Annotated in this window: 52 protein-coding genes; 30 read left to right on the top strand and 22 right to left on the bottom strand. The window is 60.2% G+C overall.

Annotated elements, in window-relative coordinates; all coding sequences use genetic code 11:
* The first annotated feature begins 69 nt into the window (after window positions 1-69).
* From FHS49_RS18815 to FHS49_RS18795, 5 genes are all read left to right on the top strand, one after another.
* Window positions 70-378, top strand: a complete 309-nt coding sequence (locus tag FHS49_RS18815) for a hypothetical protein (RefSeq protein WP_184022005.1) — start codon at window positions 70-72, stop codon at window positions 376-378.
* A 344-nt stretch (window positions 379-722) separates the two neighbouring features.
* The gene (locus FHS49_RS18810; protein WP_184022003.1) at window positions 723-3,680 is read left to right on the top strand and encodes a TonB-dependent receptor plug domain-containing protein; all 2,958 of its coding nucleotides are present in this window, start codon (window positions 723-725) and stop codon (window positions 3,678-3,680) included.
* 97 nt (window positions 3,681-3,777) lie between these two features.
* The gene (locus tag FHS49_RS18805; protein ID WP_184022001.1) at window positions 3,778-4,545 is read left to right on the top strand and encodes a hypothetical protein; all 768 of its coding nucleotides are present in this window, start codon (window positions 3,778-3,780) and stop codon (window positions 4,543-4,545) included.
* Window positions 4,546-4,649: 104 nt separating this feature from the next.
* Window positions 4,650-5,150 carry a nuclear transport factor 2 family protein gene (locus FHS49_RS18800; RefSeq protein ID WP_184021999.1) on the top strand — a complete coding sequence of 167 codons (501 nt, stop codon included), beginning with the start codon at window positions 4,650-4,652 and terminating at the stop codon, window positions 5,148-5,150.
* Between the two features lie 30 nt (window positions 5,151-5,180).
* Entirely contained in the window at window positions 5,181-5,822 is a 642-nt protein-coding gene (locus tag FHS49_RS18795) for a heme-binding protein (protein ID WP_184021996.1), read from the top strand.
* 18 nt (window positions 5,823-5,840) lie between these two features.
* On the opposite strand, the gene FHS49_RS18790 is transcribed toward FHS49_RS18795, so the two are convergent.
* Window positions 5,841-6,737, bottom strand: a complete 897-nt coding sequence (locus FHS49_RS18790) for a dienelactone hydrolase family protein (RefSeq protein ID WP_184021994.1) — start codon at window positions 6,735-6,737, stop codon at window positions 5,841-5,843.
* Window positions 6,738-6,757: 20 nt separating this feature from the next.
* Window positions 6,758-7,864: an MBL fold metallo-hydrolase gene (locus tag FHS49_RS18785; RefSeq protein WP_184021992.1), complete on the bottom strand. Its 1,107-nt coding sequence runs from the start codon at window positions 7,862-7,864 to the stop codon at window positions 6,758-6,760.
* Window positions 7,865-8,124: 260 nt separating this feature from the next.
* Between FHS49_RS18785 and FHS49_RS18780 the strand changes: the two genes are divergently transcribed.
* From FHS49_RS18780 to FHS49_RS18755, 6 genes are all read left to right on the top strand, one after another.
* Window positions 8,125-8,601, top strand: a complete 477-nt coding sequence (locus FHS49_RS18780) for a (2Fe-2S)-binding protein (RefSeq protein ID WP_184021991.1) — start codon at window positions 8,125-8,127, stop codon at window positions 8,599-8,601.
* A complete protein-coding gene (locus tag FHS49_RS18775) occupies window positions 8,591-10,780 on the top strand; it encodes a xanthine dehydrogenase family protein molybdopterin-binding subunit (protein WP_184021989.1) in 2,190 nt (729 codons plus the stop codon). The genes FHS49_RS18780 and FHS49_RS18775 overlap by 11 nt, the downstream gene beginning before the upstream one ends.
* A gap of 270 nt (window positions 10,781-11,050) precedes the next feature.
* The gene (locus tag FHS49_RS18770) at window positions 11,051-12,337 is read left to right on the top strand and encodes an MFS transporter (RefSeq protein ID WP_184021987.1); all 1,287 of its coding nucleotides are present in this window, start codon (window positions 11,051-11,053) and stop codon (window positions 12,335-12,337) included.
* Complete coding sequence (locus FHS49_RS18765; RefSeq protein ID WP_184021984.1) at window positions 12,334-13,344, top strand: sugar kinase; 1,011 nt, start codon at window positions 12,334-12,336, stop codon at window positions 13,342-13,344. Before FHS49_RS18770 ends, FHS49_RS18765 begins: the two co-directional genes overlap by 4 nt.
* 30 nt (window positions 13,345-13,374) lie before the next feature.
* Window positions 13,375-14,109 carry an RraA family protein gene (locus tag FHS49_RS18760; protein WP_221240589.1) on the top strand — a complete coding sequence of 245 codons (735 nt, stop codon included), beginning with the start codon at window positions 13,375-13,377 and terminating at the stop codon, window positions 14,107-14,109.
* 12 nt (window positions 14,110-14,121) lie between these two features.
* On the top strand, window positions 14,122-14,478 hold the full coding sequence (locus tag FHS49_RS18755; RefSeq protein WP_184021981.1) for a c-type cytochrome: 357 nt from the start codon (window positions 14,122-14,124) through the stop codon (window positions 14,476-14,478).
* A 116-nt stretch (window positions 14,479-14,594) separates the two neighbouring features.
* Here FHS49_RS18755 and FHS49_RS19740 read toward each other — a convergent pair whose 3' ends face one another.
* Window positions 14,595-15,560: a dienelactone hydrolase family protein gene (locus FHS49_RS19740; protein ID WP_184021978.1), complete on the bottom strand. Its 966-nt coding sequence runs from the start codon at window positions 15,558-15,560 to the stop codon at window positions 14,595-14,597.
* Between the two features lie 196 nt (window positions 15,561-15,756).
* Between FHS49_RS19740 and FHS49_RS18745 the strand changes: the two genes are divergently transcribed.
* Window positions 15,757-16,542 (top strand): cupin domain-containing protein, encoded by a 786-nt coding sequence (locus FHS49_RS18745; RefSeq protein WP_184021976.1) that lies wholly within the window; start codon window positions 15,757-15,759, stop codon window positions 16,540-16,542.
* A gap of 26 nt (window positions 16,543-16,568) precedes the next feature.
* Here FHS49_RS18745 and FHS49_RS18740 read toward each other — a convergent pair whose 3' ends face one another.
* Window positions 16,569-17,027, bottom strand: a complete 459-nt coding sequence (locus FHS49_RS18740) for a cupin domain-containing protein (protein ID WP_184021973.1) — start codon at window positions 17,025-17,027, stop codon at window positions 16,569-16,571.
* Between the two features lie 465 nt (window positions 17,028-17,492).
* On the opposite strand from FHS49_RS18740, the gene FHS49_RS18735 reads away from it, so the two are divergent.
* Window positions 17,493-18,203, top strand: coding sequence for a cupin domain-containing protein (locus FHS49_RS18735; RefSeq protein ID WP_184021970.1), 711 nt, complete (start codon window positions 17,493-17,495; stop codon window positions 18,201-18,203).
* A gap of 73 nt (window positions 18,204-18,276) precedes the next feature.
* Here FHS49_RS18735 and FHS49_RS18730 read toward each other — a convergent pair whose 3' ends face one another.
* A complete protein-coding gene (locus FHS49_RS18730; RefSeq protein ID WP_246351068.1) occupies window positions 18,277-19,155 on the bottom strand; it encodes an HpcH/HpaI aldolase family protein in 879 nt (292 codons plus the stop codon).
* A 566-nt stretch (window positions 19,156-19,721) separates the two neighbouring features.
* On the opposite strand from FHS49_RS18730, the gene FHS49_RS18725 reads away from it, so the two are divergent.
* Window positions 19,722-21,023, top strand: a complete 1,302-nt coding sequence (locus tag FHS49_RS18725) for an MFS transporter (RefSeq protein ID WP_184021967.1) — start codon at window positions 19,722-19,724, stop codon at window positions 21,021-21,023.
* Here FHS49_RS18725 and FHS49_RS18720 read toward each other — a convergent pair.
* The 4 genes from FHS49_RS18720 to FHS49_RS18705 all read right to left on the bottom strand — a co-directional run bounded on the left by FHS49_RS18720 (window position 20,995) and on the right by FHS49_RS18705 (window position 25,415).
* Window positions 20,995-22,446 carry an MFS transporter gene (locus tag FHS49_RS18720; protein WP_343053029.1) on the bottom strand — a complete coding sequence of 484 codons (1,452 nt, stop codon included), beginning with the start codon at window positions 22,444-22,446 and terminating at the stop codon, window positions 20,995-20,997. The two genes, FHS49_RS18725 and FHS49_RS18720, sit on opposite strands and share 29 nt — an antisense overlap.
* Before the next feature lie 165 nt (window positions 22,447-22,611).
* A complete protein-coding gene (locus FHS49_RS18715; RefSeq protein ID WP_184021961.1) occupies window positions 22,612-23,532 on the bottom strand; it encodes a VOC family protein in 921 nt (306 codons plus the stop codon).
* 15 nt (window positions 23,533-23,547) lie between these two features.
* Window positions 23,548-24,459, bottom strand: coding sequence for an ABC transporter substrate-binding protein (locus FHS49_RS18710; RefSeq protein ID WP_184021957.1), 912 nt, complete (start codon window positions 24,457-24,459; stop codon window positions 23,548-23,550).
* A 2-nt stretch (window positions 24,460-24,461) separates the two neighbouring features.
* Complete coding sequence (locus tag FHS49_RS18705; protein WP_184021954.1) at window positions 24,462-25,415, bottom strand: ABC transporter substrate-binding protein; 954 nt, start codon at window positions 25,413-25,415, stop codon at window positions 24,462-24,464.
* A gap of 235 nt (window positions 25,416-25,650) precedes the next feature.
* Here FHS49_RS18705 and FHS49_RS18700 point away from each other — a divergent pair, with 235 nt between their 5' ends.
* From FHS49_RS18700 to FHS49_RS18690, 3 genes are read left to right on the top strand one after another with little or no spacing between them, the layout of a single operon-like run.
* Window positions 25,651-26,664, top strand: a complete 1,014-nt coding sequence (locus tag FHS49_RS18700) for an amidohydrolase family protein (protein WP_184021951.1) — start codon at window positions 25,651-25,653, stop codon at window positions 26,662-26,664.
* Window positions 26,665-26,676: 12 nt separating this feature from the next.
* Window positions 26,677-27,456, top strand: coding sequence for an SDR family oxidoreductase (locus FHS49_RS18695; RefSeq protein ID WP_184021948.1), 780 nt, complete (start codon window positions 26,677-26,679; stop codon window positions 27,454-27,456).
* 12 nt (window positions 27,457-27,468) lie between these two features.
* Window positions 27,469-28,332, top strand: a complete 864-nt coding sequence (locus FHS49_RS18690) for a fumarylacetoacetate hydrolase family protein (protein WP_184021944.1) — start codon at window positions 27,469-27,471, stop codon at window positions 28,330-28,332.
* Between the two features lie 15 nt (window positions 28,333-28,347).
* On the opposite strand, the gene FHS49_RS18685 is transcribed toward FHS49_RS18690, so the two are convergent.
* Complete coding sequence (locus FHS49_RS18685; RefSeq protein ID WP_184021941.1) at window positions 28,348-29,100, bottom strand: maleate cis-trans isomerase family protein; 753 nt, start codon at window positions 29,098-29,100, stop codon at window positions 28,348-28,350.
* Between the two features lie 154 nt (window positions 29,101-29,254).
* Here FHS49_RS18685 and FHS49_RS18680 point away from each other — a divergent pair, with 154 nt between their 5' ends.
* Window positions 29,255-30,088: an amidohydrolase family protein gene (locus tag FHS49_RS18680; protein ID WP_184021938.1), complete on the top strand. Its 834-nt coding sequence runs from the start codon at window positions 29,255-29,257 to the stop codon at window positions 30,086-30,088.
* Window positions 30,089-30,245: 157 nt separating this feature from the next.
* On the top strand, window positions 30,246-31,574 hold the full coding sequence (locus FHS49_RS18675) for a LysR family transcriptional regulator (RefSeq protein WP_184021934.1): 1,329 nt from the start codon (window positions 30,246-30,248) through the stop codon (window positions 31,572-31,574).
* Window positions 31,575-31,602: 28 nt separating this feature from the next.
* Here FHS49_RS18675 and FHS49_RS18670 read toward each other — a convergent pair whose 3' ends face one another.
* The gene (locus tag FHS49_RS18670) at window positions 31,603-33,210 is read right to left on the bottom strand and encodes an amidohydrolase (protein ID WP_184021931.1); all 1,608 of its coding nucleotides are present in this window, start codon (window positions 33,208-33,210) and stop codon (window positions 31,603-31,605) included.
* Between the two features lie 194 nt (window positions 33,211-33,404).
* Between FHS49_RS18670 and FHS49_RS18665 the strand changes: the two genes are divergently transcribed.
* The 3 genes from FHS49_RS18665 to FHS49_RS19930 all read left to right on the top strand — a co-directional run bounded on the left by FHS49_RS18665 (window position 33,405) and on the right by FHS49_RS19930 (window position 35,415).
* Complete coding sequence (locus tag FHS49_RS18665; protein WP_184021928.1) at window positions 33,405-34,472, top strand: WD40/YVTN/BNR-like repeat-containing protein; 1,068 nt, start codon at window positions 33,405-33,407, stop codon at window positions 34,470-34,472.
* A gap of 108 nt (window positions 34,473-34,580) precedes the next feature.
* Window positions 34,581-34,916: a hypothetical protein gene (locus tag FHS49_RS18660; protein ID WP_184021925.1), complete on the top strand. Its 336-nt coding sequence runs from the start codon at window positions 34,581-34,583 to the stop codon at window positions 34,914-34,916.
* Window positions 34,840-35,415, top strand: a complete 576-nt coding sequence (locus FHS49_RS19930; RefSeq protein WP_343053028.1) for a PilZ domain-containing protein — start codon at window positions 34,840-34,842, stop codon at window positions 35,413-35,415. Before FHS49_RS18660 ends, FHS49_RS19930 begins: the two co-directional genes overlap by 77 nt.
* Window positions 35,416-35,432: 17 nt before the next feature.
* On the opposite strand, the gene FHS49_RS18650 is transcribed toward FHS49_RS19930, so the two are convergent.
* The gene (locus FHS49_RS18650; protein WP_184021919.1) at window positions 35,433-37,208 is read right to left on the bottom strand and encodes an SLC13 family permease; all 1,776 of its coding nucleotides are present in this window, start codon (window positions 37,206-37,208) and stop codon (window positions 35,433-35,435) included.
* A 195-nt stretch (window positions 37,209-37,403) separates the two neighbouring features.
* On the opposite strand from FHS49_RS18650, the gene FHS49_RS18645 reads away from it, so the two are divergent.
* Together FHS49_RS18645 and FHS49_RS18640 are read left to right on the top strand one after the other, a co-directional pair.
* Complete coding sequence (locus FHS49_RS18645; RefSeq protein WP_184021916.1) at window positions 37,404-38,441, top strand: S66 peptidase family protein; 1,038 nt, start codon at window positions 37,404-37,406, stop codon at window positions 38,439-38,441.
* 171 nt (window positions 38,442-38,612) lie between these two features.
* The gene (locus FHS49_RS18640) at window positions 38,613-39,983 is read left to right on the top strand and encodes an MFS transporter (RefSeq protein WP_184021913.1); all 1,371 of its coding nucleotides are present in this window, start codon (window positions 38,613-38,615) and stop codon (window positions 39,981-39,983) included.
* Window positions 39,984-39,996: 13 nt separating this feature from the next.
* Here the strand turns inward: FHS49_RS18640 and FHS49_RS18635 are convergent, their stop codons facing one another.
* Entirely contained in the window at window positions 39,997-41,502 is a 1,506-nt protein-coding gene (locus FHS49_RS18635; RefSeq protein ID WP_184021909.1) for an aldehyde dehydrogenase family protein, read from the bottom strand.
* A gap of 375 nt (window positions 41,503-41,877) precedes the next feature.
* Between FHS49_RS18635 and FHS49_RS18630 the strand changes: the two genes are divergently transcribed.
* Window positions 41,878-43,080, top strand: coding sequence for an FAD-dependent oxidoreductase (locus FHS49_RS18630; protein WP_184021906.1), 1,203 nt, complete (start codon window positions 41,878-41,880; stop codon window positions 43,078-43,080).
* Between the two features lie 8 nt (window positions 43,081-43,088).
* Here FHS49_RS18630 and FHS49_RS18625 read toward each other — a convergent pair whose 3' ends face one another.
* From FHS49_RS18625 to FHS49_RS18600, 6 genes are all read right to left on the bottom strand, one after another.
* Complete coding sequence (locus tag FHS49_RS18625) at window positions 43,089-43,862, bottom strand: helix-turn-helix domain-containing protein (protein ID WP_184021903.1); 774 nt, start codon at window positions 43,860-43,862, stop codon at window positions 43,089-43,091.
* A gap of 155 nt (window positions 43,863-44,017) precedes the next feature.
* A complete protein-coding gene (locus FHS49_RS18620) occupies window positions 44,018-44,791 on the bottom strand; it encodes a glucose 1-dehydrogenase (RefSeq protein ID WP_184021900.1) in 774 nt (257 codons plus the stop codon).
* Window positions 44,788-45,951, bottom strand: a complete 1,164-nt coding sequence (locus tag FHS49_RS18615; RefSeq protein ID WP_184021896.1) for an FAD-dependent monooxygenase — start codon at window positions 45,949-45,951, stop codon at window positions 44,788-44,790. Before FHS49_RS18615 ends, FHS49_RS18620 begins: the two co-directional genes overlap by 4 nt.
* Window positions 45,951-46,865 (bottom strand): polysaccharide deacetylase family protein, encoded by a 915-nt coding sequence (locus FHS49_RS18610; RefSeq protein ID WP_184021893.1) that lies wholly within the window; start codon window positions 46,863-46,865, stop codon window positions 45,951-45,953. Before FHS49_RS18610 ends, FHS49_RS18615 begins: the two co-directional genes overlap by 1 nt.
* 47 nt (window positions 46,866-46,912) lie before the next feature.
* The gene (locus FHS49_RS18605; RefSeq protein ID WP_184021890.1) at window positions 46,913-47,659 is read right to left on the bottom strand and encodes a maleate cis-trans isomerase family protein; all 747 of its coding nucleotides are present in this window, start codon (window positions 47,657-47,659) and stop codon (window positions 46,913-46,915) included.
* A 55-nt stretch (window positions 47,660-47,714) separates the two neighbouring features.
* On the bottom strand, window positions 47,715-48,686 hold the full coding sequence (locus tag FHS49_RS18600; protein WP_184021887.1) for a VOC family protein: 972 nt from the start codon (window positions 48,684-48,686) through the stop codon (window positions 47,715-47,717).
* 229 nt (window positions 48,687-48,915) lie between these two features.
* Here FHS49_RS18600 and FHS49_RS18595 point away from each other — a divergent pair, with 229 nt between their 5' ends.
* Complete coding sequence (locus tag FHS49_RS18595; RefSeq protein ID WP_246351059.1) at window positions 48,916-49,836, top strand: isocitrate lyase/PEP mutase family protein; 921 nt, start codon at window positions 48,916-48,918, stop codon at window positions 49,834-49,836.
* On the top strand, window positions 49,833-50,342 hold the full coding sequence (locus FHS49_RS18590; RefSeq protein ID WP_184021883.1) for a VOC family protein: 510 nt from the start codon (window positions 49,833-49,835) through the stop codon (window positions 50,340-50,342). Before FHS49_RS18595 ends, FHS49_RS18590 begins: the two co-directional genes overlap by 4 nt.
* Window positions 50,343-50,372: 30 nt before the next feature.
* On the opposite strand, the gene FHS49_RS18585 is transcribed toward FHS49_RS18590, so the two are convergent.
* From FHS49_RS18585 to FHS49_RS18575, 3 genes are read right to left on the bottom strand one after another with little or no spacing between them, the layout of a single operon-like run.
* Window positions 50,373-51,941, bottom strand: a complete 1,569-nt coding sequence (locus FHS49_RS18585; protein WP_184021880.1) for an FAD-binding oxidoreductase — start codon at window positions 51,939-51,941, stop codon at window positions 50,373-50,375.
* Window positions 51,938-52,273, bottom strand: a complete 336-nt coding sequence (locus FHS49_RS18580) for a hypothetical protein (protein ID WP_184021877.1) — start codon at window positions 52,271-52,273, stop codon at window positions 51,938-51,940. Before FHS49_RS18580 ends, FHS49_RS18585 begins: the two co-directional genes overlap by 4 nt.
* Before the next feature lie 22 nt (window positions 52,274-52,295).
* Window positions 52,296-53,513, bottom strand: a complete 1,218-nt coding sequence (locus FHS49_RS18575) for a class I SAM-dependent methyltransferase (RefSeq protein WP_184021874.1) — start codon at window positions 53,511-53,513, stop codon at window positions 52,296-52,298.
* Between the two features lie 424 nt (window positions 53,514-53,937).
* On the opposite strand from FHS49_RS18575, the gene FHS49_RS18570 reads away from it, so the two are divergent.
* The 3 genes from FHS49_RS18570 to FHS49_RS18560 all read left to right on the top strand — a co-directional run bounded on the left by FHS49_RS18570 (window position 53,938) and on the right by FHS49_RS18560 (window position 57,079).
* On the top strand, window positions 53,938-54,765 hold the full coding sequence (locus tag FHS49_RS18570) for an alpha/beta fold hydrolase (RefSeq protein ID WP_184021871.1): 828 nt from the start codon (window positions 53,938-53,940) through the stop codon (window positions 54,763-54,765).
* Between the two features lie 74 nt (window positions 54,766-54,839).
* Complete coding sequence (locus FHS49_RS18565; protein ID WP_184021868.1) at window positions 54,840-56,006, top strand: MFS transporter; 1,167 nt, start codon at window positions 54,840-54,842, stop codon at window positions 56,004-56,006.
* 158 nt (window positions 56,007-56,164) lie between these two features.
* A complete protein-coding gene (locus FHS49_RS18560; RefSeq protein ID WP_184021865.1) occupies window positions 56,165-57,079 on the top strand; it encodes a hydroxymethylglutaryl-CoA lyase in 915 nt (304 codons plus the stop codon).
* The last annotated feature ends 122 nt before the right edge of the window (window positions 57,080-57,201 follow it).

The raw sequence follows: 57,201 nt of genomic DNA, 5'->3' as shown, positions 1-57,201 counted from the left end.
TCGAAGGAGAGATCGCTGTGCAGCCGGTAGAGCGCAGACGCCATTGCTGTCTCCACATCCTGCACGCTGATGGCACCTGCGTTTTCTCGTGATGGGATATTAGGGCGAGCAACGAGGGCGCTATTAGACAAGGAGTTCCGTGGACGAAGCCTGTCGATATTGAAGGCCTTTCCGCTCGAATACGAAGACGAGGTCACGGATGCCAACGCGGCCATGTTTGAACTTCGCAGGCGAGCGATGAACCGCCACTATGCCAAGATGCTTGGCGTGAAGCCGCTGACCAAATCGGATGATCAGATTGGCTGGATGTACGAAATACCCGCGCATTTCTCCGCCCACATTGAGCCGTCGTCGGTAGATGAAGCTGATGCTGGTTGATTGCGGTACATCTTCGAGGTACAAAAGGGTTTCAGCAGCGGCTCAGAAAACCCCAGAAATCAGCCATATTTGGTCCGGAGGCCTGCAGTCCCTGCCTCTCCGCCAAACATTCCAACAAGCGGATGTTTTTCAGCAGTTAAGTTGCCTCGGCTTGCATGAGCCCCGACAAGGCTTCCTGTCCGGTCCGTAACGACTTGTGTCCCAACGACATCGCGGGGGAATGATCGTCCGCAAACATTTTCCTTATTGGCCCTCCATCAAATGGAATGAAATGCTCCCCGAAAAATTCGCGTAGCTAGGGGCAACTGCACGGATAGTGATCTGGTATATAGGGGAGGAAAATAATGAAGAGGCTTCGTGGCATCGCTTTACTGGGGTGCGTCAGCGTGTTCGCTGTATCGACCCATGCCTTTGCTCAGTCTGACCAGGCGCCACAGGAATCCGAGGTTGCGGAGAGCGATATCATCGTAACCGGCTCGCGTGTGGCGGCCAATGGTGACGACAGCCCTACGCCGGTGACTGTCATCTCCACCCAGCAAATGGCCGAGGTCAAGCCGGGCAATCTTGCCGACCAGTTGAACGAATTGCCGCAATTCTCAGGTTCCCAGGGGCAGGGCAGCCGTGCCGAAGCGGGGAGCGCCAACACGGGTGTTCCCAACGCGCAAGCCAATGTGCTCAATCTTCGCAACTTCGGCTTTACCCGTAACCTCATTCTTTATGATGGCCATCGCGTGGCACCCAATTCGCCCAATGGCACCGTCGATATCGACATGATCCCGCAATTGCTTCTCAAGCGGGTGGACGTGGTGACCGGGGGCGCCTCGGCGGTCTATGGTTCCGATGCCGTGACCGGTGTGGTCAACTTCATTACCGATACGCGGTTCAACGGCCTCAAGGTCAATGCCTTTGCCGGCATCTCGTCGCGCGGCGATGGCGGAACCCAGGATATCGGCCTGGCCTGGGGCGGCGATCTGGGCGATCGCGCGCATCTGCTGATGAGCTATCAATTTCGCAATGACGAAGGCATCGATCATCGTTCCGCGCGGGAATGGGGGCGCAAGCGCTATCAGATCGGCACGGTCGGCACGGTGGCGGGTGTCACGACGCAGCGATTTGTGTCGCTCGCGGGTCGTCCGGGCGCATCGTTCGGGGGCACCATTTCCAGCATAGGCGCGCCGGCCAATCCGTTTAACGGATTCTATTTCGCGAGCCCGGGCGTCCTGGCACCCGTGACTGGAGATTTCGTCAATTCCAACGTGGCGGGCAACAGCACCGGTTCCTATTTCGAGCCCTCGCTCAAGAGCTCGATGGAAAAGCATCAGGCCTATGGCCGCTTTGACTATGAACTGGCGGAATCGGTCCGCTTTTATATTCGCGGCGCCTATACCAAAAACGACAATGCGGGCTTCGCCATTTCCAATCCGACTTACGTCGCGGCGAATGGCAGCAACGTCCACCCCATATTCGTTACGAACCCTTACCTCCCCGCCGCAATTGCCGGCCAGATGACAGCCGCCGGTGTGACGCGGTTCGGGATCAACAAGGTGCATAGCGGTCCGGGCATGGATCAGTATCGCCAGTTGACGAAGGCTTTTGGAGAGAATTGGTCGATCGACGTCGGCTTTAACGGCACGTTCGGCGGCACCTGGAAGTGGGAATTGGCAGCGCTTCACAGCAGCAACAAGCTGCGCGTGCAGCAGACCAATGCCATTAACGGCAAAAAATTGGCCGCGGCGCTCGATGCAGTGCCCAATCCCAATGGGACGGGTTCGCCTGTATGCTACGTATCCACTCAGCCGCAGTTCGCGAGCCTTTATCCGGGCTGCGTACCCTATGCGAGCATCTTTGGGCCAACGATCAGCGAGGCTGAGGCCGATTGGATCTTCGATCCGCTCAATGTGACGACCAAGACGAAGATGACCGATCTGGAAGGCTTCGTGTCGGGTTCTCCTTTCAGCACCTGGGCAGGGCCGGTCAATGTCGCGCTATCGGCGCAGGCACGAAAGCTGACCTATGAGGTCATCAGCGGCAGCACGCCGGCGACCCTTGCCAATCCGCTGGATTGCACGGGCCTGCGTCTGATCACCTGCACACCGACCAGTCTGGAATATTTTCAGGCGGAATCGCTCTCGCGGCCCGAAATTTCGGTGTCGGTGAAGGAAGCCGCGCTGGAAGCCAGTGTGCCGCTGCTGCGGGATGTCGCGTTCGTGCGGGATTTGTCGATCAGCGCTGCCTATCGTTACACCCATTATTCGACCAGCGGTGGCATCTCTAGCTGGAAGGCCGGACTGGACTGGAGCCCGATCGACGACCTCCGTTTCCGGGCCACACGGTCTCGCGACATTCGCGCACCAACGCTGCACGAACTCTTCCAGCCACAGTCAGTGGGAAATTTCGGCGGTCGTGACGAGTTGCTGGGTATCGCTCTCGATGGTGCAAACGGCAGGCCGAGCCCCGCAGGCAACATATTGTCGGGCAATGAATCGCTCCGGCCCGAGCGCGCCGACTCCTTCACCGTCGGTTTTGTATATACGCCAAGCTGGGCCCCCGGCCTGAGCGTTGCGCTGGATTATTTCGATATCCGGGTCAAAGATGCCATCGTCTTGCTGAACGGCATCGATGCCGCAACGCAGCTCGATTGCATCAACAGCGGCGGTGCCTCGGCGACATGCGCTCTGATCGTGCGGGCACAGGGCAATTGCTGCACCAACGCACCGAATAATCAGATCATTCGGGCCTTCAGCCGACCCATCAACATTGGCCGGCAGTTCACCAAGGGGGCGGATTTCGAGCTGAATTACACCAAGGATATCGTTGGACGGCCTTCCAATTTGCGATTGCTGGTCAGCTATCAGCCCGAAAACGTGCTGGTAGACGCCCTGAACGGGTTGCAGACGAACAACGCCGGAGCCGGATCCGGGTCCGTGGTGGGATCAGGCCATGCCAAGTGGCGCGGAACCCTGATCGCGAACATGGATGTCACCGACAACATCAGGATCGGCGTGCAGGAACGCTATCGCGGCAAACTGAACTGGTATCCGAGCTATGAAGGGGCCGGGGCGCCGACGTTCGTCCTCCTCGATGCGCCGAAGAACATTCCAGCGCGGTTTTATACGAATTTGAACGTGGCTTTCAGGACGGGTCCGTCGGAATTCTTCTTCAACGTGCAGAATCTGTTCGATCAAAAGCCGGCGATATTCGCCAACCCCTCGACAGCACCGTTCCCAGGCTTGAATGGTGTGGCACCGGGTGATGACGCGATCGGCCGTTACTTTACAGCGGGTGTGCGCGCCAAATTCTGATCCAAACTGCGATAGGAGCGGGGGGTGGCGGTTGCCATGCCCTGCTCCGACAGCAGCGGAATTTCGGAAACAATTGCGGCTCGAAGAAGGATGCACAATGCCAAAAGCGATGGCCAGTCTTCGATTGTTGCTGGGTGCTCTGAGCGCCTATGCTCTGCCGGCAAGCGCACAGTCTCCCACGGCAGCGCCATCGGCGAACCCGGACATCCTCATTCCCTATGAGGCGGTCAACCCCCGTGAGCCGGCCGGCGACCGGCTTGGATCGGCGCGCCGGATTGCGGCGGCGATCGTGGCGAACGACCGTCCGCAGGCGAAGCTTGTCGTCGATGTCGGATCGTTCACAGGCGAGTTTCTCGAAGCGTTCATGGACGCCTTGCCCAAGGCGCGCGGCCAGTGGACCGAACCGGTCGAGAATAATCGCGTCAAGGCGAACCGGCGGCTTGGCCGTTTCGGCGATCGGATCGATTACAAGATCGGCTGCCCGGGACGGGATATCAGCCTCGGCTGCGTGCCTGGGGGCGTCGATATTCTGGTATCGTCCTGGATCTCGATCCATCAGAATGGCGAGGGCATCAAGAAATTCTACCAGCTTGCAAGCGATATGGTGCCTTCGGGCGGCTGGGTCGTTAATCTCGATCATATCGGATTTGGTGGCGCGGCATGGGAGACGCGGCTGAGCGCCGGCCGCAGCGCGGCCAACCGGGATGGGCTTGTCGCCATGATCGAGGGGCCGCCGGTTCATCACCCGGACTATAAGACTCCGACGATCGCGGATCATTATGCAGCGCTCAAGGCGGCTGGGTTCGACGCGCAAGTCGTGTGGCAGCGGTTTGATACCGTGCTGATCATGGGGCGTAAAAACTGAAACCATCATCATCATGATGGCATCAGTTCGGATCACCGCGCCCACCTATGAACATTTCGCAATCGGGTATGCACGATATGAACAACGATCAAGCGAGACGCGATATGAACGTCAGCAAAGCGCTCCGTGATCGCAAGAGGATGAATCTTGCGGCCATCGTCGGAGCCTGGATGAAGCCCTGGCGCGGGGCGTTGCTTATGGCGATGGCTCTGATCAGCGCGCCGGTGATGGCGCAGGCGCATAGCGTGGGCGAGACCGCATTGCTGAAGGCGGAAACGGATCGGTTCGAAGCCGAGGTTCGTGGCGATTGGCGATCTGTTGCGGACAGCTTCGGTGATGAGTTGGCTTATGGTCACGCCTCGGGCTTGATGCAAACCAAGGAGGAGTATTTGAAGGCGCTTCGCGCGCCCTCGATCCCCGTGCGCGGGGCTGTGCTCTCCGAGCGCTCATCCCGGATTTACGGAAAAATGGGCGTGACTCATGGTGTGGCCGCCTATGACATCGGTGACGGAAAGCCCCGGATTGCGCGCATCATTGGCGTCTATCGTCGCCAAGGCCACCGATGGCTGCTGATCGCCTGGCAGAATACGGCATTGCGCCGCTAGATCCCCAAAAACGTGGCCAGGAGAATGCGAGTGAAACGGATCATCCTTCTGGGCGCGGTCTGCGCCGTCACTTGTATCCAGAATGGCCGCGCCATCGCTCAGGATACGCTGCCGGCGGCGATCACGATTCCAGCGCCGCCCGCCCCGACGCCCGTTGCGCGCGATCCGATTTCCTTGCCGGGGGATAATCTGCCGCCGCCGCTCGCCATCGCTTTGGCGATTCAGGGCACGACCGGGCCGCGCGCGCCTGCACCACGCGCCGTCATATCAGGCCCGTCGCTCGATATCGCGCTGGAAGCAGCCCAGGCAGCGCTCGAAAAGTGCCGAGCGGACGATTTGAAAGTCGGCACCGCCGTTTCGGATTCGCTCGGTGTCATGGTGGTGGGGCTGCAGATGAGCGGGGCCAATCCGGGGCGCATATACAATGCGGTGCGCAAGAATATCGCGGCGATCGAATTCGGCGAACCCACGTCCGCAGTCCGGGAAAAATTGCGGGCGAAGGACTATGCCACTTTGCTGCGCGTGAGGCCGAACATGACGCTCTTTCCGGGTGGCGTGCCTCTGATTTCCGATGGCAAGGTGATTGGTGCCATCGCGGTCAGCGGCGCGACCGCAGAGCAGGATGAAGCGTGCGCCGCCGCCGGCGCAGCCGCCGTTTCAAGCAAGCTCTGATGCCCTGTCTGCGTCGCCCTACATGGCGGCGAGCAACGCCTTCAACCTTGCCATAGAGGCCTCGACAGCCGCCTTGTTGGCCGGATTCGGGTCACGGGGATCCTCGCCATAGCGCATGTAGGCGTGATCGGCATTTTCGTAGAGGACGGGATCAAACGCCTTGCCGGCCTTGGCCATGGCATCCTTCGTCGCCTGCAAACTATTCATCACGCGCGTGTCCTTGGTCGGATAAAAGCCATAGATCGGCACTTTGATGGTATCGACCGGAAGCGGCGGATTGTTGGCGCGATTTGGGCCTTGGTTGAAGATGGGAGGGCCGATGTCATAAAAGACAAAGGCGGCCTTCAGCGCCGGGTTATAGGCAGGATAGGTCGCATATCGGAAGGTTGCGCCACCGCCCCATGACAAGCCGACGAGCGCGAGTTTGCCGTTGGCGTGCGGGAGCTTGAGTCCATAATCGGCCCAGGCGTCGATCTGCGCATTAACGGATTGATGCGATTGCCCCGTAACCGTGGCGCTGGTGAGCGTCGAATTTTCGAAAGAGGCAACGCCGCCGCCATTGGGCGCCTGGCCCGACACCATATCGGGCGCGATCGTTATATAGCCCATGGCTGCGATCTGATCAGCGGTATTTCGCGTCGATTCGGTCAGCCCGAATACTTCGTGCAAAACAAGGACGACCGGCACCTTCTTGTTCGTCTGCGGGAAGGTGACGAAGGCGCGCAACGTGCGGTCGCCAAGCTGGAGCTTTACCCAAGTGCTGCGCCGCGGCGATTTGGCGAGCTTGGCGGTTGCCCAAGCCTGTTCGCTTTGATGGCTTGCATAGGTGCTTGGCGAAACGCCGGGTGCCGGGATCGAATTCTGGGCGTAAACCGGCAGCGCGATCGCGATAGCTCCCAATAGCCAAGGCTTCATGATCTTCTCCTTCGAAACGATTATCGGGTGCGCAATTGCGCGCTATAGGCGAGCGCGCATTCGTTCGGGATCGTCAGATATCGCCGCACGCCGTCCTTGCCCAAAACAAACGGATGCGGTGCGCCCTTCTTCGGGCTTTGCAGGTCAGCCAGTTTACGGATCGTGCCGTCAAAGTCCGCATGTGGCGATAATATGACATCTGCGCGCGCGGCGGCGGCATATTTCCGAAAGCGGATCGCCGAATCAGAATAGGTTTTGAAGCGGTCAGGCGTGTGCGGGAAATTGAAACCCGTGCCGCCCCACAACGCAATAACGTGCTTCTTGCCCCCGTCTGTCACCGGGATCAGCAGCGAAGCGGTACCGCGCGTATGGCCCGGGGTCAGGTACATCCGGATGGTCTGCCCTCCCAATGTAAGCAACTGGCCATCCTCGATCATCAGATCTTGCGCTGGAGGGGCACCGAAATAGGGTTTGTCGAGCATTCCTGGTGCGAGATCCCAATCGACCTTGCTCATCAGAACACGCGCGCCATATTTGTCCTTGAGATAGGCGGCGCCGCCAAAATGATCACCATGCCCATGCGTCAGCACGATATACTTGATACGCGCCGGATCGAGGCCGATCCTTTGCATTCCGGGTTCGATCCGTTCGATCCAGTCGCCCTTGTTGTTGAGCGTGTCGATCAGGATGATTCCCTCCGACGTATCGACCGCCCAGGCGCTGACATTCTCGACGCCCACATAATAGAAATTATCGAACATGCGGGTGGGCGCAGGCGCAGGACGATAATTACCGCCGCCCGCGATGAATTCGGCGAGCGTCTTCTTCATCCGCCACAATTCGGCATTGGTCGGGCCTGCGCCGCGCAATATATCCGCTTTCGGCAAATCCCATTTGGTGCCCACCGGGCGCGCATCATTGCAGAGCTGGAGCGGGCCGATGAGATCGCGGCGCGCGGCGCGCTTTGCCGCGTCGAAATGGGATTTCGCTTTTGCCGTGATCTCCGGCTGTATATCGTCCTGAGGCCCAAAGCCGGCGGCTTGCTCCTCGGTCAATTGCTGTGCGTTGACCCCGATCCCGATAGGGAATGCAAGCGCTCCGAGCGCGAGAAAAATAGAGAATTTCATAAGCAATTCCTAAATTCTGTTAAATCTTTTCTGCCATTAATTCATCAACACATAGAATTAAATCTATGAATTAAATAAATCATCCAGTTTTCTTATGGGTATTATCATTTTCTTATTGCAACAGGTTTGCGATTTTGCGTTCATCCAGCAGATTAACTTAAAATAATTTTGTTCGCAAAATCAAATTGAAGGATTCAAAAAATGAATTAATGTAGATTGGCTATGGCAAGCCTGTTGAGACTTCCCGCGCGGAGAGCCCCATGAATTACACTCTGACCATCAATGGCAAGCGGCGCAGTGTCGATGTCGCACCGGAAATGCCCCTTTTATGGGTATTGCGAAACGAACTGGGCCTTGTGGGCAGCAAGTTTGGATGCGGCATGGGTGTGTGCGGCGCTTGCACCGTTCACGTTGATGGGCAGGCACAAAGATCGTGCTCGCTGCCAATTTCGGATGTGGGCACCGCCAAGATCGTAACGATCGAGGGCGTTGGTGCCACGCCGGTCGGGCAAAGGCTGCAAAAGGCTTGGCTCGATATCGATGTCGCACAATGCGGCTATTGCCAGGCCGGGCAGATCATGTCCGCCGCGGCGCTGCTTCAGCAAACGCCCAAGCCGGGGCACGAAGATATCGTGTCCGGCATGTCAGGCAATATCTGCCGCTGCGCGACCTATGACCGGATTCAAAAGGCGATACTCAACGCCGCTGGCAAGATGGAGGCGGTTGATGCAGCCTGACACGACCGTGTTGACGCGCCGCGCCTTTCTTTCGGCATCATTGCTCGCAGGCGGCGGACTGGCCCTTGATTTCACGATTCCGGTCCAGGCCGCGGTGCCCGCGGGCGCATCCGTATTGGGCGCTTTCGTCTCGATCGCTCCGAATGGCGCGATTACCATCATGGGCAAAAATCCCGAGATCGGTCAGGGTATCAAGACATCGCTCGCCATGATGATTGCAGACGAGCTCGATGCCGATTGGGCGCAGGTCTCCGTGGTTCAGGCGGATGTCGATCCGGACCGCTATGGCCCGCAATTTGCGGGTGCGAGCCTATCCACGCCGACCAATTGGCTGCCGATGCGCCGCGCCGGCGCAGCAGCGCGGGACATGCTTTTGAGGGCGGCGGCGACGCGATGGAATGTGCCCATCGACCAAATCAAGACGGCTAAAGGACGGTTGATCCACGGGGCAACGAAGCGCTCACTGGGCTATGGCGACGTGGCGAGTGCAGCCGCAATGCTGACGCCCCCCGATTTGCAGACCGTCAAGCTCAAGTCGCCAGATCAATTCTCCATCATCGGCCAGCCGACCCGGGGCGTCGATAGTGGCCGGGTCATCCGTGGCGAACCGCTGTTCGGCATCGATACGCGCCTGACGGGGATGTTATACGCGGCGTATGAGGCACCGCCGGCACACGGTGCGAAACTTCGGTCTGCGGATTTGAGCGCGGCAAAAGCGGCTCCAGGCGTGAAGCATGTGTTTCAGATTCAAGGTGCCGGCGGTCCCGGGGGGGTGGTGGAGGGCATAGCGATCCTTGCCACCAACTGGTGGTATGCCAATGAAGCGCGGGCCAAGCTCGTGCTGGATTGGGATATGACCGCCGCCAAGGGACACAGCAGCGAAGATTATGCCGCGCAAGCCAAAGCCCTGCTGGATGCGAATGCAGGCATTGATTTCGAACGCTCCGGCGATCCGGCAAAGGCGATGGCGGGGGCCGCCAAGCGGATCAAATCGCGCTACGATTATCCGTTTCTCGCTCATGCCACACTGGAGCCGCAGAATTGCACGGCCTTGTATCAGAATGGTCAGATCGAAATCTGGGCACCAAGCCAGCAGCCGCAGCCCGGGCGCGAGCTGATCGCCAAGGAATTGGGCATCCCGCTCGACAAGCAGATTGTGCACATCACACGCATTGGCGGCGGTTTTGGGCGGCGCCTCAACAATGATTATATGGCGCAAGCGGCAGCCATTGCCAAAGCGTTGCCGGGGGTGCCGGTGCAGCTTTTATGGTCTCGCGAGGATGATACGCGCCGTGATTTCTATCGCCCCGGCGGCTGGCATGAATTTGAAGCCGGCGTCGATGGTGACGGCAAAATCGTGGCTTTCACCAACCACTTTGCGACCTTCGGGGCTGATGGCAAGTCTCAGCGTTTCGCCAATATGGCGGAGCGCCACTTTCCGGCGCGGCTTGTGCCAAACCTTGCTTTCACGCAATCCTATATGAAAATCGGCATCCCCATGGGCGCGCTGCGCGCCCCGACGTCGAACGCGATGGCGTTCTGCTTTCAGGGTTTTCTCGATGAAGTTGCGGTCCTGGGCGGGCGTGATCTTCCCAGCCTGATCCTCGAACTTTGCGCCGAAGACAAGATCGTGGGCGATGCCGACGCGCCCGATATTGCTCCCAAGGGATTTCATACGGCGCGCGCACGCGCGGTGGTCGAAAAGGTCGTCGAAATTTCGAAATGGGCAGAACGGCCCAAAGAGAAGGGGCGCGGCAGGGGTTTTGCATTCTATTTCTGCCATCAGGGTTATTTTGCCGAAGTGGTCGATGTCAGCGTGGCTGATGACAAGTCGATCACCGTCCATAAGATCTGGGCCGCGGGCGATGTGGGGCGGCAGATCGTCAACCCGATGATGGCCGAGGCGCAGGTCCGCGGCTCGATTCTCGATGGGCTCGCGCAGGCGCTCGAAGGGCAAAAGATCACATTTACCGATGGCGCTATCGAGCAGAGCAATTTCAGTGATTTTCGCCTCGGCAGGATCGATCGAAATCCCGACGTCGAAATTGCCTGGGTGCTGAGCGATTTTCATCCCAGCGGTCTTGGTGAACCCGCATTGCCGCCCGTGATCCCGGCTTTGACCAATGCGATTTATGCTGCGACGGGCACACGCGTCAGATCGCTGCCCATAGAGCTTTGAGCGAAAGCTGCGCCGGGTGCCCGCACACTCACGGCGTTTCAGATCTTGCAGCCGGTGGCGGCGCGCGAAACGGTTTGCACCGTTGCGTCGCCTTCGCGGCCTCTGAACGCGATGATCACATGGCGACGAACGCATTTTTAATGCCACCCCCGCACCATCTGCGCACCTATTGAAGATACGAAATCAGAAAACGACAGGGAGGATCAGGATGGGCGTGGTTACCGATTTGTCCGGCGGTGTGCGTGCCCCCTTTGCACGTCAGCCGATGCCATGACGGTTGCTGTGTCGCCACGCGCCAAGGGGTTTGGCAACGTGCGCTGGATGGTCGTCTTCTGGATGTTCATCGTTGCAGCCGTTTCCTATCTCGATCGCAACAACATATCGATTGCCGCTGCCGCCATTCAGGAGGAGTTCGGTCTTTCCAACGTCCAGCTCGGTGGCGTGTTCAGCGCTTTCGTGATGGGTTATGCGCTGACCCAGCCGATCGCGGGACGAATTGCAGATCGCTTCGGGCCTTATCGGGTCATCGCCTTCGGAATTATCTGGTGGAGCCTCTTCACCGTGGCCACGGCCCTCGTTCCCAGCGGTTTTCCATTCTCTCTGACGGCCTTGATCGCCGTGCGCTTCCTGCTGGGTATCGGTGAGGCTGTGATCTTTCCCGCCAGCAACCGTCTGGTGGCAAACTGGATTCCTGCCGGAGAGCGTGGTCTTGCCAATGGCATTATTTTCGCTGGCGTCGGCATCGGCGCCGGCATCGCGCCCCCGTTGATCATCTTCATTATGGTCACCTATGGCTGGCAATGGGCCTTTCATGCGAGCGCATTAATCGGCCTGGTCGTGCTGGCCATCTGGTTGCTGCTGATCCGTGACCGCCCCCGGGATCATCCGCTGATGACACAGGCAGAGCTGTCTCTGATCGAAAATGGCATGACGGCCGCGGCGCGCGGAAAGCCGGCGACCTGGAGCATGATCATCCGGCAGAAATCCGTGGGGTTTCTCGCTGCGAGCTATTTCGCATTCGGCTATGTCGCCTACATCTTTTTCACCTGGTTCTTCCTTTACCTTTCGAAGGTGCGCGGGCTCGATCTCAAGGCGAGCGCGATTTACGGGATGCTCCCTTTCATCGCCATGGCGCTCGCATCACCGCTTGGCGGATGGATCAGCGACCGGCTGGCACCGCGCTATGGGGAGCGCAAAGGACGTTGCTGGACAGCGGCCGCGTCCCTGGCGCTTGCGGCGATTTTCGTCGCTGCGGCCACGCAGGTCGATAGTGCCGAGGTGGCGGTGCTGTTTCTCGCTGGCGGGGCCGGGTCGCTCTATCTCTCTCAAAGCGCGTATTGGACGCTTTCGGCCAATCTGGGCGGAAATTCGGCGGGCTCGGTTTCGGGTTTCATGAACATGTGCAACCAGATCGCGGGGATATTGACTGCATCGCTGACCCCGTTCCTGGCCGATCGATATGGCTGGACGCCATCATTTCTGCTTGCTGCTGCCATCTGCCTTTGTGGCGCAGGCGCATGGCTGATGATCGATCCGGAGGACAGGTTGGAGGCATGACACGTTTCGTGTGCTTCGGCGAGTTGCTGATCCGCCTGACCCCTCCAAACCGGCAATTGCTTCCGCAGAGCGGCAATGTCGATCTTTGGCCAGGGGGCGCGGAGGCCAATGTCGCCATCGGCCTCGCCGGCCTTGGTCATGCGGTGTATATGGTATCGCGCGTACCCGACAACGCGGTGGCCGATATTTCCATCAGGGCGCTGCAGGGCGCGGGCGTCGATTGCAGCAACGTCGGCCGGGGCGCCGGACGGATGGCGCTCTATTTCATGACCCAGGGCGCTGGCCTTCGTCCTTCGGAGGTCATTTACGATCGCGCCGACAGTGCTTTCGCGCGGGCGGGTGCGGAGGATTATGATTGGGATCGCGCGTTCGATCAGGCCGATCATCTTCATCTTTCCGGGATCACCGCCGCGCTCGGGCCGAAATCGGCCGGAGTCTCGCTGGCGGCAGTGCGCGAAGCGCGCAAACGGAATTTGACGATCTCTTTCGATCCGAATTATCGCGCCACATTGTGGCAGGCATGGGATTGCGATGCGTCCGCCATCCTTGGCGAAATTGTGAGCCTGGTCGATATCCTGTTCGGCAATCATCGCGACGTCGCATTGTTGCTCGGTGGAGATCATGCCGGCGATTGCCAGGAGGACAGACGCAAAGCCGTAAAGGCCGCTTTCGGCGCTTTCCCCAATCTCAAGCTCATGGCCTCCACATGCCGTGACGCGGCCGAGGTGGACACGCATCATATGTCTGCCCGGATTGATGCGCGCGATCGTTTCTTTGAAACTGCCAACCTTGCCCTGCACGGCATTATCGATCGTATCGGTGCCGGCGACGCCTTTGTGGCCGGGGTTCTCCACAGCCTGGCAAATCACGAGGGAGACCTTGAAAGCGCCGCGCGGAGCGGACTGGCGCTGGCGGCCCTCAAGCATAGCGTGCCCGGCGATGCGTCCCAATTCAGTCAGGCCGATATAGACAGGGCGCTCGTCGGGGGTCGGGACGTGCAGCGTTAGGGTTCAACAAGTGTCATGTGAGGAAAAGCCATGAAAGCCACGATTACAATTCTTGCCACGATGATGCTGGCGACCGCGCTGCCGGCGCAACCTGCTGCAGCGCCCGCAGCGAGCGACCCCATGATCGAAGCGTTCCGTCTGGTCGAAGTCTCCTCTGTCGCGGATGCGATGGAGCAATTGTATGGTGAGCGGAATTACATGTCGCATGAGATGCGCCCCTTGTTTCCCACCAAGTTCGCCGGCCCGGCGGTCACGGTGCTGGTCAAGCGCGAGGAGCATAAGGATGGCAGCGGCGCGCTTCAGGGGATGCTCGACGCCATCGACACGGCAGCGGTTGGCTCGGTTTATGTCATGGTGCTGGAGGGCGAGGACAATGCCGACTTCGCCGGTGTCGGCGGCATCATGTCGACCACGATGAAGAATCGCGGCCTGGCAGGTGCGATCGTGGATGGTGGCGTGCGTGATACGCCGCAACTCCAGAGGATCCAGTTTCCTGTCTTCAGCAAATCGATCGTGCCATCCACCACGGTCAACCATTTCCGTTTTGCGGGTGCGAATATCACGGTCGATTGCGACGGGGTCAAAGTCTCGCCAAACGACATCATCGTTGCCGATATGGACGGGGTCGTCGTGGTGCCACGCGCGCGCGCCGGCGAGATATTGAAGAAGGCCCGCGAACTCGAGTGGACGGAACACAGCATGTATCCCTTCATCGAGCAATATCGGTCGATCAAGGAAGCCGTCGCCAAATTCGGTCGTCTTTGAGCGGAGCAGCGGATGCGTACCCTTCTGCCTCTCATACCTCTCGTCGCCATGATCGCACCTGCACAGGCGCAATCGACGGCTCCCCCGGCCTTCGGACAATGCGCGACCTGCCACGCCATCAAAGCCGGTGGCGCGAAAAAACTCGGCCCTGAACTGAGCAATCTTGCCGGCAAGCCAGCGGCAGCAAAGCCGGGCTTCGTTTATTCAAAGGCGCTCAAGGCCGCGAAGATCGTGTGGACCGACGCGAAGCTTGACGCCTATCTGGCGCAACCGTCCAAGACGGTGCCGGGTACGAGCATGGTTTATGGCGGGATGCGCGATCCCAAGGCTCGCGCGGCGATCATCGCCTATCTCAAATCACTCAGATAAGTGAGTCCCGCTTTCGTTCGCTGACGCCTTCAGCCTGACTCGGTATGCTGGAGGGTCGTTCTCCGGCATACCGATGGCAGGTCAAACGCGAAGCATGAGCGACGATGGCTGCGCGGTCACCATGATTGCGCCAGCAGCTTCTGAAGCCGTGCCAGCGATTCATGACGCGCGAGGATATTGGCTACATTCTTGTTTCGCGGCTCATCCCCCAGGCGCACGAACATATGTTCGGATCCGGGGTACATGATCGGCTCATATCTCTTGCCCGCCGCGGCCATTCTGGCCTTGGTGGCTTCGAGCGACCGTGTCACCCGAGGATCGAATTCCGCATAAAAGCCATAAACCGGCGCTGTTACATTTTCGACCGGCGCGGCTGCCGGAAAGGCGTCATAGAAAAGGAATGCGGCGCTGATGTCCTTGCGCGACGTGGCGAACCAGGCGGCACGTCCTCCGCCCCAGGCAAAGCCGACGACCGCCAGTTTGCCGCTGGCCTGCGGCAGCTTTAGCGCATAATCGGCCCAGGCATTGAGATCCGCCGTCCAGCCCAGATCATCCTTCACTTTGGCGCGGTGGGCCAAAAATACGCTGCGCACGTCGGGAAATGCGCTGCCGCCTTTGCCATTGGGCGCAAGCCCGTAAAGGAAATCGGGCGCGACGACGATATAGCCCATCGCGGCGATCTGATCGGCCATATCGCGCGCCCACCGGTTAAGCCCCTGATCCTCGGGGATCATCACCACAACGGGCGCCTTTTCCGGCCTGTCGGGATAGACGACAAGCGCACCCAATTCGCGACCATCGCGCGTGATGGTGATATCTTCATGTCGGCGCGAAGACAGGGCCACCTTGGCCGTGCGCCAAGTGTCGACACCGAGCAATTCCTCCACCAGGATTACTTCGTCGAGCGTGAGATTGCCCTGCTTGCCTTTTTCGAGCAGCATATCTTCAACCGATTGTCCCGAGGCCGTGGCGGTGCTTCCTCCTGCCTGCGCCGGCGATGCCGTCTGCTGTTGCGAAATGGCGGCGCTGGACAGGCCGAGCGCGCTCAGGCCTCCCAGCAACATAAGCATGTGAACCTTCACGATAATCCTCCTCCGCTTCACCCCCGCCTTTCCATGACGCGTTGCGTGGACGTGGTGCGGTGTCAGTTAGGCACATCCGGAATCGAATCAGCCATAGAAAAACTGCCATGACCGATTACCGTTGCGGCCAAAGCCGCCCTGCGCGGCGATGCCGCCAATTTGCTTGGCCATTTAACTGTTCCGATGCGCCGGCAGCATGATTTTATGGGCCTGGAGATTGCCGCCGGACTACAGATGGCCCCATGCCCAAGCGGCGAAGGCACGGGGAGAGACAGGCATGAAATACATTTTGCTCGCTGCAACAGCCCTGTGTGGCCTCGCCTTTGCCCAAAAATCCGCGGCATCGCAGGATGCGCCTGTGCCGCACCGGCAAGCATCGTATCGCGCCATTGCGTTCGAAAATGAGCTGCTTGCCATATTGTGGATGGATATTCCGGCCGGCAAGGCCTCCAACTATCATGTGCATAGTCAGGATATGTCCTGCGTGGTGATGGAAGACTATCCACCCGAAGGATATACCCAGCCGCTCAATGGCCCGCCGGGCAAACCGCGCAAGCCCAAGCGCGGAGACCTGAGTTATGTCAGCTATTTCGGTAAGCCGACGAATACGCATCGTGATGTGAATCCCGGTATCCTGCCGATGCACCAGATTTGCCTGGAACTGAACACAGCCAATCCGCAGGGCTTTGTAACCGCCGAGCGCCCAGCTCAGGGCTATAAGCTGGAAATTGACAATGATCGGGTGCGCGCGTGGCGATTGACGCTCGAACCGGGCGAACGCGCGCCGGCGATAACGCAGATCGCGCCCGGCTTAAGAGTGGTCATCGATGGTGGTGAACTCGAGGAATTATCGGCGGGACATCCAAGCCGAAGCGTCATTCTGCGCGGCGACCATTTTTACTGGCAGTCTCCCGGCGTCACACGCAGCGTGCGCAACACCGGAACGACCCGCATCGAATTGGTCGAGTACGAATTCAAATAGAAGCGGGCCGAACTGGCATCCCGAATCTATTTTTCAGGCGCGGCTGGCGGCGGCATGTGAAGCGCCAGAAGAACAAGCTTTCCATCGGACTGGCTCACGCCATGTGCCGTTTTCGGCGAAATCATCAGAACATCGCCTTTGCTGATCTTCCGCTCTTCGCCACCAACGATGACCTTCGAAGCAAGGTTGGTCCGACGGTAGCGAAAGGGATCCTTGAGTTCGCCCCCGATCCGCATCGAGCCTGATCCCTCAAGCACCACGAACAGTTCGTATTCCGTCTGATGGATGGTGTAATCCGGCGCGGGAATATTGCGATATTCTATCGACAGCACGAACGGCCCGACCGCGCCGACGCTTCTCATGAAGGGAGGCTTGGTCTGCCACGGCTGCCCGGCGGCTTCGGCCGCTCTGCCCTCAGCGATATAGTCCGAGATCTGCTCGGCTGAAATAAAGGCAGGCGGAGCCGCCTGCGCGGCATCGATCATCGCCTGCTCGGCCGGCGATGGCTGCTGGTTTGCCGGCGCTGCGGGCGTTTGCGCGCACGCAAGCGCGGGGGCCACGGCCAACAACAGCGCGCATCCTGTGCGGTCGATCATTTTCATCCTCGGCTCCCTCTCCACCGCGCTGCGTGTCCGGATGGACTGCTAATCGGCGAATTCTGTTTGAAGGAAGACTAATGCTGAAAGGCCGCACAATCCCATCACAAAAAGTGTCCTGGGCATGAGATTGGCTCCGATCTCCGCGATTGGCTGACCGGCATGGCGGCAATCCGCGGCCGGGCGTGCTGGTCAACGATCTTATGCGGGGTACGCCGATTTGATTGGGCAGATCACCCCGGTGTCTTCTATCGATCGGGGCTCCGGGAGATCGGCTTAAAAATGAGCGGCTCTTCGGTAACCAGTCCGGCGCGCCAACAAGGGCGGCCCGGAAGCGTGAGAGGATGATAGTTCATGCGTTCAGCGTTGTTCAAGATTTGCGCTCTTGCCTTGCTGCCAATGGGCGGCGTGGCTTTGTCGCAGCCGACCCACGAGGCGGTCGAGCTTGTTGATTCCGCTTATCATGTGCCCGTTTTCAGCAATGAGTTCATCACCTTGCTGAAGGTTCAAATGCCGCCTGGGCGTGGATCCGATTTCCACCATCATCGCCAGGATCAGATCAGTGTGTACATGGCCGACTATCCGGCCGAGGCGGAGGGCCAGGAGCCGGGTGAACCGGTGCACCGGATCCGTCCGAACGGGAAGGGTCCGTATATGGGCGACGTATCCTTCAGCAATTTCACCAAGAAGCAGCTCATCAATCGCGGGCAGAATGGCGGCGCCACCACCATGAAGGTGCTTCAGGCCGTGTTCAAAAGCCCGTCGCCTTACGGCTTCAATCCGCAGCCTCGCGAGGGCTATACGCAGGTGCTCGACAATGATCGTGTCCGCGCCTGGCGTTTGATCCTCGCCCCCGGGCAAAGTGCGCCGGCCATTTCGCAAACGGCACCCGGAATGCGCATCGTCGTCAAGGGCGGTGATATTGCGGAGATTTCAGAGGGCAAGCGCGATCGGGGCATGTTCCTCGATCCGGGCGATTTCTTCTGGCAGGATGCAGGACCAAAACGCGTCGTGCGCAACATCGGCACGACGACGGTCGAGCTTGTCGAATTCGAACTGAAATAAGCGCCTATGGAGCAGGGCGAGCGCATCATCGATACGCTCGCCCTGCTCCATCGAACCGATTGTCTGCCGGCGATCAGCCCGTATGGCTTCCGGCGTATGCGATGCCTTTGTTGATTGCCGAAAAATCCCGCAGCGGGAATGTCATCAGGAAGTTGAATCCCTCATCGAGCAGGCGCTCGACATTGTTGGCGTTCACATGGGGATGCCCGATCGCGACATTATGCCGCTTGCAGATCCGGCGCACCTCCGCCAGCGCATCCAGCACGAGCGGGTGATCATATTGCCGGGGCACGCCGAGTTCCTGACTGAGATCGCCTTCGCCGAAAAGCACAACGCCCACGCCTGGCACCTGTGACAGGATCGCATCGAGATTTTCGATGCCTTTGGTATCTTCGATCATCAGGATGACCAGAATTTCGCCCTCGGGATTGAGCGGCCAGACATCCGCCTTGCGATAATATTCCTGCTGGGTCAGCCCCCAATAGCGCGCCGCCGCCATAGGGCCATCGCCACGAAGCCCTGCGGGATGATAAAGCGGTTTGTCCTGAAGGCGCGCATAGCGACAGGCGGCAACGGCGTGATACGCCTGATCAACCGTGCTGATCCGCGGCCACACGATCCCGTAACATCCCAAATCGAGCGCCTGTTTGGCGAACCATTGGTTCTTTTCATCGCCACTCGCAGGAATGCGGGCCATCGGGGTCACCTTGGGTGCGAGCGATCCGGACTGGACCATCTGGCGCCGGTTCAACATGAACTGAAGCGAATCTCTCAGCGCGGAGATATCCCACGGATTATGTTCCAGCTCAAAAATCACTCCGTCATTCGGCGACTGGCTGAACGTGATGGCGGATTCCTTTTCCGCATAGATGAATGACGTGAAAGCGGGCTTTCCGGCCTCAAGCTGACGGATTACACCGTTAAGGCGCGTCGACGCCAAATCAATTTCCATGCACACTCTCCATCATGTTGCAGGCGGATGTCCGCCTCCAATGAAATCCGACCTGCGACCTTGCCGATGTACGGATCGTATCACGGGCCGGACTGACACCGCCCTTCGGATAGCGGAGTGTGCCGAAGAAATGACGATGCGATTGCCATGCCGGAGCATAAGGTTTTGCTAAACGGATTATCGGCAATCCGCTGCGATGACAGCATGACACCAATGTTATGCACTGAGCAGACGATTTTATTATATCGAAAACTTGATCAGGATACCGTTGAGAACGGCACAGGACGTCGGTCAGAGCCGGCATCTTCGACGGGCTGGGAGGCGTGTGCGATGTGGAGAAATTCTGCGCCTGGCAGCCGCTATTGGCTAAAAATTCCGCCGACGCTACGTCATCGTCAGCCGCGATAATGTCACCGGTTCAAAAAAAATGCGCGCTATGAACGCGCGAAGGAGAAGAGCTTGCCCACATCATCGCACATTGAAATCCCGGGAGGTCGCGTCTCGCCGAACGCGCTTGTTTCCATCGTTGACGCTGTGCTGAGGGTTTTCGGATGAGTGCAAATGTAATGTCGGGACCACAAGAACGGCTCAACAGCCGTCAGTGGCGGGTGATCGCGATCTTCGCGCTGGGCGCGATGTTTGAATTCTTCGACAATTACGTGATCGCGTTCGTGCTGGCCTTCATTGTGAAGCCCTGGGCACTCAGTGTCGGCGAGTCCGCCACCGTTCTTCTTTCCTCCGGTCTGGGAGGGCTTGCGGGATCTTTGATATGGGGTGCGGTGGCCGATCGCTATGGCCGCAAACTGGCCTTTGTCGCCTCTCTTCTCGTCACGGCTACGGCGAGCCTGCTGCTCGCTTTCACGCCCGAGGGGAATTGGGTCTATCTCGCCTCCGTCCGGGCGCTTGTCGGGCTTGGCGTCGGCGGATTTTTCGTGCCGATCATCCTGGTGCAAGAGATCGTGCCTGCGAGCCGCAAGGGCTTTGCGAGCGGCTTTCTCTCAACAGCCGCGGCGAGTGGTCTGGTATTGGGCGCGTTGAGCGCTGCGACGATGACGGATGTTCTAGGTTGGCGGGGGCTGTTCCTGCTCGGCACTCTGCCCGGCTTTCTGGCGATCATCGCCTTGAAGGCACTGCCTGAATCACCGAGCTGGTTGGGCGGCAAAGGCCGGGTGGATGAAGCCACCAAAGCGCTGCGCTGGACTTCGGGCGATCCGGAGATCGTGTGGACGGCACCTGCGGCGAGCGGCGCGGCCAAAGCCAAATCAGACACTGCAGCACTCATCGCCGGGATCGTCACCAACTTCGGTACGGTGACGGCCTATACCGCGCTGGTCATGTGGTCGCCCACTCTGATCGTTCAGGTTCAGGGCATTGCCCCAGGTGAAGCGGCGAAGCTGATGATCATCATTGCTGCGATCGGGATGACTTCGCGGCTATGTATCGGTGCCATTTCCGATCGGGTCGGGCGACGCCGCGCCGGCATCTCGGTGTGCATCGGGGCGGCGTTGAGCGTCATGCTCGCCAGCTTCGTGGCGCGGGGCGTGATCGTCGGGCAGGAGCATTTCTGGATGGCGCTCGGGCTGGCCTTCGTTTTCGCCGATGCCTCCTTTGCGGTGCTGGCGGCTTACACGGCCGAGATTTTCCCGGCGGCGGCGCGTGGACGGTCATCCGGCATCAGCTATGCCGCTGGTGGCGTGGGCAAGGTCGTCGGTCCTCTGGGCTTCGGTCTCGCGATCGGCGCTTCGAACGTCTTGAAGCCGGAGATGACCATCACCGCCGTCTTTGCTGGGTTCGGCTTTATCGCCATTCTCTTCGTGATCGCAGCCGGCGCCTATGCCTTCATCCGGCCGGGGTTGACGAGGCGTTAGCCGAGCGGCGCGCCAATTCGGCACCGGCCTGGGGATGGAAACGGATGTTGGCGAAAAAGGAGCATAAGGAAATGCCGGTGACCACCCAGAACGCCAGTGAAAAATCGGTAAAATCAGGATCTTCTGACCCTTCCCTTGCCGCCATGAGCTGGAGCACCGTGGCTGCGGTGCAGATCCCAAGCGAGAGCGTCAACTGCTGGAAAGTGGAGTAGAAGCTGGTGGCGCTGCTCATGCGGTCTGCCGGGATCTCATCATAGGCGATCGTATTATAGGCGGTGAACTGGAAAGACATGAAGAAGCCCGCGAGCACCAGAACGCAGAACATCGCGGACACAGGCCAACCCGGCTGAAAAAACCCGCAGGCAGCATAAGTGCACCCGCCAAGCAGACCCATCAGCACGAGGCCATTGCGAAAGCCCAGGTGACGCAGGATCCTGACAACCTGGCTTTTCATGGCAAAAGTGCCCAGCGCGGTCGCGAGCGTGATCGCGCCACTTTGAAACGCCGTGAAGCCGAATCCGAGCTGCATCATAAGCGACAGCAGATAGGGCTGCGCGCCCTGCGTGATCCGCGTGAGCGAACCGCCGATCATGGCCAGACGAAATGTCGGAATGCGCAATAAGGACAGATCGAGAATGGGATCGGATGATCGGCTCGAATGCCAGAGATAGACGACGACCATCACAGCGCCCAATAGGATGAGGGGCCACCCAAGATGAGGTTCGTGCGCCGGACCTGCCAGTTCGAAACCGAACATCAGCGCGCTGAGCGCCAGTCCAGATACGACGAACCCCGTCCCGTCGAACCGGCGTGAGGTGCTGCTGCGCAACTCGGGGATGAAGCGGCCGATCAGATAGATCCCGACCGCACCGATTGGCAGGTTGATCCAGAAGATCCAGCGCCAGTCGAGAAATGTGACGATGAATCCGCCAACCGGCGGACCCAGGATAGTGCCCAGCAACCCCGGCATAAGCAGCCACGCCTGCGACGCGACGAACTCATTCTTTTCGACTGAGCGCAGCAGCACGAGACGGCCTACGGGCACCATCATCGCGCCGCCCATCCCCTGAACGAAGCGCGCGACCGCGATCGTGAGCAGCGAGGGCGCAAGCGCGCACACCAGCGAACCGGCCATGAAGATCAGGATAGCGCTTCGGAACACGTTGCGTGCTCCAAATCGGTCGGCCATGTAGCCGGATACCGGCACGAACACCGCCAGCGCGAGTAGATAGGCAGTGACCGTAACACTGACCGCGGGAGGCGTGACGCCAAAGTCGCGCGCCAGCGTCGGCAGTGCCGTGGTCAGCACGGTTGCGTCCAGATTTTCCATGAACAGCGCGCTGGCAATGATCAGGGCGATCAGCCGATAGTCGCGCACCACCGGCGGCGCATCCGCCTGTATGGCCGGCAGTGTTTTGGTCACGATATTGCTCTCAATATCGGGATCGACTGCCCTTGGCCGCCGAAATCCTGACTTGAGGACAGGAATGATCCGGCGGTATAGTTCAAACATCTGGTCAACTCAGCGTGGGCGGTGAAGTGGTGTCAGCCCGCACCCCGACTGGTAATATGGGGCGCGCGCGGCGGCTTATTGCGTGACCTGCTTGGTAAACCGCTCGCTCGGCTTCTCCCCCGAATCATGCGCCAGCCCTGGCCCGATCGGCACGATATGCGAAGCGCTCGATGCGTTGAAGCGTTCGTTGCTGCTCCAATGTTCGTGCATCTGATCCCAGGGCGAGACCCAATAATCGAATATCTGGCTGCCGAGCGCATGGCGGGAAATGCCGCGGATATGTTCATAGTCGCCGACCGTCTTCAAATGATCGTGACCGAAGAAGACGTCGTTTACATCCTCCACCTCGAAAGAGACGTGGTGCATTCCCGCACGCGCGTTCCGGTTGACGAAAATGACGTGATGATCGACCGGCTCATCACCGGCATCGATCCGGTAAAAGGCGCCGATCAGCGCGTTCGAATCCTTGAGACGCAGCTCGTCGGTCTTGATGAAGCCCAGCGTTTCATGGAACCATGCGAGCGTTTCCTCGACGATCGGCGTCGCGAAAACGCCGTGCGCCACGCGACGCACCCGCGCCGGCCCCTTGCGCGCATAAGGATCGAAAGAACGCCGCATCTTGGGATCGCAATCGATCTCGTCCGCCGTGGCCATGCCATGCACGACTTCGATCTGATACCCGTTGGGTTCGCGCAGCACGACGCGCCGGCCACCGCCTGGCACGTCCATATCCTCAATCGCGGATGCGCCGGGGAGCTGGGCGACTTTCTCGAGATCCTCGGCAGTGCCCGCCTCATAGGCAAAACCGATAAAGCCCGGGTCACCCTTTTCGGTGATGTGGATAAAGGGCCGTGCCCCGTTTCCGCGCATATAGAGCGCGGTCTCGGTCTTGAGTGCGGTGACCAGACCGAAATCGACCAGGAATTGCTCCATCTTGTCGAGATCGGGTGCCCTCAGGCGGCACCAGGCAATGTTGCGGGCTTTGATAACGGGCATGTGTCTCTCCGGTCCTTACCGCTTATCGTTGCCGAGCGATGCGGTAAATTCGTCGAATAATTCATCAACGCTGTAGGCGCGCGGGATCAAGCCCTGTTGCACCGCATAGAGATTGGCGAGATCGACCGCGGTGCGAACCTTGTCAACGCCATAGGGTTCGCGATCGAGCATGGCCGTGGTGGGTGCGGGATCCATGGCCATGCGCGCATCGTGCAGCAAACGGAAGAATTCGCGCACGGCATCGGGGCGCTCATCCAGAAGCTCCTGTCGCACGGCGAGCATGTGATTGATCGGCACTGCGCCATGATGTGTCCGGCTCCAGTCCGCAGCGGCCGAAGCGGGATCTGCAAGCAATTTGCGCACCCGCGGGTCTTCGGGCGCGCCGCTGATAAAGGCCGCGTGAAGCTCGCCGCCCACCAGCATATCGAACAGTTGCTTGCCTTTCTCTCCACGCACCACGCCAGGCGGATCCGGAAATTCCTGAACATGCGGTTCCTCGAACGTAACCCATTCGATCGTGGACAGATCAACCCCATAATCATTCTGCAGAAAGCCGCGGACCCAGGTGGGCGTCGTCTGCGAATACATCCGCATACCGATGCGCTTGCCTTCGAGATCCTTCGGCGTTTCAATGCCTGCATTGGTCGATACCAGCAGACTGTCATGGTGGAATTTTCCGTTCACGACATAGGGCAGCAGCGCATAGGGCTTGCCGGCCGCCTTGGCCTGAAGAAAAGTGATGATCGATACTTCGGCCACATCGAACGCCAGTTCGCGCACCAGCGGCTTGAACCCCTTGGGAGCCTGAGCGATGTCGGCGATATCGAGTTCGATGATGTCCGAAGCGATGCGCGCCTCGCGCAGCGCCTGCGTTTTGGGATATTCACCGATCAGCGCACGCAGTTTGAGCTTGCCGTCACCGTACACCTTCAATTCTCCTGATTCTTGCTGGCGGGTTCGATGGGCAGAAAGAGCGCCTCGAGCGAAGGCATGTTCTTGATGAATCCCTGATCCTCGGAATAGCGCACCAACGCCTCGAGCGATGGCTTGTTGGCGGTAAAGCCGTAGGGCAATGGATCGCCGACCAAATCGGCGAGCTTGCGATAACGGCGATCTTCCGCTTCATCGCGGACACCGGCGAACACATCAGCCAGATAAAGCGTCTTCGCCGCGACGAACGCATCCATCAATGCCTGCGGCAGTTCCGGATTGGCCGCCAACACGTCGTTCCTTACGGTGATCAGCCCATGAATTGGATAGATGCCGGTCTTCTTGAACCAGGCGGCCTCCAGGGGCGCGGGCTTATCAAACATGTCGATATAGCTTTCGCCTTCGGGAGGGTCGCCGATCCCTGCCAGGCCGGCAAATCCCGCATCAAGCTCACCACGCGCAAACAAGGCAGACAGTTTCTCGTCCACGCGCGTGACATTGGGTGGCAGATCGGCGTCCGGGATATTTTCCTCTTCCTCGGTGATCCAATGCACCTTCGAAGTGTCCAGCCCATATTCCTCGGCGAGCACGCCACGGGTCCATGTCCCGGCGGTGACCGTATAAGCGCGGATGCCGACGCGCTTGCCTTCCAGATCCTTGGGCTCGCTTATGGGAGAACCCTCGCGGCGCACCAGGCCGGCATGACGGAAACGGCGCGTCATCGGGATCGGCAATGCCGTGATCGGCACCCCCTTGGCGCGCGCAATCAGATAGGTTGTCGGTGCCAGTTCGCACACGTCGAATTCGGCGGTGCGCGCCATGCGGCGATAGGCGTCCGGCATCCGCTTGAAGGTCTCGAAATCGAGCGTGGCACCTTGGACCGTGATCTCACCGGATTTCAATCCGGCGGTCTGGCCGTGAGGACCAAGCACCGTGCGCAGCCGCAATGTCATTTTTACCTCTGGTTCAATTCGCCGGCCATAACGGGCGCGGCTGCTCCAGATGGGAAAGCACGCCGGCATTTCGGACGATAATATGAAGACCATGCGAGGGCATAAATTCGGAGGTGCCACAGCCGCACGCGGCTTCCGCTTTGCTTATCGCTCCCCGCACCTTTGTAATTGCAGCTTGGGGCGCCGAACGCACTAAGGTCAGGAAACGCGAAGATTGAGCAGTGCGGGAGCGGAAATGATCATTGATTGCCACGGACATTATACGACCGTGCCCAAAACCCTTCACGCCTGGCGGCAAGCGCAACTGGCCGGCGAAAAGCCCAATGCTGCCGGCCCCGCGATAAGCGACGATGAACTTCGCGAAAGCATAGAGGGCGGTCAACTCAGGCAACAGCGTGAGCGCAATGCGGATATGACCATTTTCTCGCCGATTGCGGGGCAGATGGGGCACCATCTGGGCGATCTAGAGACCAGCATCGCCTGGTCCCGCGTCTGCAACGACATCATCGCGCGCGTTTGCGATATGTTTCCCGATAATTTCGTCGGCGTCTGCCAATTGCCCCAGTCGCCCGGTGCGTCGACCGAGGCGTGCGCTGATGAATTGAAGCGGTGCGTGGAGGAATTGGGATTTATTGGCTGCAATCTCAATCCTGATGCCTCCGGCGGGCATTGGACCGTGCCGCCACTGACGGACCCAAGCTATTACCCGATATATGAAGCGATGGCCGCGCTGGATGTGCCGGCAATGATCCATGTCAGCGGCTCCTGCGCGCCGGGCGTCCATCACACGGGTGCGCATTACATCAATGGCGATACGACCACGTTCATGCAGTTGATCCAGAACGATCTGTTCGCGGATTTCCCCCAATTGCGCCTCATCATCCCGCACGGCGGCGGCGCGGTGCCCTATCACTGGGGTCGTTATCGTGGGCTGGCGCTCGACATGGGGCGGGACGAACTCGAAGACGGTCTGCTCAAGAATGTCTATTTTGATACGTGCGTCTATCATCAGCCGGGGATCGACCTGCTGACCCATGTGATTCCGGCGAAGAACGTGCTGTTCGGCTCGGAGATGATCGGTGCCGTGAAGGGGATCGATCCGCGAACCGGTTTCAACTTCGATGATACCAAGCGTTATGTGGATAACGCCGCCTTTTTGAGCGACGCCGATCGCGCACAGATTTTCGAAGGCAATGCCAGGCGGGTGTTTCCGCATCTGAATGAAAAGCTGCGCGCGCGCGGCCTCTGAACGGAGATAAAGATGGATCTGGGTATCACGGGCCGCAAAGCCATCGTCTGTGCATCGTCAAAAGGGCTTGGCCTTGCTTGCGCCACATCGTTGGCGCGCGAAGGGGCGGTGGTGTTCATCAACGGCCGCGACGAATCGCGGCTTGCCGGGGCGGCCGAAACGATCAGGGCTCAGACGGGAGCTCAAGTCACGGCGGTGGTTGCCGATATCGACACCGAGGATGGCCGCGCAACCTTGCTCGCCGCCTGCCCCGAACCCGATATCCTGGTCAATAACAATGCCGGGCCGCCGCCGGGCAAGCTCGACGATTGGAGCTATGATGATTGGATGAAGGGAATCCATGCCAACATGCTGGCACCCATATTCCTCATCAAGGCGGTTGTGCCGGGTATGCGCGCCCGCAAATGGGGGCGAATTATCAACATCACATCCGCGATGGTGAAATCACCCAGCCCGACCATGGGGCTGTCCACCGCGGTTCGCACCGGATTGACTGCACTATCGAAGTCGCTCCAGCGCGATACGGTCGTCGATAATGTCACGATCAACAACCTGTTGCCCGAACGGTTCAACACGGATCGCCAGAAATTCATGGCGGAGCGTCAGGTGAAGCTCCGCGGCATCACCTTAGAGGAGGCTTATGCCGAGATCGCGGATACGATCGCGGCCAAGCGTCTGGGTGATCCCGCCGACTTCGGCGATGCGTGCGCCTATTTCTGCTCGGCTCAGGCGAGCTTCATTTCCGGTCAGAACCTGCAACTCGATGGCGGCAGCTATCGCGGCCTCGTCTAAGGATATCATTCCATGAAACTCATCAGCTTTGAACATAACGGTCGTGCGAGTTACGGTATAGCCCGGGCCGATGGCATCATCGATCTGGGCAAGCATCTTGGCAGTGAATTTCCCACGCTCAAAAAGCTGCTGGCTGCAGACGCGCTCGATCGTGCGGCCGCATTGGCCGATCAGGCCGCGGATGTTGCGTTCGATGCTATCAGCTATCTGCCCGTGATCCCCAATCCGATGCACTTATGGTGCCTCGCGCTCAACTATGTCGAGCATCACAAGGAGGTCGAGTCTGCCGGTCGGGTTCAGGAATTGCCCAAGAAACCGGCCTTGTTCCTGCGCGCCGCGGATTCCATGACCGGGCATCAGCAGCCGCTAAGGGCACCAGCCGCCTCCGAGCAGTTCGATTATGAAGGGGAGCTTGCCGTCATCATCGGCAAGGGGGGGCGCAATATCTCGGAAGCCGATGCCATGAGCCATGTCGCCGGCTTTGCCGTTTTCAATGACGGCAGCATCCGCGACTGGCAGTTTCATACCAAGCAGATCACGCCGGGGAAGAATTTCTACCAGACGGCGGCCCTCGGGCCACAGATGGTGACGGCTGACGAGATCGCCGATGTCGATAATCTCTCCGTCAAAACCTGGCTCAACGGCCAGTTGGTTCAGGACGGCAATACCCGTGACATGCTGTTCAAGATTCCCGCCTTCATCGCTTACGCTTCCATCGTGGCCCCGCTGGTGCCCGGCGACGTGCTGGCAACCGGAACGCCGAGCGGGGTTGGCTTCTCCCGCAAGCCGCCTTTGTGGATGAAGGCGGGTGATCGTTGCGAGATCGAGATCGAAGGCGTGGGACGGCTGTCGAACCCCGTGATGGCGGAGGGCTAAGGAGCCGCGCCGGCGCTAGGCGGCATCCACGTCCAGCGTCGGCGCGATCGACAGGGAGTGATCGAATAGCGCTCCGGCATCTAAGACCGCTCCACCGCCGACCATCTGAACCAGCGCCCAGATCACAGCCTGATTGCTCGCGATCACTGGCTTGCCAAAGCGGGCCTCCAGCGCTGCCACAGCTTCTGTCGCGCGGACGTTGGCGCAGGCGAGGAAGATCGCATCCGCATCCCTTATGTCGGTCGCTGCGATGATTTCGATGATTTCTTCCGGCGACATCTGCGCCGCCACTTTGGCGTCGGTGAAACCCAGGCCGCGCGAGCCCACCACTTCAAACCCTGAATCCCGCAGGAACGTCGCCTCATCCTGCGCGAACTCGGGTGCAAAGGGGCATATATGCACGATCTTGGTTGCCCCGACGGCGCGGAGGGCGGCGACCACGGCCAAAGCCGTCGTGGTTGCAGGCGCGCTGGTTGCGAGCGTGATGTCATCGGCCAGCTTTCTGGCACCCTCGGGGCCACCGGTGATGCTCGCGCCCGTGCAGTTGAAGGCGATCGCGTCCAGATCGGCATCGGCAAGCAAGGTGCACTGCTCGATCGCTTCACCCGCTGCCTCGACCAACGCCTCGCGTGTCACCTTCCCGGCCGTCTTGCGCAGCCGGAGGCGGGCGATGTGATAGCCGATGTCTGCTGGCAGAAACCTTCTCAGATCGTCTTCGACGATCGTATTCAGTGAAGGCACGACGATACCTATGCGACGGCTGGCCATAAATTATCTCCTTGCGAACCTGCTAATTGTCCCTGCGCCCAACACTAACAAGACTAAGGATGACGAACTAATAGGGGGCCCGCCTTTTCTTATCGAAGTGCACGCGTGTCATCGGATTATCTAGCGAGTGCAACGCCGAATAAGGAGAGCGGGCTTGCTCGTAATTGATTCTCAGGTTCACGTCTGGGATGGCGGAAAGCCACCCCATCATCATCGGCAATCGCCATATTCCGCCGAGGAGCTTCTCGCCGATATGGCGGTCGCCGGCGTGGACAAGGCTATTCTGGTGCCGCCCACATGGGATCCGCGCGGCAATGCGCCATCCCTGGAGGCTGCCCAGCGATATCCGGACCGCTTTGCCGTGATGGGTCTGCTGAGCCTGTCGCCGGAAATGACGCGGGACGAACTCCAGCGGTGGCGGGCTCAACCCGGAATGATCGGGGCACGGCTCAGCTTCAACCGCCCAGACACGCGCGCCATGTTGATCAGCGGAGCCGCCGACTGGTTTTGGGATGCGGCAGAAGCGGAGGATCTGCCGATCATGCTGCTCGTGCCGGGGCTTTTGCCCTTCGTGGCTGCGCTGGCCGCGCGTCATCCGAAGCTGCGGATCATCGTCGATCATCTCGCGGTGCCGCGCGGGGCCAAGGGTGCACAAGCATTCGAACATTTGCCCGAGTTGCTGGCGATGGCCCGGTTCGATAATGTCGCGGTGAAGGCCGCGGGTCTTCCAGGATATGCCGAGGGCGAACCCTATCCATTCCGCTCGCTTCACCCTTATGTCGCGCAGGTGCTATCGGCTTTCGGCGCTGATCGTGTCTTCTGGGGAACGGACCTTTCGCGCATGACGTGTTCGTATCGTGAATGCGTCACCATGCTCAGCGAGGATCTCGATCATCTCTCGCCCCAGAATCGCAATCTCGTTATGGGGGACGGGTTGAGCCGCTGGCTGCGGTGGGATGTCAACGGGATGGATGAGGTGAGCGCCTAGCGCGGAACGCCGGATTATGGGCCATTTGAGCGAATACGGCTCATACCCATATGCCGCACTGCATCATGCGAACGCCGTCATTGAACATAAGAAAAAGCTAAATACTCTCGCCAAGCATCTGGAAATGTGATCAGTCACAGCCGGAGAGGATATTTTTATGTTGGACGCGGTTCCTAGTCTGCGCCACCTGCAGGCGCTCGAGGCCGTTGCGCGGCTTAACAGCATCACGCGGGCGGCGGCTGAAATCCATCTTACGCAGCCTGCGGTCACCCAGACGATCGCCAAGCTGGAAGCCGGTGCGGGCGCACCTCTTTTCGAGCGACGCATAACGGGCACCTATCTCACCAAGGCCGGGCAATTGTATCTGGAGGCGACCGGTCGTCTGTTTCGTGGCATTGAGGATGCCTTGCGCCAGATTTCGCCGTGTGGCGATCATGCGGCAATGCTGCGGCGGATGGGCAAGATCACGCGGGCGCAAGTCCGGGCGCTGATCGCGATATCCAAGAGCCAGTCTCAGGCGCAGGCGGCAAACTTCCTTGGGATATCGCAAGCCTCTCTGCATCGCGCAGCACGCGATCTGGAATGCAATGTAGGCGCAACGCTGTATCATCGCGCCGCCACGGGGGTCATGACGACGGACGCCGGTGATCTGCTGGCCAGTCGCTTCCAGCTTGCGGCCCATGAAATTGACGAGATTTGCGACGAAATTCGCGCCGGCCAGGATGCCGTCCATCGTTGCGTGCGTTTCGGTGCGCTTATGCTCGATCCAGCCACCTTGCTCGGTTCGGTGATGGTGCAATTCACCCGTTGCCATCCCGATACGATCGTCCGGGCCGTCCATGCGCCCTTTGCGCATTTGCGCCACCAGCTTCGCGCCGGATCGCTCGATTTCATCGTCGGCGTGCTCAAGGCGCCCGCGGAAGATCTGGTGGATGTTCCCTTATTCTCGGATCCCTATGTAATCGTGGCGCGCCAAGGCCATCCCCTGACGCGCAAGAAGAAGATCGGCGTGGCCGACCTGCTGGAATATGATTGGGTGGTCGCCAATCAGGGCGCGCCCCGTCACGCCGCATTCAGCAGACTCTTTGCGTCGGTGGGGCGAGCGCCCACGACAACGATCGAAACCCACTCTCTCGCCACGATCCGAATGGCAGTAACGCAGAGCGATCGGCTCACGTTGCTCACACGGTCCGAGCTTCGGGCGGAAGAAGAGACCGGCCTTTTCGCCGCTCTGCCTTATCCATGCCTTGAATCCGTCCCCGTGATCGGCATTACGACGCGCCAGGGCTGGGTGCCCTGCGAGGAGAAGCAGGCATTTCTCGATCTTCTCCACGAACACGCACGGGCATTCCAGGACATAGAGGCAGACGAACTGGTGCGAATGAAGGCCGGAATCGCCCGCAAGCCTCGCGCGGTGCCGGGCAGATTGAGCCCTGCGGTTCGTGAACGTCGAAATCCGCAAAGCTTGCGTGCAGGCGTTCTTTGACGCGCTAACAAGCGCCGTTGAGCCGCGTCTAGCGGCGTTGAAATTCAGGGGCAGCATAGACCTGCCGTCCGCCTACGAATGTCGCGAGCGGGCGCGTGTCGCGAATCTGATCGTCTGATATCGTCATCAAATCTTGATTGAGGATCACGAAATCCGCCAGCATCCCCGGCGCGATCGCACCTCTCGTCTTTTCCTGAAACGCCGCCATGGCGGAATTCACGGTAAGAATACGCAGCGCCTCGTCGCGACCGATCTTTTCCAGCGGCGCAAAGGTGTTTCCACTCTTCATTTTGCGCGTGACATAAAAATAGAAGGGAATCATCGGGTTGTTCGGCTCCATCTCCGTGGCAGACGGGCCTTGGGTATCGCTGCCGCCGATGACGAGCAGACCATGGTCGAGAAATCCACGGATTGGATTGTAATGCGCCATCCGCTCGGCACCAAGGTTGGTGCCGGGCAGGGATTGATAGCCCGCATATTGCGTGGAAATGAGCAGATGGAGCTTTGCCATCCTAACCATCTGAGCCGGTGTCGATAGCGGCACATGTTCGAGATACCATCGCTTTTGCGCCAGGGCGCTTTCCCGATCTATCGTTTCATAGGCGGTGAGCGTGTCGTCGGTCGCTTGATCCGCCGTGGTCCCCAATGCCGCGTCGGAACTCACATGCGGCGCCGGCCGCCAGCCAAGGGTGGCGAGATCGCGGCCGAGTTTCGTAAATGCTTCCAGCGAAACGACTCCCGGTGTCCAAGGCTCCTCCCCCATGGAATCGAGGAAAAGCCAAGGATCGTCACGTTTCAACCGGGGGAGGCGCTTTAGGTGCCGCGCGCTATTGTCTGCGTCGGGGAATTCGACACCCAGAGAAATACGCAGGGTAAGCTTCCCTTGCCGGCGCATACGCTGCAACGATTGCACCCCTTCCGGCCAGACGGCGAGATCGCGGATATTGGTGATCCCCAGTGCATTGCGGCGCTTCATTTCGCGCATCACCATCGCGTCTTTCTGCGCTTCGGTAAGCTTGGGAAGCAGGGCATCGATCATCAATACGCTTTGCGGGTAATGCGGCGGTAGTCCGGTCGGCTCGCCATGGGCATCTACCGGCACTTTGGCGCCGGCAAATCTGGGATTGGTCTTGCTGACGCCGATCCGGCGCAGTGCAGCGCTGTTCAGAACACCGGCACCCCGTCTGAACCGGATGATCACGATGGGCACGCTGGACGAAATTTCGTCCAGTTGTGCGCGCGTGGGAAGCGTGGGAATGACCCATCCGGTCGTCGTGAAAATCACCTCTCCCTTTTTTGCTTTGGAAACTGCGAGCAAAAGGCGACGCTTCATCTCTTCAAAGCTGGTCACGCCCATCATGTCGACGCCGCGATGAAGATATTTGGCCGAATTCCACAGGTGATCGTGATTGTCCGATAGACCCGGAATGACCGTGGCCCCCCTAAGATCGACCAATTTGGTTTCCCGCCCTGCGAGCTTGCGAATATCATCGCTTGTGCCGGTGGCGACGAATGTATCGCCCCGGATCGCGAGCGCTTCCTGCGTGCTGAAAGCCCGGTCGACGGTCACAATTTTGCCATTGAAGTAGATCGAGTCGGGTGCCTGGGCCTGCGCCAGCCCGAAAAGCTGTGTCATTCCGACGAGCATCAAGATCGCTTTGAAATACCGCATTCGCTCTACCCCGATACTGCCGACAAATCATAGACATCGACGGGGTCGAAAAGGAAGGCAACCTGCCGCATTGTTATGATCAGGGCTGCATTTCTGATTGAGTGAGCAATCTCCGACGCCGCTAGAATCTCAAGGAGAGATTCAACGATCGGAGCAAAATGATGACGAGCATCCTGCTTGCGGGCACTTGGGACAGCCGCCCCAATACGGTGGGAACGCTGTATAGAAGCGAAGACGGGGGGGGTTTTGTGCCAGCCGAAGGCATTCCGCTCAACACCGGCGTCCAGTCGATCACGCCGCACCCGGCGCGACCCGGCACGCTCTATGCGGCGACGCATCATGGGTTATTCCGCTCGGTCGATAACGGCCTCAGCTTCGCAAAGCTCGCTGTTCCCACCCAGCCGGGCGAGCATTTCTGGTCGCTGGCCATTCATCCCGACAATCCGGATACGATGCTGGCCGGTTGCGGGCCGATTGGCGTTTACAAGACGATCGATGGTGGAGAAAGCTGGCGCAGGGTGGGCAGCAGGGAGGCGATGAACGAACGTCTGGACATGAGCAACGGCGCTTTCTTCAAGCATTCGCGCATCATGTCACTGGCCTATGATCCAAGCGATCCGACCAAAATATATGGGGCGGTCGAAACGAGCGGTTTCATCGTCAGCGACGATGGAGGCGAAACCTGGGAAGATCGCAGCGATGGCCTGATGCGGCTGGTCGATGAAGACCCGTCCCTCAGGAGCAAAATCAACGTCGCTGACGAATATGAAGGCATTCTCGACGCCCATGCGGTGCGCCTATCCCAAGACCGTCCCGGCGTTGTGTTTTATGCGTGCCGGATGGGGCTTTTTTCCACTGCCGACGCTGGCAGGAGCTGGCGGAATCACGACATTCGCCGGTTCGCAGACTTCAGTTACACGCGCGACATGCGCATTGCCGCCAACGACCCGCCCACGATGTACCTTGCGCTCAGCATCGCGTCGCGAAGTGATTCCGGTGCTCTTTATCGAAGCGACGATCTCGGCGAAAGCCTGCGCCGGGCGGACATGCCGGTGACAGCAACCTCCACGATCATGGGCATGGGGGCGAGCGTTACAAGCTCCGACAAGGTGGTTTATGTGACGCGCGGCGGGCAGGTTCATTGGAGCGAGGATGGCGCGGCGAGCTGGAGCGCGCTTCAGCTTCCTGCTGATGCCGGAGATGCCTATTGTGCGGCGATTATCTGACGGCGACGTCCTGAGACCGTCGATCGTGCATCCCGAAGGGCAATGGAGTGGTCATCGCGACCTCATCGCTGTAGGCGGGCAGTGTGCTTTTAGACGTTCAGGTAAATTATGGCCCGCAGACAATCGAAAAACGATCCTTACGGAGATTTGCAGGGCGCGGACGAAGCTCCGGCGATCGTGTCGTGCTGGCTTTGTGGCCGCCCTACCGGCAAGACCATTGTGTGGCATCATCCCATACCCAAGAGCCGGGGCGGGCGTGATGTCGTGCCAATGCACTCCATCTGCCAGCAAACGTTGATCGCCAATTTCACAAATTCCGAATTGCAGCGCCATGGGCTGGACGTAGCCAGTCTGCTGGAAAACCCCAATGTGCGAAAGTTCATTGATTGGGTGGCGAACAAGGCACCCGATTTCACCGCGACGATCGCCAAAAAGCAACGCTGATAAGGTTGCTTTTTTTCGAGCCACTCAGACGCCTGGCTCGGGATATCGGCCACGCGGTGAATGGCCCCGGCGTCGATGCCATCACCCTCGTGGTAAATGCCCAATTCCCCATATCACTTTCCAATTTCTTAATTCCGCCATGCGATTGCTATTCCATCATAAAATGATCGTATCGGAACAATTCATGCTAGCATCGATGCCAGAACCGGATGCCAACCGGCGCCGTTCGTTACGATGGCCTGCGCTGTTTCGGGCGCATTTGCGCGAACCCGCAAGCAAGGCCGCGATGGTCACAATGGCCGATCTTTCGCGCGAGGGGTTTCAGATCGAACACCATCGTCAATTCATTGCCGGGGCGAGCGTGTGGCTCAGACTTCCTGGCATCGAGGCGCTGGCAGCGCGGGCCATGTGGTCGAACGGACGAAGACTCGGTTGCAAATTCGATGCGCCGCTGCACCATGCGGTGCTGGAAAAGCTCATCACGCACGAGTCCCGCTAACGCGCGGTGCCTGGATATCAGTAGATCGGCCAGGTCCACAGAATCAAAGGCACGCCGGCGAGGATGACGAGCAGGCTGAGCGGCGCGCCCAGCCTGGCATAGTCGCCAAAGCGATAACCCCCCGGACCCATGACCAGCGTGTTGCACTGATGGCCGATGGGCGTCAGAAAATCGCAACCCGCGCCTACGGCGACCGCCATCAGAAAGGCCTCGGGCTTGAGCCCGATGTCATTCGCGAAAGTGGCGGCGATCGGCGCCATCACCAATACCGTGGCGGCGTTGTTCAGGAAGGGCGTCACCGCCATCGCGGCCACGAGAATGAGCATCACGGCACCCCAAGGGGGCAGGGACACCGCCGTCGCCGAAAGCCAGTTGGCGATGAGATCGGTGCCGCCCGTGGTCTGCAGCGCCTCGCTGACGGGAATCAGCGCACCGAGCATGATCAGGATCGGCCATTCGATATGCTCATAGGCTTCGCGCACCGGCAGCGCGCCCGTGAGCATGACCAGCGCCGCAGCCCCGAAAAACGCGACCGCGACTGGGACCAATTCAAAAGCGGTCAGCGCCATCGCGATCGCCAGGATGGCAATGGGCAGGATGCGCTTCTGGACGCTGCCGAGCTTCAGTTTGCGTTCGGCAAGCGGCAGGCATCCCAATTCGCGAAGCTGGCCGGGCAGCGCACCAAGCGGCCCCTGCAGCAGCATGATATCCCCGGCGCGCAATTTCGTCTCGCTCATCCCGCGCGTCAGCCTTTGGCCGGAGCGGGACAGCGCGATCAGATTTACGCCATAGCGTTCGTGCAGCAGGATTTTCGCCGCGGCCTTGCCCACCAGGACGGAATCCGATGTCACCACCGCTTCGATTACGCCGATGCTGTCGCTGTCACTATCGGTGATCGTGGCGCGGTCCTGGCCTTCCAGTTCAAGATTGGCCGAAGCGATCGTGCGTTCAAGCGCTTCGGGTTCGCCCTTCAGGATAACGACATCGCCCGCGCGCAACACCAGCCGGTTTGAAGGACGGGGATTGAGTTTCCCATTGCGGACAAGCCCGGTCAATTCGACATGATCGAACGTCTTGCGGAGCGCGGCGATACTATTGTGTGCCACCGACGACATCTCCGTGACGCGGGCCTCGGTCGTATAATCGCTGATATCGAGCGCCTCGCCCATGGTGGGGGCCGCACGGCGATCGCGCGGGAGCAGCCGATAGCCGAAGCGCAAAAAGAGGATGCCCATGATCGCCAGGCTCAGCCCGACGGGCGCATAATCGAACATGCCGAAAGGTTCGCCGGTCATATCCTCGCGCACGCGGGATACGATGATGTTGGGCGATGTGCCGATCAGCGTGATCAGCCCGCCGAGAAGCGATCCGAAAGCCATAGGCATCAGAAAAACCGAAGGCGACGCATCCGATTTCTTCGCCATCTTGAAAGCAGATGGCATCAGGATCGCGAGCGCACCGATATTCTTGACGAGAGCCGAGAGGAAGGTGACGGAGGTGACCAATACGGTCAATTGCCAGCGGATCCGCGTGACGCCCATGGTGAGGCGTTCAAGCCCGCTTTCGATGATCCCTGAGCGCGCGACCGCCGCGCTTACGACAAGCGCGCTGGCCACGATGATCACGATGTCATCGCTGAACCCGGAAAATGCGTTCTTTGACGATACGGTGCCCGCTGCGATCGAAGCCAGCAAAGCGAGGATCGCGACGAGATCGTAACGCAGCCGACCCCAGATGAAGAGGAGCATCATGCCGCCAAGAATGCCGAAGGCGAGCATTTGGGGCAGGGTCATCAAATCTCCATGGTGGTACGAGCCGGACGGTCGCTGAAAAGCCAACGCATAAACCGGCCTTTCGTCGCATCCCCGCAATGCGCCCCTTGCGCCCCGGCGCCTAACCCTTGATCATCCGCATCGCAGTGGGAGCTATTCATGCCGATTGAAACCATAATCCTCAAGCCATCCGCCAGCACTCCAATGGTGCGCTAGATGCTGGATAGGCGAAGCGCGCTTCAGGGCTTTGGCGCATTGGCAGCCGCGCTGGCCTTGCCCCAGCAGATGACATCCGCCCAAACCACAGGGCGCAAGCCGCCCCGGCTGCGCACGGGCGATACGGTCGGCCTGATCGCCCCCGCGGGGATTACGGAAGACGCGTTCGATCTTGAGATCATCGGGGAAACCATCACGGCGATGGGCCTCGTCCCCAAAATGGCACCACATCTTTTGTCGCGTCACGGTTATCTGGCGGGCAAGGATGAAGAGCGCGCTGCGGACGTCAACGCAATGTATGCGGACAATGATGTCCGCGCGGTTTTTGCGGTGCGCGGGGGCTGGGGGTGCGCGCGGATCCTCCCTTATCTGAATTTCGATCTGATCCGCGCCCATCCCAAGCTGCTGACCGGGTTCAGCGACATCACCGCACTGCATCTGGCCTTCGCCGCGCGCGCGGGCTTCACCACCATCCATGGTCCCAATGCCGGAAGCGCCTGGGGCGATCTATCGTGGAAGGCTTTTCACAGCCTGGCCTTCGAAGGCGGGACGCCGCTCTATCGCAATCCGGAAACCGCGGATGACCGGCTCGTCCAGAATAAATGGCGCACACAGGTGATCCGGCCGGGCAAGGCGTCGGGCCGGATGCTGGGGGGCAATCTCACCGTGCTTTCCGCGTTGATGGGCACGCCCTATCTGCCCGATTTCGATGGCGCGATCCTGTTTCTGGAGGATGTGGGCGAGGCTCCCTATCGTATCGATCGGATGCTGACGCAATTGGCGTCGGGTGGTGTGCTCGGCCGTGTTGCCGGGGTGGTATTCGGCCAGTGCACTGAATGCACGGCGTCCGGCACTTCTTATGGCGCCTTCACGCTCTCTGAAGTGCTCGACCATCATCTGAAACCGCTTGGCGTGCCCGTTTTTCAAGGCGCGTTTTTTGGGCATATCGCGAACCAGTTCAGCCTACCGGTGGGCATCCGGGCGGAAATCGATGCTGCGATGGGGACGATCCGGATCCTCGAATCTGCTGTGGCCTGAGCATCGCGCGCTGCCATATTGTTCGCCTGATGAGCAGATCGCCATTGCATCACCCTATCCTGCGTGGTTGCTGGAAAATGATCGGACGCACGGCCATCCTTGGTGGTGTGATGCGCGAAGACGCCGGGAGAGCGATTCGAGACCCCTTACTCTCCCGATGGAGCTGAATTCATGACCAAGGCAGCGCACCTCCCTACCAGCGTCATGCTGCGCTACGGGATCGGACAAACGGGCGCGCAGGTTTTTCGCGATACGCCGGCAGCGCTCATTCCATTGTTCATGACCACGATGCTCGGCGTGCCGGCCTGGATCGCCGGGCTGGCCGTCCTGCTGCCCAAGCTCTGGGTGATCATCTGCGATCCGCTGATGGGATCCCTGTCCGATCGATGGAATGCGCGGATCGGGCGTGCGCCCTTTCTGCTGATCGGGGCGATATTGACCAGTGTCAGCTTCACGCTGCTCTTTTGGTTTTCGGAATTTTCCTCCCCGATGATCGGGGCGGCGGCGGTGTGCCTGTTGTTTCTCTTGGCTTCCACGGCGTTCAGCGCCTATTCGGTGCCCTATCTGGCGATCGCATCGGAGCTTTCGCCCGATCCCCATGAGCGCACGAAGATCCTGGCGTATCGCATGATCTTCACCATCGTGGGCGTGCTCATCGGGGTCGGGCTGGCCCAGCCGGTGATCTTCCATTTCGGCGGCGGCGCGCATGGGTGGCGGATCATGGCGCTCGGTTTCGGCCTGATCTGTTTGCTGACGATGCTTGTTCCCGCGCTGAGCCTGGGGAAACCTTCGATAGGCGTCGCGGTCGAGGCCCCCGGCATTGCCGCGCAGCTTCGCATGGCGTGGCGCGCCAAGCCCTATGTCACGATCACCAGCGTGAATTTCCTGCTCTCCGTGGCGCAGGCGGTGAGTTATACGGTGATCGGGTTCGTGTTCATCTACGCGATCGGCAATGTGAACATGATCCTGCCCTTCGTGGTCACGATGTCGCTTGGCAGCATGATCTCTCAACCCATCTGGCTGCTGCTTTCCCGCAAATATGGCAAGACGCCTTGCTTCATCGGCGCGACCGTCGCCTGGTGCCTGCTGACGCTGACCTGGCTCATGGTCCATCCGGGTGGTCCGGTTCTGGTCCATCTGCCTTTATGGGGCGCGCTCAGTGTCCAGGAGGCAGGTGTGCTGTTGCGCGGCTTCATTATCGGACTCACCAATGCCGGCTTTATCCTGCTGATCCTGTCGATGATGACGGATACGATCGATCAGGAGCGGCGATTGACCGGTCAGGCGAATGAAGGCGTATTTTCCGGCATCTTCTCAGCGACGGAAAAGCTGTCCTTTGCCATCGGTCCGTTGATCGCCGGATTCGTGCTGAGCACGGCCGGCTTCCAATCCTCCACGCACGGCGTGATTGCCCAGAGCCAAGGGGCCGTCACCGGCATCTTGCTGCTCTATTCGGTTATTCCCGCCGGCATTGCGATGCTCGCGGTCATCGTATTCACCCGCTATCCCGCCATCTTGCGGCGGCGGGAGGAGATGGTTTGAATGGTCTGCGCGGTCAGATCACCGCGCAAACCGTTTTCCAGTCGAGATAATTGTCGAGCGCAGCGATGCCGCTGTCACGGCCATAGCCCGATTGCTTGACGCCGCCGATCGGCAGGCTGGGATCGAACATCGAGTGGCAATTGATCCAGACGGTGCCGGCCTGGATTTCCCTGGAAAGGCGGTGTGCCGCGGACAAGGATTCGGTCCAGATGCTGGCGGCGAGACCGAACACGCTGTCATTGGCGGCGGCCACCACGTCGCCGAGATCGTCATAACGCTGCACCACCAGCACCGGCCCGAACACTTCTTCGCGCACGATGGTCATGTCTGGATCGACATTGGCGACGACGGTCGGGCTGATGAACGTGCCCGCAGCGCCCAGGCGCTTACCTCCGGTCATGATCGATGCGCCTGCCGATTGCGCGTCGTTGACGAAGCCGGCAACGCGTTCGGCCTGACGCGCCGATACCATCGGCCCCATATGCGTGCCGGGATTGAGGCCATGGCCGAGCTGGAGGGCGGCGGCCTGCGCCGTGAGGCCTTCGATCACGCGATCATAGACCGATGAGTGCACATAGGCGCGCGACCCGGCGACGCATACCTGCCCGCCATTGAAGAAAATGGCGTTCGCCGCGCCCGGGATGGCGAGATCGAGATCGGCATCCGGCAGGATGATCACCGGCGATTTCCCGCCAAGCTCCAGCGTGACACGCTTCAGATTGCCCTTTGACGCGTCGACGATCGCCCGACCGGTGGTGGTCGATCCCGTAAACGCCACCTTGTCGACGCCGGGATGAGCGGCCAAAGCCGCGCCCGAGATCGCGCCACGCCCGGTGACGATGTTGATGACACCGGCGGGAACCCCCGCCTCCATCATCAATTCGCCCAGTCGCAATGCCGTGACCGAAGTGTCCTCGGCCGGCTTCAGCACCACGGTGCAGCCCGCGGCCAATGCCGGTGCCAGCTTCATGGCCGTGAGCACCAGCGGCGAATTCCAGGGCACGATTGCGGCGACGACACCGACCGGCTCGCGCAATGTCCATGCCGCCATCTGTTTGCCCTGCGGCTGATAGGTGATGGATGGGGTGATGGTGCGGCCCTCGATCGCCGTCGCCTGACCGGCGAAGAAGCGAAACTGGCCCGCAGCGCCGGGGATTTCTGCCCAGCGGCCGACATGGAGCGGCTTGCCCTGATCAAGCGTCTCAAGTTCTGCAAGCTCGTCGATATTGGCGTCGATCAGATCGGCGATCCGCCACAGGATACGGGCGCGTTCGGCGGGCGGCGTCGCGGCCCAGCCCGGAAAAGCCGCACGGGCAGCGGAGACGGCACTGTCGACATCCTGGGCACTGGCGTCGGGAATGATCGCGATCGTCTTGCCGGTGGCCGGGTCGATCGACGGCAGCGATGATGCTGCCTCCCGCCATACGCCGCCGATCAGCATCGCACATTGTACGGGCACGTCCATCATGGCCAGCGCCCGCGCGCTCTTTGGGGCAACAATTTCCAGCAAATCCGACATCTCTTACTCCCGATACGACCATGCAACGATAAGCCGCGTCGCGATGACAGCCAGCATAAATGGCGAAAGATATCCGCACGATGAGCAATCCATGAGAAGCGGCGCGCGTTCCGCGCGGCTGACCCTAAACATATCCGTCGAACGAAGGTGCGCTGTTAAGTCATCGCCCCTCGTCTCGAACAGGGATTTGTGACGGAGGAAAGTATTTTGTCAGTCTTTACCATAGCCGTCGTCACAATGGGCCAACCCCATTGCTTGAGCGCACATCATCGCATCCGGTCAGCCGGAATTGGCGTGACCGCGCTTTCGCACCCGGTTTTCACGTCGATCCATTTCAACGCAGCGTGACAGAAGTCCGACAGGGGAATTTGCTCAATGCAAGCTGAACATTGCCAGGTGCTCATCGCGGGCGGCGGCCCGACAGGGATGGTCTTGGCTTATGCGCTCGCGCTCCAGGGCGTAGAAGTCCGCGTGCTGGAATCGACGCCGCGGTCTCTGGAAGACATGCGGGCATCGACGATCCATCCGCCGACGCTGGATATGCTCAAGACACTCGGCCTGCTCGATGAGTTGCAGGAGATCGGCCTCAAGGCACCGGTCTATCAGTATCACAATCGTCAGACCGGAGCATCCTACAGTTTCGATCTGCACGATATCGCCGATCTTACCGAACATCCCTATCGTCTTCAATGCGAGCAATTCAAACTCGTCCGCGTGATCGTCGAGCGGTTGAAGGCCATGCCCAACGCGCATGTCGAATTCGGCACGATGGCGCTGCATTTCGAGCAGGATGCCGATGGCGTGACCGTGAATGCGGAAACGCCGATGGCGATTAAAACCTATCGCACCGATTATCTGATCGGCGCTGACGGCGCGAATTCCACTGTCCGGAAATGGCTCGGCACGGAATTCGATGGCTTCACCTATCCCGAATTCTTTCTGACACTATCCACCGACTATCCGATCGAGGCGCATTTGCCATGGGTCGCCGGCGTGAACTATGTCGCCGATCCGCCGAAATGGTGCGTGCTGCTGCGGGTTCCCGAATTATGGCGCATTCTCGTACCCGTGTCGGGCGACGAGTCCGACGAAGCGGTGACCAGCGATGCCCGCAAGGATGAAGTGTTCCGGCAATTGCTCGGCCCGGATGCCCCGACGATCACGACGAAACACCGCACGGTCTATCGCGTGCACCAGCGCGTTGCGAAGACCTTCCGCGACAAGCGCGTGCTTCTGATGGGCGACGCGGCACATCTCAATAACCCCTTGGGCGGCTTCGGCATGAATTCGGGAATCCATGATGCGTGGAATCTGAAGGACAAATTGCTCCCGATCCTGCTTGAAGGCGCCAATCCGGATCCGCTGCTCGATCGCTATGAGCGTCAGCGCCGCAAGGTGACGTATGATTTCGTGCAGGCACAGACGATCGCCAACAAGAAGGCGCTTGAGGAGGGGCTCGCCAGTTCATCGCGCGAGGCGCATTTCACGAAGTTGAGCAACGATCGCGATGCCCGCCGCGCTTATCTGCTTGAGCAGAGCATGTATGCTTCGCTCAAGCGGGAGGCCGAAATTCCGTAATGATCGGATCAGGCGTCGGCCATGCCGACGCCGATCTTCGCGGCAGTGGCAGTCATCGTTTCGACATAGCGCGCGATGGCGTCCGGCTGCTTCATCGACGCCGCAAAATAGATCAAGGTCAGCGCCGCTTCGAAATGCCCGCCGCGCATGATCGGCACGGCGATCGAGGACGTCTTGCCCGGCGTCAGATTATGGCGGCCCCAGCCTTGGGCGGCATAGCCTTCGGAGCGGATCTTCGCGAGTAGCTCCGGCGTGTAGAACTGGTTGATGCGCGGATCCGTATTGTCGAGCTGCCCCATCCAGCGCCGCACATCCTCGCGCTCCTCCGAACTCATATGCGCCAGGCAGACGCGTCCCGACGCGCAATCGAGGATCGGCAGCGTGAAGCCGGGATAATAATTCTCGAACGTGAGCGATGTCTCGGCATGGGTGGAATCGCGTACCACCATGTTGGTGCCCACCCGTACCGTGATGGATACGGGCCAGCCGACCGCCTTGGTGAGATCATGAATGAGCGGGCGGCTGACGCTGACGAGGCGGCTGCCCGGCTGATAGCCATGGGCCAGCGAATGGACGAGCGCCGTGGGGCGGTAATTCTTGCGGGACGGTTCCTGCTCGACCAGCCCTTCGTGCATCAAAGTCTGAACGATCCGGTACGCCGTGGGATAGGGCATGGTGCTCTGCCGTGCGATCTCCATCATGGAGAGTGATCCGTATCGATTGATGATCTGCAACACGGCGATCGACCGCGAAACCGAACGTATGGGAACACCTTTTTCCATGAACATTCTCCGAATCGTCACATAAGTGTAAAGCTCACTGTTGGGAGACGTATATCCAATAGGCGGATGATGGAATATCCGCCTGCCGGATAAATGGGCGTGGAACGTGATCGACCCGTCACTGAAAGAAAAGGATTTTGTACGAAAGGCCCGGCTTATCCGCCGGGCATATTGCCGCCGTCTATCGGCAGATGCACGCCGGTGATGGCGCGGTTGGCGGGATCGGCCAGGAAGAGCACACCCCGCGCGATATCTTCCGGAGACGCCAGATAACCCATGGGCGAAAAGCCGGTCATCCGGTCCAGGAAGGATTCGGGCGAGTCTCCCGCCAGCATATTGCCACGCAGCATATCGGTATCGACGGCACCTGGCAGGACGGCGTTGACGCGAATATTATAGGGTGCAGCCGCCGCGGCAGCGGTGCGCGTCGTCATCAACACCGCAGCCTTGGATCCGCAATAGGCGCTGGCGGTGGGCGTGGCCTTGATCGACATGCCGGACCCCATGTTGACGATCGCCCCGCCGCCGCGGGGCTTCATGCGGCGGATGCCATGCTTGCAACCGAGGAAGACGCCATCGGCATTGATAGCGAAATGCTTGCGCCACAGATCGAGCGGCATATCCTCAAACGGGACATTGGGCTGAAAGAAGCCTGCGTTGTTGACCAGGATATCGACCCCGCCCCAAAGCGCTTCAACCCGATCGAGCAAGGCTATCCATTGCGCTTCATCCGCCACATCGAGTGGCATTGCGCGTGCGTCCGCTCCGATTTCGGCTGCCAGATCCGCAGCGGCCGCAGCATCCATGTCGCCAATCACCACCCGGGCGCCCGCCGCGGCAAAGGCGCGCACGATCGCGCGGCCCAGTCCGCCTGCGCCACCGGTGACGATGACGACCCTGTCTGCAAACGCGCCGAGCGGACCGATCACACCGGCACAGTCCCGCAATCATAAGCGAACAGGCCGAGCGTCTCCTCGTTTCGCAGCTTCTTCATGCCGAACATCTCGGCATCTTCCCCCTGCATCCGATCGGCGTTGGCGTTGGATTCGAGCTGGATCATGCTCGCGCGCTCCAAGCGCGCGGCTTCATAGCGGGTCAGCGCCTCGCCCATATCCGCCGATGCGCTGAGCACGCGTGCAAGCACGATGGCATCCTCGATCGCACTGGATGCGCCCTGACCCAGAAATGGCGTCATGGCATGGGCGGCGTCGCCCAACAGGGTGATCCGGCTCCCGATCGACCAGGTTTTCAGCGGGGTCCGTGCGTTGATCGCCCATTTGAACAGCCGATCCTCGTCGACATGCGCGATCATCTGCTGAACGGGTTCGCACCAGCCTTCGAAAATATGCTCGAGTTCGCTGCGTTTGGCGGGAATGGTCCAGCCATCCTGCTCCCAGCCCGCCTGTCTGCCGAAGAAGACGAGATTGAGCAGGCTCGCCTCGCGCAGAGGATAGAAGACCACCATGCGGGCGGGGCCGATGAAATTGCCCGGCAACGCCGCATATTCCGCCAGCGCGCCATCGGCGGGCACCAGCGAGCGGAAGGCGATATGGCCCGTGAAATGCGCGGGCTCCGCCTCGAAAAGCTGCCTCACCACCGATTTGAGCCCATCGGCCCCAACGACCAGATCGCCCGAGAAGCGGCGTCCATCCGCCAATTCGACAGTCGCGCTGCTGTCATCCGACAATACCGTGCGCACCGCGGCGTCCAGGTGAATCCGTCCGCCCGCCTGCTTTACCGCATCGACCAGGATGGCATGGAAATCGGCGCGATGCGCATAGACATAAGGCGCGCCATAATCGTCCCGCATCTTCGTGCCGCGTTCCAGCGTGAGCAGCGTGCGGCCGTCCTGCCAATGACGCACGCTCTGGCGCACCGGCTCGATCGACTGGGCAGTCACGGCATCCCCAAGTCCCAGATATTGCATTCCCAACATGGCATTGGGCGCCAGCGTGACGCCTGCGCCGACATCGCCCAGCACAGGAGCGGCCTCGAACACCTCGACTTCAAAGCCATGACGGAGCAGCGCGAGGGCTGCGGTCAGACCACCGATACCGCCACCGCAGACCAGAATATGAGCGTTTTTCATCAGCCTAATTGCCCCGGAATATGGGTTTCGTGATTCTGGAGATACCATTCCGCGATTTCTTCGCGCGTCGCCCACCACACGCCGGGCAGAGACTTGGCGTGCTCGATGAATTGGCGGATGGCGCGGATGCGGTGCGCACGGCCGGCGACATGGGGATGCAGGCCGACATTCATGATCCGGCCGGATGTCGCGCCCTCCTCGTAAAGCACGTCCAACTCTTCGATCAGGGCGTCGCGGAATTGATCGGTGGTGAAATTCTTACGGGTGATGAACGTGAAATCATTGATTTCGTTGGAATAGGGCACCGATACGATCGGGCCATTGGGCGTCCGCAGCAAATAGGGCTGATCATCATTCATGATGTCACAATAGAAAGTGCACCCCTGCTCTGCCAGAATGTCTGCGGTCTGCAGCGTCCCGCGCAGTGAGGAACTGAGCCAGCCTTTTGATTTGCGGCCGACATGCTTTTCGAAATGATCCAGCGTGCGCAAGACGATCTCGCGCTCCTTGGCGGGATCCTTGGCGAAATCAGTGAGCAGTTCGCCCTGTTCCCAATTATGCGTGAGCAACTCCCAGCCCCGCTCCAGCACGGCGTCCGTCATCGCCTTGCGCCGGTCGAACGTCACGGCATTGGTGGTGCAGCTTGCCTTCACGCCGAGCGAGTCGAACAATTCGAACAGCCGCCAGATCCCCACACGCTGGCCATATTCGCGCCAACTATAATTGGGAAAATCAGGCGTATGACCGGGCAGGATATCGGGCAGAATGGCCGGGCCACCGGCATAATAGGGCTTATCCGTATCCTTGGTGAGATCCCAGGTTTCAAGATTGAACGTCATGATCAGCGCGACGTGCGCGCCATTGGGCCATTTCAGCGGCTGGCGGGCGGGGAGCGGGATATAGTCATAGTCCATGGGAGAATTTCCAAGCTGATACGGATGTCGGTCGGCGCGGATGCTGGTCAGAATTCGCTGAGAAGCCTGCCGAAACCATCCTTCTGATCCGGGATACCCATGGATCGAAGCGCGTGCCAGTATGTCGCGGTGTTGATGGCGATGACCGGCTTTTCCAGCCAGAATTCCGCGATCGCAGCCACATGGGCAAAGGCCAGATTGGTGCCGCACTGGATGATGGCGTCCACCCCTTCGGAGACTTCGATGGCTGCGCGCTTCAACGTCTGCTGGCTTTCATGCGCGATCATCATCGGCGACGGGGATTTCAGACCCTTGAGATTGACCACCTCATAGCCCTGATCCTCGAAAAAGCGCTGCACATTGGCATCGCCCACCGGCATATAGGGCGTGATGATCCCGATCTTCTTGATATTGCCATAGGATTTGATCGCGGCGTCCACTGCGGTCGAACCCATGATCACGGGAATGCCGCCGGTGCGCTCCAGCATCTTCTTGTGCAGCCGGTCCGCCCCTTCGGCACCGTCCCAGAAGGTCTCGGCGGACATGCCCATGATGACGCAGCCCGGCTCCATCGACATCGACACGTCGACCGCATCCATCGTGGATTCGCGGATGTTGTTGAGCATGATCATGAACTCGTCGTCCGTCGCCACCTTGGTGTCGGGGATCGAGATGCGCGAGAAATGATTGGTTACGCCGCGCGGTCGCATGTCCTCATATTCGGGCTGGACACTCGTGTTGGTGGACGGAGCCACCACGGCGAATTTCATGCGATGACCCAGGGAGTCCGTCATTCTCTTTATCCTATCATGCTGTTTCGGGAGATGGGTGGCTGCGCCTGAAAGCTGGTCAGGCGGTATCCTGGTCGCCAATATCTGCGACGAATTCGAGGATAGCGCCATCCGGCGCGCGGATCGAGAACATCTCGATCATACCAAAGGGCGCGATCTCCAATCGGATGGGGGCGGTGTAGAGTACGCCGCCTCGCGCCACGATCTCTTGGGCATAAGCGGCTGGAGAGGGCATGTTGAGCCGCATGGTCAGCAGTCCGACATTGGGAGCGATGGCGCGATCGGCATAGTCGCGGCCTTGCATGTCAGCGATCTCGATCAACTCGATCGATCCGTCATTCGATCCCGTCGGATGAACGATCCCGACGCGCCGTTTGCAATGCTGCGCATAAGGCATGGGCAGGCCAAGCACGTCGGCACCAGGCTCCACGCTATCGTCAATGTCCATCGCCATCAGCGGCTTCCAGCCCAGGATATCCTGATAAAAGCCCATTGCCGCATCGAAATCTCGCACGAGCTGCGTCGAATTGAACACCCGCGACATGGGATCAAGCGATGGCAGCGGAAAAGAGGGCGGTCGATGCGGCTGGATGATCGCCAGATTCAGGCCATCCGGACCCGTGGCGACGACTTGGGTCACATCGAACTCGCCCATCACATAATCGACCGGTTCCCCGAATGCGCTCCAGCCATGCTCGCGCTGGAGCCGCCGGTAAAGCGCGCGCGCGTCGGAGGAAAATACGTCCAGATCGAAAATGCCGCCGCTATCCCAGATGCGCTGGCTGGGGCGGATCAAATCCTGATCTACGCCATGAAATTTCACCACCCGGATGCGGCCGCGGCTGTCATGCGGCGGTGTCAGCAGGGTTTGCTCGATCCGCGTGCATCCGGCTGGGACATGCCAGGCCAGCATCTGTTCGGGCGGACAATCGGGCAGGTCCGTGCGCCCATATCCTGCGGCCTGCACCAGCGGGGCGCAGGCGCGATCAATGTCAAAAACGCTCAGGACCGCTTCGCTGATGCCGTACATATATTTCCCTTCGGGCCGGTTCGCGGAATCATGGAATCCGAGCCGCCAGCATCCGTCAGTTTCGGAGGGATGGTGCGTTCGTGAAACAACGATGCCCTTTTGTGTCCGCCTGACGAAGAAGCGCGCTTCGGCGCTGGTCTGCCCCGCCGAGCGGGCGCGATGATTAGTGGAGAAGGAAAGGTGCACGATGCGGTGGCACCCGCGCCCTTCTTCGATACAATTTTCGATCATGACCGCGAAATGGTGGAGTTGCGCCTTGATGAATGAGCATGTCGCAGCGGGTGCAGCCCGCCTGAAAAGCCGGCTGGCACAGGGCGATTTTTTCGTGGCGCCGGGCGTCCAGGATATGATCGCCGCGCTGATCGCCGATCGCGTGGGGTTCGATACGATCTATGGCACGGGCTATTGGCTCACCGCTTCGGCTTATGGAATGCCCGATGCCGGGCTGGTCAGCTATACGCAGATGGTCGATCGTATGCGGACAGTGACGCGGACGAGCAAGGCGGCGCTCATCGCCGATGCCGACACGGGCTTTGGCGGGTTGCTTAACGTGCATCATACCGTGCGGGGTTATGAAGAGGCGGGCGTCGCTGCGATCCAGATCGAGGATCAGGAATTTCCCAAGAAATGCGGGCATTCGCCCGGCAAGCGCATCGTGCCGATGGCGGATATGGTCGCCAAGATCAAAGTGGCGGTGGACACGCGGGATGAGATGCTGATCATCGCCCGCACCGATGCGCGCCAGTCCGAAGGCATGGATGGCGTGATGCGCCGATTGGACGCCTATGCTGCGGCCGGGGCGGATGTCCTGTTCCCCGAAACACTGTCCGGCGAGGCGGAAATGCGCCAGGCGTGCGAGGGCTTTGCTCAGCCTGTGATGGTCAATATGGCCAATGGCGGCCTTTCCCCGATGATGCCGGCCAAGGCGCTTGAGGCCATCGGCTTCGCGTTCGCGATCTTCCCTTCGCTGACCAGCCTGGCCGCAGCCCATGCGATGGAAACGGCGCTCATTCGGCTGCGCGATGAAGGCGATGGTGCCGCCGCGGATATTCCGCTGTTCGATTTCGCCACCTTTGGGAGGTTGATCGGCATGGAGGGCGTGCGCGGCTTCGAACAGAAATGGGCGTTGGAAGAAGGAAATGATCAATGAATAAAGTAGACGTCTCGGCGCTGATCCGCGGCAGCATCATTGTGCGTGACCTCGAGAAAGCGACGACTTTCTATCGCGCACTGGGCCTGAGCGAGACTTATTTCGAAGGCGTGCTGGATGATCCCTCTGCCACGTCGCTACTGGGCTTTGAAGAGCATCATCCCTTCTCGATCCGTATCCTCAAGCGGCCGGGGCCGAATTATGGCATGGTCGGGCTGTTCGAACTGGATGCCGCGCAGGCTGCCGAAAGCCTGCCCCCGGCGGCGGGGCCGGCGCGGATTGGTGAGGTCGCGCTCGTCTTCTATGTGCGCAGCATGGATGAAGCGCTGACGGCCTTGCGCGAAGCCGGGGCCACATGGTCCCCCGAACCGCAGATATTCCGCATGGAGCATCGTGCGCAGCCCGAAGTCTGCCTGCGTGACCCCGACGGCGTTCTGATCAATCTGGTGGAAAACGATCCGGCCGAGCAGGAACGCACCCGCCCCGAGCTGAGCTATCGCGATTGAGTCCCGGAAGGGCGCGCCATCAGTCGATCATCAAAGTCCGAGCGCCCCCGGTGCGATCGCACCGGTCGGATCGAGTTGCGCCTTGATCGCGCGCACAAGATCGAGCGGAGTTTGCTCCAGCCGCGACGCATAAGGATAAGCCCGGCCGAGCTGAAAGTTGATCGCGCCATGCTTGACGTAAAGCGCGATCAGGTCGGCCTTCAATGTGTGCACATAATCCCGTGCTTCCGGATTGTCCGGATAGCGGGGCAGCGCAGCCAGATAGTCCGCAGGGATGGCGCTCGCATGATAGGCGGTCGAGACGTCCGGCCAGTAGATCGCAATCTCATAAAGAAAGCCGCTGGATCCCACCGTGGAAAACATGCCGCCGGTCCATACGCCCAGCCGCTCGAAATCGGCGCGGCGTTCCGCATAGAAAGCATCCAGCGCATCGTGAAATGCGGGCGCTGCGCTATGCGGCATGATGCCGTGCAGCGGCACCCAGCGTTCGCCCGCGGGGCCGAGCGTGTTGTAGAGCGGGGCAAAGGGCATACCGCGAACCACTGCGGGCACGGTCGCCACGATTTCGCGGCCGAGGCCGCGCACCAATTGGCGCAGACGATGCAGACGCGCCTTGGTTTCGGCATCGTCAAACCCTTCGACGATATAATGCGTCATAAAGGCCGCGCGCTGGATCTGCCGCCGGGCGGACAGGCCCGCGCCGATCACCTGACGGACGCCGGCGAGCAGCGAAGGAGAGCTCTTGATGATGGACATCGCCATGGTCAGCGAAGCGCCCGCGCGATCCTGCCGGGCGATCTGCCCTTGAGACAGGGCTGCATCCAGCGCGAAATGCGAATCCTCGATCCGTTCATGCGCGATGCGGCGCATGGATTCGTGCATCGATGCAAAATCGGGAAAGGCAAAGGAGATGGGCCGATGCGCCGGTCGCAGGCGGATCAGCGGCAGGGTGATCCGCGCCTTGACGCCGAACGCCCCGCCATCGCCGGTGAACAGACCGGTCAGATCCGGCCCGAAATGCCGGGCGAAGGGCAGGCCACCCGCCGCGCTCGATCCGGTGCTCAGCAGGTCGCCTTGTGCAGTGATGATATCGATCGCCAGCACGGATTCGGCCGATATGCCGTAGGCGCCGGAACCATGGCTGATCGAATTCTGGGACACCGACCCGCCGACGGTGGCGACCAGACCGGAGAACGGTCCGAGAAACGGAGTCCGAAAGCCGCGCGCGGACAGCGCGTCGGACAGCGCAGCCCAGGTCACACCCGCTTCGACGGTGACGAAGCCGTTCAGTTCATCGATCGTCACGATGCGATCGAGCCGGCTGAGATCGATCAGCAGATGGCCAGAATCGATCGAGAGATAGCCATCGGTATAGGATGCGCCGCCGCCCCGGATTGTGAAGGGGGTGCCGGTTTCCGCAGCGGTCTTGATGACGGCCTGCAGTTCCTCGATGCTGCCCGGCCGGGCAACCGCGAAGGGAAGCGCCAGCCGGCGGTAGACATCGGTCGCATAGCCCTGGATGTCATCTGCGCCGCGCAGGAGATAATCGTCGCCCAGCAATGCAGAGAGCCGCTCCGCGCAGGTTGCCGAGGTGCTCATCCTTGAGCGATTTCGTCAATGACCGCGGTATAGCCGGTGCTGGTTTCGCGCTTCTCGGCTTCTGCCGCCTCTTTGCGCAGGAGATAGAACAGCCTGTCCAGCATCGCCTGCCGCCGGGCTTCGCGTGCTTCCAGCGCTTGCTGGTCGAGCGTCAGGGCCGCGATCTCGCGGGGCATGTCGATGCCCTTGGCGGTCATCACACGCTCCATCGAATCCACGTGATCGGCCAGCACGGAGACTTCCCCGGCCAGCACCATGATCATCGACATCATCTGATCCAGCGCGGGCTCGTCATAGAAGGACGGCCGCTTGCCCTTGGCATCGCGTTTCATTGTCTATCCCTTATCGATCGGATCAGTTCTTGCGGGCGATCAACACTTCCCAGCCACCGCCGGGCGCGAACTCGCCCGCGGTGAAATCGCGTTCCGCCACCGCGCTGGCCGCATCCTGGCTATAGCCGTCAGCCGCCATGGCCGCGAACTCCATCACCGCCATGGGGGCAGTATCGAACCGGATCGTGTCTGGTTCGAAGCCAGCCTTGGTGGCGAGCGCAACCTGGTCCATCTCGCGCATCGCACCCCAGAAGGGCTCATTATTGTAATAGGTTTCGTTATCCAGGATGAACTGGGTGAACGGATCCATCAGGTCGAACGGCGGCAGATCGGCGTGGATCATGTAACCGCCCGGCGCAAGCAGGCGATGGCATTCCTCGAAAATGCGCGGCATCGCCTTGCCCGATGTCTCATGCAGCAGAATGTGGCTCACGATCAGATCGAAATGGCCATCGGGAAATGTGGTCCGCTCCGCATTCATTTGCGCGAAATTCACATCGAGACCCATCGCGCCGGCGCGGGCGTGAGCATAGCGGATCTGCGGCGCGGCAACGTCGATGCCCCATACTTCGGCGTCTGGAAACAATTCCTTATAGGGCAGCGTCGAATGCCCGACCGTGCAACCCATGTCGAGAATCCGCTTGGGCGCAAAACCATCCAGCTTGCGCTTCACATAATTGCAGACCGAGCGGCCGAGATCGTCATTATAGGGGCCGGTATAGCCCATGGAATAGAGATAGACGCCGCGATCATAGAGCGCGCCGAGAGAAACGTCCCTGGCATCATCCGCGCCTTCGCCGGCATAGCCGCCGGGCATACAATGAATATCGAGCGCGGCGACATAGCGGGGCACATCGAAATCGTCGGGGATCAGCAACTGGCCGCTATTGGTGTCCGATTGCTTCCGGGCGCTTTCTTCCAATGTGGGGAGATCGCGCTCGATACTGTCGATCACGCTATCCCACAAAAGCTCCTGGCTGATGCGGTTGACCGCGGCATAATGGCGGAAATACGGGTCCGGGACCATCGCCTTGCGAATGTCATGGCGGTCCACCGGCTCCCGACCGGTTTCTCTGGCGAAACGCTGTGCGGCACGGCTTTTGAAGATCGGCTGGAGGCCGGGCAGCAGCCCCTGCTGCACGAATTGCTTCAGGCTCTTGGCAAATTCTTGGCGTGCGGCTTCGTCCGGCGTGGGCTGCGGCAGCATGTCGTGCGAAATCTGCTGAAACGTATTGAGCATCGTCAACCCTCTCGGTGTCTCGTTCTGCCCCCTGCAGGAATGGCCTAACGCGTTTCCAGCATAACTGCGAGCGGGCGCGATCGGATAAGGCGAATGTTTGTGATCGCTCTATGGATAATCCGGGCACCATCCGTCCAATCGTCCGCTTTGGTTTAATCCGTTCCCACCAGCCGGCTGCCCTTCACGGTCTTTCCGCTCTGGATGATGCGCGCGGTCCCCGAAGATCGCTCGAAGCATCAGTCTTGTTCGAAGGGTGATCAAATTTTCCGTCATGCCAACGACGCGGGCGCGCTGAGTTAAGCCGGGACCGGACGCTCGAGCGGCGCCTCCGCTGTTTGACTGAATCCTTTTCACACGCCAGCCATCGGGCGCAATCGCTTTCGATGGCGACCGATCTGAAAATCAAAGCCATGCCGGGGTTCCCTTGACGCAAATCCGACGCCGCTTCTTCGATCTGCCGGATCGACAGATCCATTACAGGATGAAGCTCGGCCAGGGTCGCACGCTGATCGCGCTGCACGCGCTTCCGGGATCGTCACGCCAGATCGAGGATCTTGTGCGCTGCATTCCGGACCGTCCGGTGATCGCGCCCGATCTCGCCGGTCTGGGAGACAGCGACTCGAACGGGATCGCGCATCCCGCCATCGCGGATTACGCCGCCGATCTGGTGGCGCTGATCGACTCGCTGGGTGAAGATAAAGTGGATCTTTATGGATCGCATACCGGCGCGTGCCTTGCGATCGAAGCCGCGATCATGGCTCCATCGCGGGTCAACCGGATCATTCTGGACGGGGTGCCGATCTTCACGCCGGAAGAAGTGACAGAATATGTCGCCAATTATGCCCCTGACGTGAAGCCGGATATCAACGGGATGCACCTCCTGTGGGCGCATAATTTCTGCAAGGACCAGATCCTGTTCTGGCCCTGGTATGACAAATCGGCAAAGGCTGCGCGCGGTGCTGGCCTGCCGCCGGCCGAACACCTGCATCCATGGGTGCTGGAAGTAATCAAGGGCCGGGATGGCATACCGCCAGGCTATCGCGCCGCATTCCATTATCCCACGCTTGCGCGCCTGCCGCTTGTTGCCCAGCCGGTGCTGTGCATTTCAGCGGTGGACGACACGCTTGCCGAGCCGAGTCGGCGCGCGGCTGACCTCCTGCCGAATGCGACGCTTCACCGGATCGAAAGTGAAGGCGGCCCCATGGCACCGCCGGCGTTGGTTGCGCGCGCCATCGAAGATTTTCTGGGATAAGGGACGGTAAAGGGGCGGGCATGAGCGATAGCGGGGGTTTTCGGGAAGAATGCAGGCGGGGCGGCTGGAGGGTCTTGGTCGCGGCGCTTGTGGGCGTCACGCTGGGGCTGACCTCATTGCCGTTCTACACGCTGGGCGTCTTCGCGCGGCCGATTGCCGAAGATATGGGATGGCCCCAGTCCACCGTTCAATCCGGTCTGGTGTTTTCCATGATCGGCACGGTGATGGTCGCCGGGCTTGCGGGCTGGATGATCGATCGGTTCGGGGTTCGCCGGGTGACGCTGGTCAGTCAAATGTGTCTCGTGCTGGGCTTTCTGCTGTTGGCCAGCCAGAATGGCGATCCTTTGATGTGGCGCGCAAGCTGGTTCCTGATCGCGGTGCTCGGCATCGGCACGTCGCCGCTTACATGGTCAAGGGGCATTGCGGACTGGTTCGTCAACGCGCGCGGCTTTGCCCTTGGCATCGCATTATCCGGCAGCGGGATCACCGCCTTCGCCGCGCCGCCGCTCGTCGATCTGATGATCCAGGCCTATGGCTGGCGGACGGGGTATCTGGCGATCGGAGCCGCCGTCCTGTTCGTCGCGCTGCCGACGGCGTGGCTGCTTTTCCACATGCGAGAGCCGCAGGGGCCGGCCGGTCAGGATGTGAAGCCGATGCCGCTTTATGGCCTCACCTTTGGCGAGGCGCTGCGCGGCTATCGCTTCTGGCTCATATTGGCCAGCTTTGCGGGCATTTCCTTCGCCATCGGCGGCTCCATCCCCAATCTGGTGCCGATGCTGAAACAGGGCGGCGTCGAACATGCGGCGCTTTACGCCAGTTTGCTTGGCGTGAACGTGATCGTCGGGCGGATCCTCGCGGGATATCTGCTCGATCGCTTTTGGGCGCCGCTGGTGGCGGTGGCGATGCTGGCATTGCCCGCTACCGCCTGCGTGCTGCTTGCGCTCGATCTCTCCCCCGGAATCGCTGCCGCACTGGTCGGCCTGGCGGGCGGGGCGGAGTTCGATCTGATCGCCTATCTGTGCGCGCGCTATTTCGGGATGCGCAATTACGGACGCATCTATGCCTGGCAATGGGCCGGTTTCTCGTTGGCCGCCGGGGCCGGATCCTATGGCTTCGCGCTCGTGTTCGATGCCACGGGCAGCTATGATGGCGCGCTTTATGCCGCGGCTGGCTTGATGGGGGCCGGTGGTCTTGCATTGCTCGCACTCGGCCGATACCCCCAATGGGATATCAAAAGCTGATCACGATTATGTTCGCTTGTTGAATAATTGAGGAAGCCCCATTGCGGAATGCCGCATGATCGCTGACTTTCAGCCGGTCAGTAAGCGTCCGATCGCGGTGAGGCTTGCGAAAACCGATCATAAACCGGGCCAGTCCCCTTTTGGAATAGAGGCGAAACATGCGTGCCGCGACCGTCGAGATCGTCGAGGTTTCCGCTCGCGACGGACTCCAGAACGAAAAGCTGATCTTCAGCACGGCCCAGAAGGTCGCGCTGATCGATCGCATGGTCCTGGCCGGGGTGCGCCGGATTGAGGTCGCGAGCTTCGTGCGTGCGGATCGCGTGCCGCAGATGGCGGATGCCGAAGCCGTGATCGCCGCGCTGAACCTGCCCGATGACGTGATCACGATCGGCCTGGTGATGAACAAGCGCGGATTGCTGCGCGCGCTGGAAACCAAAGTGAAGCAGATCGGCGCGGTCTGCGTGGCAAGCGATAGCTTCGCGCAGCGCAATCAGGGGCAAACATCCGCCGAATCGGTAGAATCGGCGGCAGATGTCGTGCGCTTTGCGAAGGCGGAAGGACGCAGCGCACAGGTCACAATCGGCGCGGCCTTCGGCTGCCCCTTCGAAGGCCTTGTCGATCCCGATCATGTTGTGCGCATGGCCAAGCAATTGGCGCAGGCCGGCCCAGCCGAGATTGCGCTGGCGGATACGATCGGCGTGGCCGTGCCCGAGCAGGTTTTCAATCTGGTCGCGCGTGTCCGCCAGGAAATCGGCGCCACGCCGGTACGCGTACATCTTCATAACACCCGCAACACCGGGATCGCCAACGCCTGGGCTGCGGTGCAGGCCGGAGCCGCCACGTTGGACGCCTCGGTCGGCGGGATCGGTGGATGCCCGTTTGCACCCAATGCCACGGGCAATATCGGCACCGAGGATCTGCTTTATCTTCTTCACCGGTCGGATGTGTCGACCGGGGTGGATCTCGATCGCACGATCGAAACCGCGCGCTGGCTCTCGCAGGAGATGCAGCGCGCCGTCCCCGCGCAGCTTAGCCGCGTGGACCCCTTTCCGTCGCGCGAGCACGCCGCATGACGCTGTCTTCAGTTTTAAGGAAGCCTTTATGACATATCGTCTTGGTGTTGATGTTGGCGGGACGTTCACGGATTTGTTGTTGTTTGAGGCGGAGTCTGGTTCGTTTTGGCGGCATAAGACGC

The organism is Sphingobium boeckii (assembly GCF_014199215.1).
In the GTDB taxonomy this organism is placed as follows: Bacteria; Pseudomonadota; Alphaproteobacteria; order Sphingomonadales; family Sphingomonadaceae; genus Sphingobium_A; species Sphingobium_A boeckii.
This window is presented reverse-complemented; position numbering and strand designations above follow the sequence as displayed.

Excerpts from the sequence above, each read along its gene's own strand:
- FHS49_RS18815 (WP_184022005.1), top strand. The coding sequence starts at position 70 with ATGGCACCTGCGTTTTCTCGTGATGGGATATTAGGGCGAGCAACGAGG.
- FHS49_RS18810 (WP_184022003.1), top strand. The coding sequence starts at position 723 with ATGAAGAGGCTTCGTGGCATCGCTTTACTGGGGTGCGTCAGCGTGTTC.
- FHS49_RS18805 (WP_184022001.1), top strand. The coding sequence starts at position 3,778 with ATGCCAAAAGCGATGGCCAGTCTTCGATTGTTGCTGGGTGCTCTGAGC.
- FHS49_RS18800 (WP_184021999.1), top strand. The coding sequence starts at position 4,650 with ATGAACGTCAGCAAAGCGCTCCGTGATCGCAAGAGGATGAATCTTGCG.
- FHS49_RS18790 (WP_184021994.1), bottom strand. The coding sequence starts at position 6,737 with ATGAAGCCTTGGCTATTGGGAGCTATCGCGATCGCGCTGCCGGTTTAC.
- FHS49_RS18785 (WP_184021992.1), bottom strand. The coding sequence starts at position 7,864 with ATGAAATTCTCTATTTTTCTCGCGCTCGGAGCGCTTGCATTCCCTATC.
- FHS49_RS18780 (WP_184021991.1), top strand. The coding sequence starts at position 8,125 with ATGAATTACACTCTGACCATCAATGGCAAGCGGCGCAGTGTCGATGTC.
- FHS49_RS18775 (WP_184021989.1), top strand. The coding sequence starts at position 8,591 with ATGCAGCCTGACACGACCGTGTTGACGCGCCGCGCCTTTCTTTCGGCA.
- FHS49_RS18770 (WP_184021987.1), top strand. The coding sequence starts at position 11,051 with ATGACGGTTGCTGTGTCGCCACGCGCCAAGGGGTTTGGCAACGTGCGC.
- FHS49_RS18765 (WP_184021984.1), top strand. The coding sequence starts at position 12,334 with ATGACACGTTTCGTGTGCTTCGGCGAGTTGCTGATCCGCCTGACCCCT.
- FHS49_RS18760 (WP_221240589.1), top strand. The coding sequence starts at position 13,375 with ATGAAAGCCACGATTACAATTCTTGCCACGATGATGCTGGCGACCGCG.
- FHS49_RS18755 (WP_184021981.1), top strand. The coding sequence starts at position 14,122 with ATGCGTACCCTTCTGCCTCTCATACCTCTCGTCGCCATGATCGCACCT.
- FHS49_RS18745 (WP_184021976.1), top strand. The coding sequence starts at position 15,757 with ATGATTTTATGGGCCTGGAGATTGCCGCCGGACTACAGATGGCCCCAT.
- FHS49_RS18740 (WP_184021973.1), bottom strand. The coding sequence starts at position 17,027 with ATGATCGATGCCGCGCAGGCGGCTCCGCCTGCCTTTATTTCAGCCGAG.
- FHS49_RS18735 (WP_184021970.1), top strand. The coding sequence starts at position 17,493 with ATGCGTTCAGCGTTGTTCAAGATTTGCGCTCTTGCCTTGCTGCCAATG.
- FHS49_RS18730 (WP_246351068.1), bottom strand. The coding sequence starts at position 19,155 with ATGGAAATTGATTTGGCGTCGACGCGCCTTAACGGTGTAATCCGTCAG.
- FHS49_RS18725 (WP_184021967.1), top strand. The coding sequence starts at position 19,722 with ATGTCGGGACCACAAGAACGGCTCAACAGCCGTCAGTGGCGGGTGATC.
- FHS49_RS18715 (WP_184021961.1), bottom strand. The coding sequence starts at position 23,532 with ATGCCCGTTATCAAAGCCCGCAACATTGCCTGGTGCCGCCTGAGGGCA.
- FHS49_RS18705 (WP_184021954.1), bottom strand. The coding sequence starts at position 25,415 with ATGACATTGCGGCTGCGCACGGTGCTTGGTCCTCACGGCCAGACCGCC.
- FHS49_RS18700 (WP_184021951.1), top strand. The coding sequence starts at position 25,651 with ATGATCATTGATTGCCACGGACATTATACGACCGTGCCCAAAACCCTT.
- FHS49_RS18695 (WP_184021948.1), top strand. The coding sequence starts at position 26,677 with ATGGATCTGGGTATCACGGGCCGCAAAGCCATCGTCTGTGCATCGTCA.
- FHS49_RS18690 (WP_184021944.1), top strand. The coding sequence starts at position 27,469 with ATGAAACTCATCAGCTTTGAACATAACGGTCGTGCGAGTTACGGTATA.
- FHS49_RS18685 (WP_184021941.1), bottom strand. The coding sequence starts at position 29,100 with ATGGCCAGCCGTCGCATAGGTATCGTCGTGCCTTCACTGAATACGATC.
- FHS49_RS18675 (WP_184021934.1), top strand. The coding sequence starts at position 30,246 with ATGTTGGACGCGGTTCCTAGTCTGCGCCACCTGCAGGCGCTCGAGGCC.
- FHS49_RS18670 (WP_184021931.1), bottom strand. The coding sequence starts at position 33,210 with ATGACACAGCTTTTCGGGCTGGCGCAGGCCCAGGCACCCGACTCGATC.
- FHS49_RS18665 (WP_184021928.1), top strand. The coding sequence starts at position 33,405 with ATGATGACGAGCATCCTGCTTGCGGGCACTTGGGACAGCCGCCCCAAT.
- FHS49_RS18660 (WP_184021925.1), top strand. The coding sequence starts at position 34,581 with ATGGCCCGCAGACAATCGAAAAACGATCCTTACGGAGATTTGCAGGGC.
- FHS49_RS19930 (WP_343053028.1), top strand. The coding sequence starts at position 34,840 with ATGTGCGAAAGTTCATTGATTGGGTGGCGAACAAGGCACCCGATTTCA.
- FHS49_RS18650 (WP_184021919.1), bottom strand. The coding sequence starts at position 37,208 with ATGACCCTGCCCCAAATGCTCGCCTTCGGCATTCTTGGCGGCATGATG.
- FHS49_RS18645 (WP_184021916.1), top strand. The coding sequence starts at position 37,404 with ATGCTGGATAGGCGAAGCGCGCTTCAGGGCTTTGGCGCATTGGCAGCC.
- FHS49_RS18640 (WP_184021913.1), top strand. The coding sequence starts at position 38,613 with ATGACCAAGGCAGCGCACCTCCCTACCAGCGTCATGCTGCGCTACGGG.
- FHS49_RS18635 (WP_184021909.1), bottom strand. The coding sequence starts at position 41,502 with ATGTCGGATTTGCTGGAAATTGTTGCCCCAAAGAGCGCGCGGGCGCTG.
- FHS49_RS18630 (WP_184021906.1), top strand. The coding sequence starts at position 41,878 with ATGCAAGCTGAACATTGCCAGGTGCTCATCGCGGGCGGCGGCCCGACA.
- FHS49_RS18625 (WP_184021903.1), bottom strand. The coding sequence starts at position 43,862 with ATGGAAAAAGGTGTTCCCATACGTTCGGTTTCGCGGTCGATCGCCGTG.
- FHS49_RS18615 (WP_184021896.1), bottom strand. The coding sequence starts at position 45,951 with ATGAAAAACGCTCATATTCTGGTCTGCGGTGGCGGTATCGGTGGTCTG.
- FHS49_RS18610 (WP_184021893.1), bottom strand. The coding sequence starts at position 46,865 with ATGGACTATGACTATATCCCGCTCCCCGCCCGCCAGCCGCTGAAATGG.
- FHS49_RS18605 (WP_184021890.1), bottom strand. The coding sequence starts at position 47,659 with ATGACGGACTCCCTGGGTCATCGCATGAAATTCGCCGTGGTGGCTCCG.
- FHS49_RS18600 (WP_184021887.1), bottom strand. The coding sequence starts at position 48,686 with ATGTACGGCATCAGCGAAGCGGTCCTGAGCGTTTTTGACATTGATCGC.
- FHS49_RS18595 (WP_246351059.1), top strand. The coding sequence starts at position 48,916 with ATGACCGCGAAATGGTGGAGTTGCGCCTTGATGAATGAGCATGTCGCA.
- FHS49_RS18590 (WP_184021883.1), top strand. The coding sequence starts at position 49,833 with ATGAATAAAGTAGACGTCTCGGCGCTGATCCGCGGCAGCATCATTGTG.
- FHS49_RS18585 (WP_184021880.1), bottom strand. The coding sequence starts at position 51,941 with ATGAGCACCTCGGCAACCTGCGCGGAGCGGCTCTCTGCATTGCTGGGC.
- FHS49_RS18580 (WP_184021877.1), bottom strand. The coding sequence starts at position 52,273 with ATGAAACGCGATGCCAAGGGCAAGCGGCCGTCCTTCTATGACGAGCCC.
- FHS49_RS18575 (WP_184021874.1), bottom strand. The coding sequence starts at position 53,513 with ATGCTCAATACGTTTCAGCAGATTTCGCACGACATGCTGCCGCAGCCC.
- FHS49_RS18560 (WP_184021865.1), top strand. The coding sequence starts at position 56,165 with ATGCGTGCCGCGACCGTCGAGATCGTCGAGGTTTCCGCTCGCGACGGA.